The 57,671-nt window shown below is 44.6% G+C and carries 45 protein-coding genes (2 of these 45 only partly in view); 20 read left to right on the top strand and 25 right to left on the bottom strand.

The genetic code is table 11. From position 1 onward, the window contains the following. Nucleotides 1-4,902, bottom strand: partial view of a tandem large repeat gene (locus R7Z50_RS01870; protein WP_318148828.1) — the 5' portion only. It extends 6,219 nt beyond the left edge of the window; 4,902 of the gene's 11,121 nt are visible here — the first part of the coding sequence; it begins with the start codon at nucleotides 4,900-4,902; the stop codon falls past the left edge of the window. Between the two features lie 253 nt (nucleotides 4,903-5,155). On the opposite strand from R7Z50_RS01870, the gene R7Z50_RS01865 reads away from it, so the two are divergent. After that, on the top strand, nucleotides 5,156-6,130 hold the full coding sequence (locus tag R7Z50_RS01865) for a peptidoglycan DD-metalloendopeptidase family protein (RefSeq protein WP_065275203.1): 975 nt from the start codon (nucleotides 5,156-5,158) through the stop codon (nucleotides 6,128-6,130). A gap of 153 nt (nucleotides 6,131-6,283) precedes the next feature. Here the strand turns inward: R7Z50_RS01865 and R7Z50_RS01860 are convergent, their stop codons facing one another. Genes R7Z50_RS01860 through R7Z50_RS01840 form a run of 5 tightly spaced genes read right to left on the bottom strand, consistent with a single transcriptional unit; the run spans nucleotide 6,284 to nucleotide 10,835 of the window. Then, on the bottom strand, nucleotides 6,284-7,144 hold the full coding sequence (locus tag R7Z50_RS01860; RefSeq protein ID WP_206970268.1) for a (2Fe-2S)-binding protein: 861 nt from the start codon (nucleotides 7,142-7,144) through the stop codon (nucleotides 6,284-6,286). After that, nucleotides 7,144-7,947 carry an ABC transporter ATP-binding protein gene (locus tag R7Z50_RS01855; RefSeq protein ID WP_206970273.1) on the bottom strand — a complete coding sequence of 268 codons (804 nt, stop codon included), beginning with the start codon at nucleotides 7,945-7,947 and terminating at the stop codon, nucleotides 7,144-7,146. Before R7Z50_RS01855 ends, R7Z50_RS01860 begins: the two co-directional genes overlap by 1 nt. Further along, nucleotides 7,947-8,909 carry a FecCD family ABC transporter permease gene (locus tag R7Z50_RS01850; protein WP_206970277.1) on the bottom strand — a complete coding sequence of 321 codons (963 nt, stop codon included), beginning with the start codon at nucleotides 8,907-8,909 and terminating at the stop codon, nucleotides 7,947-7,949. The genes R7Z50_RS01855 and R7Z50_RS01850 overlap by 1 nt, the downstream gene beginning before the upstream one ends. Next, on the bottom strand, nucleotides 8,909-9,892 hold the full coding sequence (locus R7Z50_RS01845; protein ID WP_206970289.1) for a FecCD family ABC transporter permease: 984 nt from the start codon (nucleotides 9,890-9,892) through the stop codon (nucleotides 8,909-8,911). The genes R7Z50_RS01850 and R7Z50_RS01845 overlap by 1 nt, the downstream gene beginning before the upstream one ends. Continuing rightward, nucleotides 9,876-10,835 (bottom strand): ABC transporter substrate-binding protein, encoded by a 960-nt coding sequence (locus tag R7Z50_RS01840; RefSeq protein ID WP_206970292.1) that lies wholly within the window; start codon nucleotides 10,833-10,835, stop codon nucleotides 9,876-9,878. Before R7Z50_RS01840 ends, R7Z50_RS01845 begins: the two co-directional genes overlap by 17 nt. A gap of 142 nt (nucleotides 10,836-10,977) precedes the next feature. On the opposite strand from R7Z50_RS01840, the gene R7Z50_RS01835 reads away from it, so the two are divergent. Then, complete coding sequence (locus tag R7Z50_RS01835; protein ID WP_206970295.1) at nucleotides 10,978-13,122, top strand: TonB-dependent receptor; 2,145 nt, start codon at nucleotides 10,978-10,980, stop codon at nucleotides 13,120-13,122. A 618-nt stretch (nucleotides 13,123-13,740) separates the two neighbouring features. Here the strand turns inward: R7Z50_RS01835 and R7Z50_RS01830 are convergent. From R7Z50_RS01830 to R7Z50_RS01810, 5 genes are all read right to left on the bottom strand, one after another. Beyond that, complete coding sequence (locus tag R7Z50_RS01830; RefSeq protein ID WP_053304513.1) at nucleotides 13,741-14,784, bottom strand: GMP reductase; 1,044 nt, start codon at nucleotides 14,782-14,784, stop codon at nucleotides 13,741-13,743. Between the two features lie 436 nt (nucleotides 14,785-15,220). After that, on the bottom strand, nucleotides 15,221-16,762 hold the full coding sequence (locus R7Z50_RS01825) for an NAD(P)H-hydrate dehydratase (RefSeq protein WP_318148827.1): 1,542 nt from the start codon (nucleotides 16,760-16,762) through the stop codon (nucleotides 15,221-15,223). An 86-nt stretch (nucleotides 16,763-16,848) separates the two neighbouring features. Then, a complete protein-coding gene (locus R7Z50_RS01820) occupies nucleotides 16,849-17,286 on the bottom strand; it encodes a PAS domain-containing protein (RefSeq protein WP_005373463.1) in 438 nt (145 codons plus the stop codon). Further along, on the bottom strand, nucleotides 17,286-18,290 hold the full coding sequence (locus tag R7Z50_RS01815; protein WP_033906388.1) for a response regulator: 1,005 nt from the start codon (nucleotides 18,288-18,290) through the stop codon (nucleotides 17,286-17,288). The genes R7Z50_RS01820 and R7Z50_RS01815 overlap by 1 nt, the downstream gene beginning before the upstream one ends. A gap of 367 nt (nucleotides 18,291-18,657) precedes the next feature. After that, entirely contained in the window at nucleotides 18,658-19,566 is a 909-nt protein-coding gene (locus R7Z50_RS01810) for an aldo/keto reductase family oxidoreductase (protein ID WP_318148826.1), read from the bottom strand. A 95-nt stretch (nucleotides 19,567-19,661) separates the two neighbouring features. Between R7Z50_RS01810 and R7Z50_RS01805 the strand changes: the two genes are divergently transcribed. Next, entirely contained in the window at nucleotides 19,662-20,075 is a 414-nt protein-coding gene (locus R7Z50_RS01805; RefSeq protein ID WP_005373470.1) for a helix-turn-helix domain-containing protein, read from the top strand. Here R7Z50_RS01805 and R7Z50_RS01800 read toward each other — a convergent pair. Then, entirely contained in the window at nucleotides 20,056-20,634 is a 579-nt protein-coding gene (locus R7Z50_RS01800) for a hypothetical protein (RefSeq protein WP_318148825.1), read from the bottom strand. The genes R7Z50_RS01805 and R7Z50_RS01800 overlap by 20 nt on opposite strands. Nucleotides 20,635-21,139: 505 nt before the next feature. Between R7Z50_RS01800 and clcA the strand changes: the two genes are divergently transcribed. Continuing rightward, nucleotides 21,140-22,543, top strand: coding sequence for a H(+)/Cl(-) exchange transporter ClcA (clcA, locus tag R7Z50_RS01795; RefSeq protein ID WP_005373473.1), 1,404 nt, complete (start codon nucleotides 21,140-21,142; stop codon nucleotides 22,541-22,543). Between the two features lie 261 nt (nucleotides 22,544-22,804). Beyond that, entirely contained in the window at nucleotides 22,805-23,752 is a 948-nt protein-coding gene (locus R7Z50_RS01790; RefSeq protein ID WP_005373475.1) for a TDT family transporter, read from the top strand. Nucleotides 23,753-23,797: 45 nt separating this feature from the next. Here the strand turns inward: R7Z50_RS01790 and folE are convergent, their stop codons facing one another. After that, nucleotides 23,798-24,451: a GTP cyclohydrolase I FolE gene (gene folE, locus R7Z50_RS01785; protein ID WP_005373478.1), complete on the bottom strand. Its 654-nt coding sequence runs from the start codon at nucleotides 24,449-24,451 to the stop codon at nucleotides 23,798-23,800. Between the two features lie 287 nt (nucleotides 24,452-24,738). Between folE and moeA the strand changes: the two genes are divergently transcribed. The 5 genes from moeA (at nucleotide 24,739) to R7Z50_RS01760 (ending at nucleotide 30,481) form a co-directional block, all read left to right on the top strand. Beyond that, entirely contained in the window at nucleotides 24,739-25,974 is a 1,236-nt protein-coding gene (moeA, locus tag R7Z50_RS01780) for a molybdopterin molybdotransferase MoeA (protein ID WP_318148824.1), read from the top strand. 9 nt (nucleotides 25,975-25,983) lie between these two features. Further along, the gene (gene moeB, locus R7Z50_RS01775; RefSeq protein WP_318148823.1) at nucleotides 25,984-26,733 is read left to right on the top strand and encodes a molybdopterin-synthase adenylyltransferase MoeB; all 750 of its coding nucleotides are present in this window, start codon (nucleotides 25,984-25,986) and stop codon (nucleotides 26,731-26,733) included. 175 nt (nucleotides 26,734-26,908) lie between these two features. Next, a complete protein-coding gene (locus tag R7Z50_RS01770) occupies nucleotides 26,909-29,014 on the top strand; it encodes an LruC domain-containing protein (protein ID WP_203345337.1) in 2,106 nt (701 codons plus the stop codon). 12 nt (nucleotides 29,015-29,026) lie between these two features. Next, the gene (locus R7Z50_RS01765) at nucleotides 29,027-29,521 is read left to right on the top strand and encodes a hypothetical protein (RefSeq protein WP_318148822.1); all 495 of its coding nucleotides are present in this window, start codon (nucleotides 29,027-29,029) and stop codon (nucleotides 29,519-29,521) included. Nucleotides 29,522-29,650: 129 nt separating this feature from the next. Beyond that, complete coding sequence (locus tag R7Z50_RS01760) at nucleotides 29,651-30,481, top strand: sulfurtransferase (protein ID WP_318148821.1); 831 nt, start codon at nucleotides 29,651-29,653, stop codon at nucleotides 30,479-30,481. Between the two features lie 165 nt (nucleotides 30,482-30,646). On the opposite strand, the gene R7Z50_RS01755 is transcribed toward R7Z50_RS01760, so the two are convergent. Further along, nucleotides 30,647-31,648 (bottom strand): sugar-binding transcriptional regulator, encoded by a 1,002-nt coding sequence (locus tag R7Z50_RS01755; RefSeq protein ID WP_005387670.1) that lies wholly within the window; start codon nucleotides 31,646-31,648, stop codon nucleotides 30,647-30,649. 466 nt (nucleotides 31,649-32,114) lie between these two features. Here R7Z50_RS01755 and tal point away from each other — a divergent pair, with 466 nt between their 5' ends. Beyond that, on the top strand, nucleotides 32,115-33,065 hold the full coding sequence (tal, locus tag R7Z50_RS01750) for a transaldolase (protein ID WP_005373488.1): 951 nt from the start codon (nucleotides 32,115-32,117) through the stop codon (nucleotides 33,063-33,065). Between the two features lie 125 nt (nucleotides 33,066-33,190). Next, complete coding sequence (tkt, locus tag R7Z50_RS01745) at nucleotides 33,191-35,182, top strand: transketolase (RefSeq protein WP_318148820.1); 1,992 nt, start codon at nucleotides 33,191-33,193, stop codon at nucleotides 35,180-35,182. Between the two features lie 141 nt (nucleotides 35,183-35,323). Here tkt and R7Z50_RS01740 read toward each other — a convergent pair whose 3' ends face one another. From R7Z50_RS01740 to R7Z50_RS01725, 4 genes are all read right to left on the bottom strand, one after another. Then, complete coding sequence (locus R7Z50_RS01740) at nucleotides 35,324-36,886, bottom strand: methyl-accepting chemotaxis protein (RefSeq protein WP_065275191.1); 1,563 nt, start codon at nucleotides 36,884-36,886, stop codon at nucleotides 35,324-35,326. Nucleotides 36,887-37,095: 209 nt separating this feature from the next. Further along, on the bottom strand, nucleotides 37,096-38,268 hold the full coding sequence (locus R7Z50_RS01735; protein ID WP_025767923.1) for an MFS transporter: 1,173 nt from the start codon (nucleotides 38,266-38,268) through the stop codon (nucleotides 37,096-37,098). 153 nt (nucleotides 38,269-38,421) lie between these two features. After that, nucleotides 38,422-39,474: a 3-deoxy-7-phosphoheptulonate synthase AroG gene (gene aroG, locus R7Z50_RS01730; RefSeq protein ID WP_017635200.1), complete on the bottom strand. Its 1,053-nt coding sequence runs from the start codon at nucleotides 39,472-39,474 to the stop codon at nucleotides 38,422-38,424. Between the two features lie 5 nt (nucleotides 39,475-39,479). Then, complete coding sequence (locus tag R7Z50_RS01725; RefSeq protein ID WP_318148819.1) at nucleotides 39,480-39,731, bottom strand: hypothetical protein; 252 nt, start codon at nucleotides 39,729-39,731, stop codon at nucleotides 39,480-39,482. Between the two features lie 202 nt (nucleotides 39,732-39,933). On the opposite strand from R7Z50_RS01725, the gene R7Z50_RS01720 reads away from it, so the two are divergent. Then, complete coding sequence (locus tag R7Z50_RS01720) at nucleotides 39,934-40,926, top strand: OmpA family protein (RefSeq protein WP_017819897.1); 993 nt, start codon at nucleotides 39,934-39,936, stop codon at nucleotides 40,924-40,926. A gap of 88 nt (nucleotides 40,927-41,014) precedes the next feature. Here the strand turns inward: R7Z50_RS01720 and R7Z50_RS01715 are convergent, their stop codons facing one another. After that, nucleotides 41,015-41,617 (bottom strand): beta-phosphoglucomutase family hydrolase, encoded by a 603-nt coding sequence (locus R7Z50_RS01715; RefSeq protein ID WP_017819896.1) that lies wholly within the window; start codon nucleotides 41,615-41,617, stop codon nucleotides 41,015-41,017. Nucleotides 41,618-41,693: 76 nt separating this feature from the next. On the opposite strand from R7Z50_RS01715, the gene arfB reads away from it, so the two are divergent. Together arfB and R7Z50_RS01705 are read left to right on the top strand one after the other, a co-directional pair. Further along, a complete protein-coding gene (gene arfB, locus R7Z50_RS01710) occupies nucleotides 41,694-42,107 on the top strand; it encodes an alternative ribosome rescue aminoacyl-tRNA hydrolase ArfB (RefSeq protein ID WP_017635196.1) in 414 nt (137 codons plus the stop codon). A 100-nt stretch (nucleotides 42,108-42,207) separates the two neighbouring features. Further along, the gene (locus R7Z50_RS01705; RefSeq protein WP_025767924.1) at nucleotides 42,208-43,977 is read left to right on the top strand and encodes a methyl-accepting chemotaxis protein; all 1,770 of its coding nucleotides are present in this window, start codon (nucleotides 42,208-42,210) and stop codon (nucleotides 43,975-43,977) included. A gap of 89 nt (nucleotides 43,978-44,066) precedes the next feature. On the opposite strand, the gene vmeZ is transcribed toward R7Z50_RS01705, so the two are convergent. Both vmeZ and vmeY read right to left on the bottom strand, forming a co-directional pair. Further along, a complete protein-coding gene (gene vmeZ, locus R7Z50_RS01700; RefSeq protein WP_005373507.1) occupies nucleotides 44,067-47,219 on the bottom strand; it encodes a multidrug efflux RND transporter permease subunit VmeZ in 3,153 nt (1,050 codons plus the stop codon). Nucleotides 47,220-47,228: 9 nt separating this feature from the next. Further along, nucleotides 47,229-48,356, bottom strand: a complete 1,128-nt coding sequence (gene vmeY / locus R7Z50_RS01695; protein WP_005389044.1) for a multidrug efflux RND transporter periplasmic adaptor subunit VmeY — start codon at nucleotides 48,354-48,356, stop codon at nucleotides 47,229-47,231. Between the two features lie 419 nt (nucleotides 48,357-48,775). On the opposite strand from vmeY, the gene R7Z50_RS01690 reads away from it, so the two are divergent. Further along, nucleotides 48,776-49,240 (top strand): dCMP deaminase family protein, encoded by a 465-nt coding sequence (locus R7Z50_RS01690; protein WP_005373515.1) that lies wholly within the window; start codon nucleotides 48,776-48,778, stop codon nucleotides 49,238-49,240. Between the two features lie 82 nt (nucleotides 49,241-49,322). Here R7Z50_RS01690 and pepT read toward each other — a convergent pair whose 3' ends face one another. Next, nucleotides 49,323-50,552 (bottom strand): peptidase T, encoded by a 1,230-nt coding sequence (gene pepT, locus R7Z50_RS01685; RefSeq protein ID WP_213903245.1) that lies wholly within the window; start codon nucleotides 50,550-50,552, stop codon nucleotides 49,323-49,325. Between the two features lie 170 nt (nucleotides 50,553-50,722). Continuing rightward, complete coding sequence (locus R7Z50_RS01680; protein WP_182015841.1) at nucleotides 50,723-51,586, bottom strand: DUF6279 family lipoprotein; 864 nt, start codon at nucleotides 51,584-51,586, stop codon at nucleotides 50,723-50,725. Nucleotides 51,587-51,847: 261 nt separating this feature from the next. Here R7Z50_RS01680 and R7Z50_RS01675 point away from each other — a divergent pair, with 261 nt between their 5' ends. Beyond that, the gene (locus R7Z50_RS01675; protein WP_005373524.1) at nucleotides 51,848-52,021 is read left to right on the top strand and encodes a hypothetical protein; all 174 of its coding nucleotides are present in this window, start codon (nucleotides 51,848-51,850) and stop codon (nucleotides 52,019-52,021) included. A gap of 91 nt (nucleotides 52,022-52,112) precedes the next feature. Here R7Z50_RS01675 and R7Z50_RS01670 read toward each other — a convergent pair whose 3' ends face one another. Both R7Z50_RS01670 and narQ read right to left on the bottom strand, forming a co-directional pair. Then, nucleotides 52,113-52,727 carry a response regulator gene (locus tag R7Z50_RS01670; protein ID WP_031777156.1) on the bottom strand — a complete coding sequence of 205 codons (615 nt, stop codon included), beginning with the start codon at nucleotides 52,725-52,727 and terminating at the stop codon, nucleotides 52,113-52,115. Between the two features lie 4 nt (nucleotides 52,728-52,731). Further along, the gene (narQ, locus tag R7Z50_RS01665) at nucleotides 52,732-54,468 is read right to left on the bottom strand and encodes a nitrate/nitrite two-component system sensor histidine kinase NarQ (protein ID WP_025998659.1); all 1,737 of its coding nucleotides are present in this window, start codon (nucleotides 54,466-54,468) and stop codon (nucleotides 52,732-52,734) included. Between the two features lie 247 nt (nucleotides 54,469-54,715). On the opposite strand from narQ, the gene napF reads away from it, so the two are divergent. The 3 genes in view from napF to napA are tightly spaced (at most 47 nt apart) and all read left to right on the top strand, a layout consistent with a single transcriptional unit that may run on beyond the window. Then, nucleotides 54,716-55,201, top strand: coding sequence for a ferredoxin-type protein NapF (gene napF / locus R7Z50_RS01660; protein ID WP_005373529.1), 486 nt, complete (start codon nucleotides 54,716-54,718; stop codon nucleotides 55,199-55,201). Nucleotides 55,202-55,248: 47 nt separating this feature from the next. Next, the gene (locus R7Z50_RS01655) at nucleotides 55,249-55,557 is read left to right on the top strand and encodes a chaperone NapD (protein WP_005373535.1); all 309 of its coding nucleotides are present in this window, start codon (nucleotides 55,249-55,251) and stop codon (nucleotides 55,555-55,557) included. Continuing rightward, on the top strand, nucleotides 55,554-57,671 hold the 5' portion of the coding sequence (napA, locus tag R7Z50_RS01650) for a periplasmic nitrate reductase subunit alpha (protein ID WP_005389060.1). The gene runs 372 nt beyond the window's last position; the window shows 2,118 of its 2,490 coding nt (coding positions 1-2,118); it begins with the start codon at nucleotides 55,554-55,556; its stop codon lies beyond the right edge, outside the window. The genes R7Z50_RS01655 and napA overlap by 4 nt, the downstream gene beginning before the upstream one ends.

Genomic DNA, 57,671 nt, shown 5'->3' with positions numbered 1-57,671 from the left:
CCCTTTTAAACGAATCTTGTGGGTACCCGAACCTAAATCACCAAGGCTCACTTTGAGATCCTCATTGATTTTTGTACCGGGAGAGCCAGGTAATGGCTCCAGATCGCTAAACGTCCAATACTCTAGGCTTTCTCGATTGACACCATTAATTGAAACATCACCGTTTGCATTTAGGTCTAGAGCCGTTAGGTCAAAGACATAGTTACCTAAGTAGTAGTCATTCGCATTGAAACCACTTAATCCTAATGTTGGTCCATCACGATCAAGAATAACCTTGTGCGCGTTAGAACTAGACTCAAAACCATAAATATCGGTTGCTTTTACATACAATGACGTTGTTTTTTCATCTTCAGAAATGTCTATTTTATCTGTGTCACTCTTGATCAGAGACATGACAAACTCTTTAGATGAATCCGTTGGCACAATTGTCTTAATTGGCGAATCTTTACCACTTTGATACAGCGAGACTTGCTCAAGGTCTGAATCATCTATTACGGATTTAAACCGCACGTTGAACTCACGCCCTATGACATAGTTCTCTTTGGACAATGTGTCTTCAACCCAAGGTGTATTTAGGATGATTTCAGGGCCTTTGTTATCGACTTGGAATGTGAATTTCCCTGTTGTACTGACATTGGCAGGGTAAGCGTTGTCCGTCGCAGTGACGTAAAACTCATTCCATTCATCGTAATCAAATGCTTTTGAAACCAGTTGGACTTTGACGTCAGGCTGTTCACCAACTAGGTATGGTACGTCACACGCCTCTGTTAGAGGGTCACAGCTTTCTAATGTCAGAGCCTGACCAGATCCGCGGCGCAAATCTATTTTTACGTTATTGCCAGAGCTTAACGTCCCCCAATCAATGACAGGTGCCCATTGGTTATTACCACCTAAACGGCTTTGAACCTGCTCACTTTTTACAATAGGGGCTTCAGAGTCGATACGAATATTGAATCTCGGAGCGGTGCTAGTTAACTCTGAAACGGAGTTACCTAAGTTGTCCTCTGCTGCTGCAACAACTAACCAATCTCCATCACCAGGATAAATCGTAGAGCCTTGATTTGAACAAATCTCGCCCGTACATAGTTTGACTTTAAACGCGTCTTTCGAGTTACTTGCAAAGTTTTCTGGTGTGTATGTTACTTTTTCACCGGTTTGCTGGTAGAAAACAAGGCCCCTCGAGGCAAGCTTATCACCAACAATATCCTCAACCTTGAAGGTTAATTCATGAGTATTGTTCGCATTTAAATAAATACCGTTTTCTACAGGTTTACCATCGACATCATTCGGTGGAAGGTAACTGGCCTTAGGGAAGTCGTTATCAATAAACACCGATTCTATAAACGGAGATTTACCATTGTAACCATACGCATTGCCATGTGGGTCCATAGCACTGGTCTCCACGGCAAACTCTATAATATCTTTTAGTTCACTAGACTGGGAGTTAAGGGTGAAGAAGTACTCTTTTCGATAAGCATTGCTGCTGTCTGAGTTTTCTACGATGTTGATGTCCAGTGGTATTTCAATATTTGGCTCATTGGCTTGATACCACATCGTGCTAAACTTCGGGCCGTGAGCGTCGGTTCCTACAATACCAGAAGGATCGTCTAGGACAATTTTAGAAACAACCTCGCCAGCGATATAAAGCCTATTACCAACCATCGTCTCTCTACCGCTTTCAATGGTTAATTTTGGCTGCGGCGGCAAGGTATCGATACTGCTACCCTCTGTATCAAAAATGTTCTTACCATTTAAGTCAGGATTAGCCATCGAAACATCATCAGCATAGAGCTGCGCGATATTGGTCTCAATACCGTATTTGCTCGCCATGATTTCATAATAGGATTGCGCCAGATCTTTTCGGTAAGTTTCAGCGCCAAACGTGTAAGAATCGAGCGTAACTTGACTTCCTCCTGCCCCTACACCATTTGCTTTTCCATCGTAGCTAAAATCATCGTAAATAGCAGATGCAAAATCTAATGAGTTATTTCTTGGCATTCTCTCGGCAATACTATCAATTGCTTCAACAAGGAATCGGTGTAGATAGTCATTTGATGGCTTGTCTGGAATCGCTTTAGTTGTAAGCATTTCATTGGTTGCATAAGACACAACCGTTGGGTCAAACCCAAAGAATGAGTTGTTATTCGTACCTGATAACGCGTAGCGCACATCATCAAGAATTTGAATCGCACGTTCTGAAGTTTTCTCTCCCGCTGTCACTTGATCCCACTGGAAATCAAACAAACCAGTCTGATATGTCGATAGTTCAGTAATATAGTAAGTTTGAGAACCTTTGAGCTTAAAATACACACCAATATTGGCCTTGTTTAAGTCAACCGTTACTTTCTTGGTCCCTGGATCTCTTTTCCATTGGTAATAATATGGCTCACTGCCTTCGATACCAATTAAACGAACACGCATGAAATCATAATTCACTACGTCAGTTGTGGTTTCACAGCTCGCTACGTCAAGAGCCATGGACTGGTCACTTTCCAGTTGCTGGATAGTGGTACAACTTGCAAGTGAAGTGAATTCACCACTTGGGCTCAACCCTTCAAGTTGAGCTCGCGCACCAATAAATGGTGTCACCACTTTTATGGTTGGTAGGTCAAAGCTACTTCTAAAATATACTTCTCTTGGAGTGCTTTCGTTATCAGACTCATCGACGGTTTGAATGACTAACTTTTGACTACTGTTTTCTGATACCGATTTAAAGCTGTCACCAAAAATATCTCTTACAAAAGGAATGTAATAGATGACATCCTCTACTCGCCCATTGCTATCTAACAGCGTTTCGTGCGGAATTTTTGCGATGTAATCGTCATCTGATGCGGTTGTGTCAATAACTTGCTGAAGTGAGTAGTTGTTATCGTTGTTTTGGCTTACGAAGTACTTGACGACGAGCTTAAGCTTATTAGCGTTGGAGCCTAAAACCGTATCGGTGTTTACGTCTGAAACTTTCACACGAACATAAGGGATTTTATTCTCTTTCAATAAATTAGCGTTGAAGTTACTAAAATCTATCCCTTTTAATGAGTTCTGAATCCCTAAACTTGCGTACGCATAATCAATCTTCAGGAAATCGCGGCTTGCTTGAACATTGTCTGGGGTGTACGTATCTTGAGAGTAGATACCATCGTAAGTGGTTCGTTCACCATCTAAACCCACATTTACGTACGTCATTGACGTACCTTCAGGATAGGTTATCGTCTGTGCTGGCGCTTGATCGTCACGACTTACTGCATGCTGCGCAGAGCCCGTATTGCCTTTGCTATCCTTCGCTCGAACCTCAAAGACCGTCGTAGATAGGAATTCATCAGTTGGGTAAGCCTTACTAAACTCACAAGCATTTCCAGACTCTACAGTGACAGGAGAACATGTGACGCCCTCATGTAAGCCATCTTTAAATGAAATACTGACCGAACTAATCTCTTGCGAGCTTTCTTTTACAACCCCTTTCAGAACGTATTCTTTAAGTTGGTTATTAATTGCACTCGCCGATGTAATATCGATAACAGGCGCATCGTTATCCCATTCAAAGTTGATATGAAGACCCGAATGGCTGCCTGGAATTAACTCATTACCCAGTACATCCGCTGTATACAAGACTAACCGTGCTGCTGTTACGTTTGAGAGCCCTGTGGCAGGGTTCATATCTACACTATCGATCTCTTTGGTATTAATGTTAACTTTAACGTTGGTCTCTCGAAGGCCAACTTCAAAATCATCAAATTCAACCGAACAGAATGTGCTTCCAAAATCTTGTATGTCGTTACATTGAAATTCACCAGACCAAGAGCCATTAATCTGATACTGAATAAAGGCGGATACGTCTTCTACACCGATATCATCAACAATTTTTAGGTCAACTTTATCGGTGCCTGCAAGTACATCACGGTCAATGCGTGTCACGATAGGCGCTGTGGTATCAATCTCCGTCCCATCTCGCGGTGGAATGACGCCATCTGTACTGCCATATGTACCTAAGTCATTAAGCTTCTTACTAAAGTCGACATAGTCGGCAGCATCAGTACCAGAAATATTGATACTTGGGTCGTTTACCACGATCAAAACGTGCTGAGATAAGTCACGTGTGTAAACGTCGCTGTTTATCTTTTTCTGTCCAAAGCTGAGGGGAGTCACTGCTCCTGAAGTCTGGCTCACTTCAAGACCATCAAGAACACCATCTGCAATAACATCCCGATATTGGATGTCAGCGAAATGCATTGAAGTGTAGACGTTATCGCTGTTGCCGTATTTTTTTATAAGATCGTAAGAGTAAGACGAGTATGCTGTTAATAAAGCGCCGTATTGATGCCCAGTACTAGCAAAACTGCTTTGCCCACCTTTGGTAATATCAATAGGTTTGGTCTCATTTACGTCAAAACCATACATGCTATTGATACTATCCAAAGCAGTTGAAAAGGCACTCTCATCTGTGGCCCCCTGGGAAATTTTGTACTTTGCCAAGCCTGCTGCCAAGTTCGACAGCGGAGTAAGCATTAACTTTTGCTCACTCCCCTCTTTAAAGTTCACAACACCTTCAAATTTAAGTGTCTTCGCATTGCTCACAGATACCGTTTCATTTGTAAACGGATCGGTATAACTCCCCTCTTTTGCAACAACAAAAAGAGGCATTGACGACGATTCAAACTCTAGCAGATAGTTTCCGAAGGCATCAGACGTCGTGTTAGCCAACTTCCGACCTAAGTTTCCATTTTTGAACTCGAAAACCTCAATCTTGGCGCCATTGACTGGGGCGTCAAACACCATACCGGAAATGCTTCCTTTGCTTCTAGCTGGAGGTGTGTTGTCTCCTCCATCACCACCACCACATGCACTCAATAAAAGAGATGTAAGCGTAAGACCTAATGTTAATTTCAGCGTATTTTTAGCGAACATAGTAATTTGGCAAAATATATTTTCCCGAGATTATATTATTGAAAAATATTTTCTCAACGTGACATTAACACCAACAAAATAGGCATAAACACCAAGCCAACCGTCACTTTGACTGAATTATTAAAATTATTTTTACATCCTATAATTATTAACTTAGTGAAAACAGAGGAATTACTCATGCTTTAATGCTAGTTTTTATTTAAAATATTATACTCTACGCACAACTGTCAGTATTGATAAACCAACAAAACTAATGACTATTTTAATAATAAAAAGGAGTGTGCAAGCTCCTACCGTAGCCCTTATCACTACTGCGTTAATCATATTGATTAGCGTATCGCTTTCTCACTACTTCCTCACTCCTGTGGATAGGCTACCTACCATCAAGCCTTTAGAATTCGAAAGTGAGAATGTGCAGCCACCAATTAATAAGAATACTCGTAGGCAAAAAATCACTATCGGTGTTGTTGAATACTCTTTTGTCGCTTCATTATTAAAATCAGGAGTGAGTCAAAAAGAGATCAACTTGCTATTAGCACATATCAAAAGCAAGTTTAATATTATTGACTCTATTAAAAGAGGTGATAACTTTATCTTAAGAACTAAATTAAATAGTAAAAACGAAACTTACATTAGTTCTTTTTACTATTTAGGCAGTAAAACTGATTTATTTATTATCAATGATGGTCACGGTAACGTATTTGATGAGCATGGTGTGTCGATAAATAATCAGTTCATGTTTTCTTCACCCTTTGATAAAAACTACAGAGTGAGCTCTGACTATGACTTAAAGCGAACACATCCAGTGACCAATATAACGACTCCGCACTTAGGCACTGATTATGCCACACCTGTAGGTACACCGATTCGTAGTATTGCTGATGGCATCGTTTTAAAGTCCCGCTACAACCGTTTTGCCGGCAACTACATTAATATCCGCCACACAAATGGCTCTGTATCACGCTACCTACACTTATCTCAGCGCAACGTCCATGTTGGTGAGAAGATCAGCCGAGGACAAGTGATAGGGAAAACGGGTAACACAGGAAGAACAACAGGGCCGCATTTACACCTTGAACTGCACATCAATGGTATTCCAATTGATTACGAGCGATACATTCAAAGGCACCCAAACGCTGACGTAAATATAGAAATGCTGATTGCAGCGAGAAAAGAAAAAGCAGAGTTAACAGCGGAATGGCAACGGTATGAGCAGTCAAATAGGTAACAACAGTCACTTCGATTCGTGTATTCTTCCTACTGCCATTTATCCGCAACTACAGTAGACCATAACTTTGCTCTAAATCACATAAAACCTTTTCAAATAAGCGACTTTTACTGAAATTACATGTGGTCAATAAAAAATGATAATTTATCGATTTTACTGAAATAACCCAAGCATGTTCATACGCATGATGTTTTCTTGGATTTCTGAATCGTGCAAGTTACAGGTTGAGCACTTCTCTTTGCCTTCAATTTTGTATTTCAGACAGCACGTTTCTCGTCTCACGTAGAGCTTTTGAAAGCCATTAAAGGTCACCTTTTTTACCGTGTTTAACTCACCGCCTTTTGGTGTTACCGCGTTAAATAGGTTTTGCTGCCACTTTGATGCCGCTTGCACGTCTAGATCTAACCTGTCATTGGCTAATGGTTGATGCGCAAGTTTAGAAAACGCCAAATCACACGCGTACAAGGCATTCCCCCAAAACACTTTCGGGCTAACTTTCTGCTTTTTGTACAACGGCACCAATGGCTCCGAGAGCGTCGTAATGACTTGCGCAAGTTTCTCATCTAAAGCCAGTTCTGACTCCACTTGCATCGCGTTTTCGTTGCCAGCCTCAAGAGCAAAGAAAGGGATTGCACTCGACACTTCAATGCTTGCGACACGATGGTCTTCACCAATGCTCAGATACAGGTCATCGAGTGTTAGCTGCAACACACGATCAAACACCACACGGTGACCAACCAGCGACGTCAGCAAAATCGCGTTGAACACTTTCTGCCAAATCGGCACGGCAAATGGCAATTTCGCCTCAATAGAATCTGCGTAATCTTGCACAACAGCAGGAAACTCACGCTCAAACCATTCACTGGCTTTAATGCCTTTCGGCTGTTCAGCAAAACGTAAGCGGAAGAAAGGTTCGTGTCGATTCAAGATGGCTTGCTGCTCGCTGACACTCAGCGTTTTAACATTCTCAGGCAAAGACACTAAAGTACGAAACTGATTAAACAGGTTTTCCATTAACGCACTTCCTCACGAACATAAGCTTTTGGTAAACAGTAAACGTAGCCATCAATGACTTCCATTTTTCCTTCCACTTTAAACACCGATTCAAGGGTCGATTGAGTAAGCACGTCCAAAGGCGCCCCCTGTTTTAAGATCTGACCTTTTTTCATTAGTACCAGTTCATCACAGAACTGCGCAGCTTGGCTGAGTTCATGGAGAACATAAACGATGGTTAAGTTGCGTTCCTTGTTCAACTTATCGAGCACTTCAAGTAACTCGAGTTGGTGACCTAAATCGAGATAACTGGTTGGTTCATCCAGCAATAACCACTGAGCTTCTTGCGCCAAACACATCGCCAGCCAAACGCGCTGACGCTCACCGCCCGACAACGTACTCACTACACGCTTTTCGTAACCAGCCAACCCGACAGAAGCAAGCGACTCAATAATCACTTCTTGGTCACGCTCACTGTTGCCCTGATACCACTTGCGATGAGCAGCACGACCAAGCGCAACAAGGTGCTCGACCAAGACACCTTCTGGTGCCTTAGGATGTTGAGGCAGAATCGCAATGTGCTTAGCGAGATCTTTAAGCTTCCATTGGTTAAGTGCTTTGCCTTTAAAAGTCACGTCGCCTTTTTTCGCTTTTATCGCACCGGTTAAGGTCTTCATCAGCGTACTTTTACCGCACCCATTTGGGCCAATGAACGCCGTCACCTTACCTTCTTGAAGACGGATGTTCACATCGCTCAAGATCATCGTATCGTTGTAGCCTGAGGTGAGCGATTGCCCTTCAAGCCCTTTTGAAGATAGGGTCATTATGAGTGTTTCCTTAACAAGAAGAGGAAAAATGGCACACCAAGCAGTGCGGTAATCACGCCCGCTGGAATTTCGGTTGGGAACAGTAAGTGTTTGGCTAAAACATCTGAAAGCGCGAGGAAGCCAGCGCCGAAAATCAACGTCGTGAACATGGTTCGCAAAGGCTCATTCGCACTGAGCAAACGTGCAATGTGCGGAATCACCAATCCCACAAAACCAATCGGCCCAACCGCTGAAACGGCAGGTGCAGTAATAAATACCGTACCTAAAAGAATCCCCAAACGCAGCAGAGCACCGTTGATACCAATGCCACGCAAAATCGCGTCATCGTAGCGTACCCATTTCAATGGCAAATACACCAAAACAATGAACGCTAAACAGGCCAAGAACCAAGGCAGAAGATAACTTACTTGCTCCCAACCTCGTCCATACATACCACCCGCCATCCATTGCAATGCGATGTCGGTTTTACCCTGACCAATAGTGAAGATCAGCGCCGAACTCAACGCGCCAAGAATCGCCGTGATCGCTACACCTGTGAGTAGAGTGAGACTGGTATTTCCGATTCGGCTAACGATCAAAACAGGAATCGCACTGAGCAAACCACCCGCCATTGAAAACAGCAGCAACGCGCTTTCTGTGGTGATATTCCAATTAAACCAAGCGGGCAACAAAATCGCACAAACAGCACCAAGAGAAGCACCAGCGTTCACCCCTAAAATACCGCTGTCTGCCAACGGGTTTTTGAGGGTGGTTTGCAGCAATAAGCCGGATACTGCCAGCATCATACCCGCCATAATCGCCAGCAAAAATCTTGGTAACGTTAGCGACCAAAATGGGTGGTAAGTACCGCGAGTAATAAACAGTTCACCTGCTTGTCTAAGCTCTGGGTTAGAAGCGATAAACAGTGCAGGAGCGAACACCAGCAAAGCCAAGCAAGGGAATAAGAAACGCGTTTTCATTATTTCCCTCTCAGCTCACGAACAATCAACATAAGAAACCAAGGCGCACCTAAAGTCGCGGTAATGACGCCAATCGGAATTTCCAACGGCATAAGCAGGGTTCGAGAAAGGAGATCTGCTGCGGTAACGAGTGCCGCACCAATCAAAGCTGCACCGCCAAGTCCCAACCCCATCATGCGAGCGAGATGAGGGGCAACAAGGCCAACAAAACCGACAGGACCAAATGCACCAACCGCAACCGCAGTAAGCACGACAGAGACAAAACCAAACGCCAATCTATAACGGTTAATCGCGATACCTAGACCACGAGCAACGGTGTCATCCAGCAGTAAGTAACCACGCTGTCGATGTGTCACCGCAAGCAATATAAACGCAGGAATGACGGTATAAACAAGCGGCGTAAACACCGACCAATTCGCGCCTGCGTTACTGCCCGTTAACCAGAAAAACAGTGACTCACTGTCTACGCGATCCGACAGAAGAATGTAGGTCACCGCTGCTTGGCAAAACGCACTCACGGAAATGCCAGCTAACGCCAAACGCGCTGGTGTGACGCCCTGTTTCCAACTAATGGATAAGGTAATGGCACCGCCAAGCAAACCACCTACAATCCCCCAAAACAACGTTGGCAATGACAGCAAGAACATGGTCGCCGTTAACACGCTAAGCGCAGCGCCAGACATCACACCGGTCAGGTTTGGAGACGCTAACGGGTTGCGAACGATGTCTTGCATGAGCGAGCCGGATACCGCCAACGCCGCCCCACCCAAGAGTGCGATTAAGGTGCGAGGTAAACGTAGTTCCCAAAACACTAAAGATGCTTGGTTGCTTGAATCAGAAATCAAAAACGCCATGATTTGCTGCGCATCAAAATGGTAAATGCCACTCGACAAAGACGCATAAACCACTGTTAGCAGCAAAGCCGTCGCCAAACTGCGAACCATCACCGCACTTGGTTTGGTTATCCTAAGAACATGAGCCATTGATCACCTCATAAACTCGTTCAACAGAAGGCGCAGGGAAAAGATCGGGATACACTTTGTGGGCGATATCCATCGCGACCCAAATTCGTGAAAGTGGCCCTTCTGGCTCTCGCCATGTCATATCAACCAAGTAAACTCGATTGTTCTTCACCGCTTTTAGGCTTTGCCAAATTTTCGATTCGGTAAATTGTGGCTCGGCGTTCTGGTACATAAAAATCACATCGGGATCGAGTTTCACCAACCACTCAAGACCCACTTGCCCAGAAAAAGGCGTTTTCGTCGCGTACGGCGAGTCACCATTCGCACTTCGGATATTCAATTTTTCCATAAGAGCAACGGACATAAAGTGTGAGTAGTATGCTCGCGGAGTGACGCCTGCACTTGTAAGAAATAAACCAGAAAACTGTCTATTACCGAGCTTTGATTGCATTTCATCAAGAAAAGTCTGAAAACACATATTTAGTGATTTCCCTTGCTCTTCTCGCCCCATTGCCATGCTTGCACGCTCTACCGCAGAAAAACTGTCTTCTAAAGTAATCAAATCAAAACCGAGAGGCGGTGCGATTTCGACGAAGCGCTGATAGTAAGGCTCTAACATTCGCCCCAAACCAACAACCAAATCTGGCTTCGCATCGTACAAAGCTTCAAAGCTGGTTCTTGAACGATTACCAAGACTTGGCACGTCATTTAAAGCAGAAAGATAAGGAGGAAATCCACCAGGATAATCGGATACACCAACAGGCTTCTCATCCATTGCTATTACTAGCTCTGCACCAAAAGTAGACACGCTTGCAACACGCGGGAAATGGGTCACATTCGACGTCGAAATAGTATGGTCTAGATCATCGACAACTGATGCGCTTAACCTACTTGCATAAGCAAGCTGAATAGACAGCATTTGGCTAATTATTGAAATGATAACGACTGCTGTAAAATTGCCCATTAAATTACAAATGATAATTATTGATATTTACATTACTTCTTTGCGTGCTAGACTACCACGTAATTACAAAGTGCTCAATAATCGCTAGCTAAATCAATTTATTAACAAGTTTATAAAAGACAACTTTTAGTTGCAGGAAGTTATGAAACTCAAACTATCTAAGCTAAATATTGCAGTGGTAAGTGCAATTACTCTTTCACCTTTCGGCGTTTCAGCGGAAAGTAACGACCAAGTCCAAGCAATGGAAACAATGGTTGTTACCGCAAGCCGTTCTCAACAGCTGCTTAACGACGTTCCTCGCTCTGTGACCGTTATCGACCAAGCACAACTTCAATCTCAATTGAACCAAAGCCGCAGCATCAACGATGTGCTTTCAACCTTGGTTCCAGGTATGGGGACTTCTGTTCACGGTAACCTGAGCAGCAAAGGTCAAAACCAAATCCGTGGTCGTCGCGTTCTGCTATTGATTGACGGTGTTGCACAAAACAACAGCTTCCTAGATTTTGGCCAAGAGTTGTCGGCGATTGATCCGCAAAACGTTGAGCGTATCGAAGTTATCCGCGGTGGTTCTGCGGTATACGGCCTTGGCGCACAGGGCGGTATCATCAACGTGATCACCAAAATGCCAGAAGAAGGCGCAGTAGAATATCGCACTAAAGTTGGCACAAGCTTCCAAGAGTTTGGTAGCGATGCGTTCACTTGGAACGTTTACCAAGAAGCGACTGGCGGTGATAAGAAAGATCAATGGCGTTTAGGTCTGGGTTACGAGCAACGTGGCGGCAGCTACGATGCTAACGGTGACCGCCTACCTTCGGTAAACAACGAAGATGACATGGACAACCTAAACGTAAACGGCGTTTGGAACCGTAACATCGACGAAAATCGTTCACTGACTTTGACTGTTGGCGTTCGTAACATTACTGACAACGACGGCTGGTGTGCAGCGAATGGCGATGCAGCTAACGGCAAACCTGCAGAAGCGGTTCACTGTGGCCCAGGTTACAACAACGGCGTTGCAGGCAAAGATGGCGCGAAACCAAATGACGTGACACGTACGTTCGCTAACTACCAAGCACGTTACCAAGATCTGGGCTTTAGCCTAGGTATGCTCGACGTAACGGGTTACTGGATGGCTCAAGATACTGAGACGTTCACGCTTGCGATGAAAGACAAGAACCCAAATTCTCCAACCTTTGGTCAAACGCTATACGGCCACAACGAGACAGATTTTGATCGTTTCGGCGTGAAAGCCAACATCTCTAGCCAAATTGATTGGGCATTCGTGACTTGGGGTATGGACGTTGAACAACAGTCGTTCAAACAGCCAAACAGCGTCGGTTTCTACAACAACACACCGGATGTAGAGCAATTTGCTATCGCACCATTCGCACAGTTCATTACTGATGTAAGCGATAACACGGTTCTTTCTTACGGTATCCGTTACGAGTACGTTCGCCTAAGCGTGGATGATTTCACGGTAGGTAACACGCACAACAATGCAGGTGATCAAGTTCAAGGCGGTGATCCGTACTTTGACAAGTTCCTATTCAACATTGGTGTGACACACGATCTGACCGACAACCACCAGCTGTTTGCATCTTTCGCGCAAGGTATGTCAACGAACGAAGCACTACGTGACATTCGTTCTGGCAACAGCTCAACAGTTGAAGGTGCTATCAAGCCAATTACTACTGACAACTACGAAGTGGGTGTGCGCGGTTTCCTTGGTGGAGCGGACTACTCTCTTGCAGCGTTCTACAGCGAATCTGACCTAGGTTCGACACTGAACGTAAACGAAGCCGGCGATGCGCTAGAAAGTACTCGTGCACCAGAAAAAGTTTGGGGTGCGGAAGCAACGCTTGGTTACAGCATTCTTGCTAACCTTCGTACAGACAGCACGATCTCTTGGCAAGAAGGTGAGCGTAAACTTAACGAAGACAGCGGTTGGGAACCACTAGACGGCACGCGTATCGCACCATTGAAAGTAACGTCTGTTATCAGTTACGACGCTTACGAATTCGGTCGCTACAACATGACGCTGGTTTACTCAGGCAACCGTGATAAAGAAGATGAAATCACTTCTGGCGCGAAATACGCAGTAGACAGCTACTTCGTTGCAAACGCTGGTGTGGACTACGATCTTCCGTTCGGTACGTTAAGCTTCGCTGTTGAAAACCTATTCAACGAAGACTACATGACGGCGTACGCGCAATCAGAGCGTAACAACTCACGTTACTACAACGCACCGGGTCGTCGCTTCCACTTGAACTACGAAGTGAAATACTAAACTTAAAACACAGAAAATGCGCTTAATCAGATTAAGCGCATGTCTTTCACTTCTACTGTTATATTCGTGATTTATTACCTTAAAATTCAAACTAGTGCCGGGTACTAGCTTTGTTTCCTAAATCAGGCAACTAAATCTTCAACCCATGAGCTGAGCAGCTAAGTTCACTCATATACTTAGGCTAATAGCCAGTCTCGCTACAGAACAACCAATTGGAAACACAACAACCAAGCTTTAATCACCCGCTGTTAACGGACATTTTTAATTAAGAGACTGTTCAGCTATGGAAGCAAATCAAGCAAGGGAACCAACCTGGAAGACCTCGCCTATTTAATGACTTAGCGATTACGATGGCTCCTATGGTTAAGCATGTATTTTCATTGCCGCTTAGTTAAGTTTGAGAAATTACAATGCTCAAGTTGGAAAAACCTACGCCATGATAGAAGTGTTAAACAAACTCACTTAGCTAGGTATTTCATCCTAAAGCAGATATAAAATAGCCCCTTCAAAAATGTCATAAACTTAAAAAGCAATAGACTTATGAAGAGGCAATATCAAATTATGGTTGCACCAAATATCAATATATGGTTGCTTTTACACTTGTTACATTCAGTCGATTTACTCTTTACCGAACACGTTGTTCTCTTGTTCTTGAACGCGGATGAATGTAGTACGCTTGGTTAGCTCTTTAAGCTTTGCTGCACCTACGTATGTACATGTTGAGCGAACGCCTCCAAGGATGTCTTGAATAGTGCCGTGAACGCTACCACGGTATGGCAATAATACGGTTTTACCTTCGGCCGCACGGTAGCCAGCGACACCACCTGAGTGCTTATCCATCGCGCTCTTCGACGACATGCCATAGAATTTCATGAACTTCTCGCCGTCTTTCTCGATCACTTCGCCGCCTGACTCTTCGTGACCCGCTAGCATCCCGCCTAGCATTACGAAATCCGCGCCACCACCGAATGCTTTCGCTACGTCACCCGCACAAGAACAGCCACCGTCACCGACGATCATGCCACCAAGGCCGTGCGCTGCATCACCACACTCGATGATTGCAGAAAGCTGCGGGTAACCAACACCCGTTTTTACACGAGTTGTACAAACTGAGCCTGGGCCGATACCCACTTTAACGATGTCTGCACCAGCTAGGATTAGCTCTTCACACATATCACCAGTAACCACGTTGCCTGCAGAAATAACCTTGTCTGGGAACTCTGCTCGCACGCGTTCAACATACTCGACCAAATGCTCTGAGTAACCATTTGCAATGTCGATACAAATGAAAATAAATTCATCTGAAAGTGCCATGATGTCTTTGGTTTTTTGGAAGTCTGCGTCAGATGTTCCCGTAGACACCATAACGTTATTCATGGTTACTTTATCTGCTGATTTAGAAAACTCAGCCCAATCTTCTACCGTGTAATGTTTGTGAACAGCGGTCATTACACCATGCTCAGCCAGCGCTTTAGCCATTGCAAAGCTACCAACCGAATCCATGTTTGCTGCGATTACTGGCACACCAGACCATTGACGACCACTATGCTTGAATGTAAAATCGCGGGTTAAATTTACTTGAGAACGGCTCTTAAGGGTAGAACGTTTCGGGCGAAACAGTACATCTTTAAAACCTAACTTAAGTTCTTGTTCGATACGCATTGTGTAATTCCTTGATTCATATGTATATGTGTCATTTCAGAGTGCGTAGTGATTTCGTTGGCAGACGAGTTCACTGTTCTTCGGACACAAAAAAACCGGAGCGTTGGCAGACGCTCCGGTTTTCAGCATTATAGGCTGTGATTTATTTCCTACAAGTCTGATATTTGAATTTTTTTTGTGATACCATCTTGAAAATCGCATATCAAAAACGCTCCCCAAGTCACCAAAACCTCTTATTATTTATAACTATCAACAACTTGAGAAAGCACTTGAGTTAACCTATTGCGCAAACCTTTGCGTCATATCTTAAAAATTAAAACGCATCACCTCTCAAACCTGCCTAAAACTCAATCACCTAATACTAAGATGCCCTGCTAATTCGTAAAAAAGTACTCAAAAAAATCGACCAATTTTCTCAGCAATGCATGAAATCTAATTAATTTCGATAGAGCTCTTGGGTGATAGCGGTACGAAGAGTGCTAACGACATCACTTGCCAAAAGACCAATTTGACCATTCTGACTCACGTTTATATCAGCAGCATGACTGTGAAGTACCACACCTAAACGTGCGGCAACAGAAATTGGTAAACCTTTGGCTAGCAATGCACCAATGACTCCAGATAACACATCTCCCATTCCCCCCGTCGCCATTCCGGCGTTACCCGCTAGACAGACGTACATTCTCGTTCCATCGTAAATAAGTGTCCCCGCGCCTTTTAAAACCACTACACCGCCATAACGCTCTTGCAGTTGTCTTGCAGCAGAGTATCGGTCACTTTCTATTTGTTGAATGGTTACATTTAGTAGTCGAGCAGCCTCTCCAGGATGCGGCGTGATCACTCGATGGTTGTCGTACACCAGAGTGCCATCGCATCGCTGGCTCAGCATCGCTAGAATATTGAGGCCATCAGCATCAACAACTTTAGGTTTCTGCTCTTGAGCCAGATATTGATAGGCTTGATAAGCCCACTCATCATCTCCAAAGCCAGGACCAAACACTAATACGTCAGCCCAGCGAATGCGTTTAGTCAAGCCGTTCTCAGTATCCCTGAGTAAGTCAGCGGTGATGCTCTGGCTCATTACTTCTGGGCAACCAACCTGCAGTGGAATAAGGCTACTCGTGTGAGTAATTGCGGCAGTTAAACCCGCTCCGGCTCTAATCGCAGCGGAGGAACATAAACGAATCGCTCCAGACATCCCTTGATTGCCACCAACACAAAGCAACTTCCCGTTGTCACCTTTATGGACCGTTGGATTTGGCTTGGGCATTAATCTTGAAACAACCTGATGATCAATACCTAATGCACTTTCTACTTCGATAGTATCAAACTTAGTATTGACGCCTAAACCACAAAAGTAGAGCTCGCCAACGCGATCTCTCGCTTGTCCAGTGCATAAGCCTTGCTTAAACCCAATGAAGGTTACTGTATGCTCGGCACGAATAGCATCACCTAAAACTGCACCTGTATTAGCACACAGACCAGAAGGAACGTCGACTGCAATCACAGGGGTATGAATTTGATTAATTTGGTCAATATAGCGACGATACTCCGAACGAACCTCACCGCTTAAACCAGTACCTAACATGGCATCAATGATCACATCTGCTTCTAGCAATGCGGTATTCCATTCATCCCAATCATTGTTAACACCGTCGATTGACTGCCAATCTTGGTATGCGCGCAAAGCATCACCTTTTAGCGCAGATACATCACCAATTTGGAAAACATGTACATTGAGTTGAGCTTGTTTCGCAAGAGATGCAAATACGTAACCATCGCCACCGTTATTCCCTTTACCGCAAATCACTAAGATATTTTTTGATTTAGGATACAGATGTAAAAAGCGCTCATACACGGCCATACCAGCGCGTTGCATTAAGCTATACATAGAAACACCAGCCATTTGCGCAGCCAGCGTTTCACCGTTTTTTACTTGCTCTGCGGTGTAGAGTTTTAGGGCGAGATTAAAGTCCATATTCACGTTCTACGCATTGGGAAACACAATTATAAGTATACAAAAAAGCCAAGGCGGACCTTGGCTTTTGAGAAAGTTTTTTATCGCTATTGATTCTGAGACATCAGAGCTTCAGCCGTCGCGTCTTGTATAGACAAAAACAACGAGTTGATTTTTCCAGTCGGTGTGCGCATTGGGTTCAACGTAACATTCTGGTACATAAACTCCGCTTGCTGCGTAACTGGTCGAACATTGCGACAGCAGAATAAGTAAGGTCGTTGTCGCCATGTGATGAAGCTACGGCAGCCTAGGTCATACACTGGTTTTGTTTTTAATTTAAACCACTCCTGTGGGATTTCAGGGAAGATATCAAATATAGAACGACCAATCGCATCATGAGACTGCAAACCACTGTGATGAGTCATAAACCCATTCCAGACCTGTACATTGTAATCTCGATCAATGACCACTAAGCCCATGTCGACGTTTTGTACCATATCCACCATCCAATGGAATTGTTCAAACTCTGCTGGCATATTCAACATTAGAACTCCTCCATTAGATAAGACAGTTTGTTATCAAGCAGCGGCAAGGATTCATCCACAAACATAAACAACAAGTCACAACGAATCGACGTTCCTTCAATGTTGTAGCTCACTTCGAATGTCATCGTGCGGCTGAATGCTCCAGTTGTAGATTCAATGATCGAGTCAATTGAGATATGCTGACCAAGGAGTACTGGTGGACTTTGGAAGAATCGGACTTCAGACTGCTCGCCTAAACCATTTAAGAACGACCCCACCAAAATATTAGAAATATCCATTAGCAGCTCAAGCTCTTCTAGCTCTTCGCTGTCTGCTGGTACTTTCATCAACTTTTTGAGATCAGATACGCTTGAATCACTCAAAATCACTAGCGCTTCGCCAGCAATACCTTCGCCACAAAATCCCTGACAAACACCCGATACGTTGTCATGCGACGCCAAGTCACGTAGGGCCATGTGAAGTTCGCTCACTTCAAAGATATTGACGTTCGGCAGAGGTAGTTGCACAAACACATCAAAGTGACGCGCCAATGCATCGGCTGCTCGACCAATTGAAACGTTAGCCACTTCCATGTAAATATCGCGACGACGTAAAATCGGTAACTCAATAGAGACAGGCGTGATAATTTGAGGACGAGGTTCTGGCTCGACCAACTCTTTAAGCGCCTTCTTGAGTTCATCTTTGGCGATCGGTTTTTGAATAAACGCTTTTGCACCCAGTGCGAGCACGCGCTCTTTCGCTTTAGGTTGGATATCCCCCGACACAACAACCACCGGAGTTTTATCCCCCAACCGTTGCATGTGCTCTAGTGTTTCAAAGCCATCCATTTCTGGCATAGTCAAATCAAGAAACATCAATTTAAACTCGTTTTTTTCGAGTTCTTCTAGCGCGTTTTTTCCGTGGATAGCAAACGTAATATCGGCATTCAATGTGGCTGGTAGTGATCTCGCCATCTGTTTGCGTGCTAACGCTGAATCATCACAGATGAGTACGGGAAAAGACATTCAATCACCTTTTTATATTCCACAATCTGCGCCGGAGTCTAACAGATTGTTACAGCATGTAATACGAGAAAACTGACGAGTTTTTTATTTCTTTATTATTCAATAAGCATACGCAATATGAATGAATGAGTGAACAAAATGACTAAAAAGCAAGCATCACATTCGCTGTTTAGTGACATAAAACAAACATGGGTAAAACTCCTCCACCCAAAGTAAGCAAAAAGTTGCAGCTAACATCCAAAGCCCATTTTTGCTCGAATTTCATTCTTTCCATTTCCATAATGGGTAAACAGTAACGCGCTAAAACTAAAAAGGCACCCTGCTAGAGGATGCCTTTAATAACAATTTCATCGATAAGATATCAATTCTATGGCACACCATGACCTTTAGAAGCCACCCATACGCGATACCATTGCTCTCGAGTAAGTTCGATGTTCAATGAATTAACTGCAGTTTGCACACGCTCGATTTTACCAGAGCCAATGATTGGAATAGGGTTAGATGGCAAACGACGTACCCAGGCATAAATTACTTGGTCAATACTCGCTGCGCCCACTTCTTCACGAATTGCTTCTAATTCGTTACGGACACGAACAGCTTGCTCACTGTCACCACTAAAAATTGAACCACCACCGAGGCAAGACCAAGCCATTGGTCGCGTGCGCAACATTTGCATTTGATCAAGCGTTCCATCGTGTGCAACCTCAAAGTTAAGTGGGTTGATTTCCACTTGGTTAGTAACCAACGGCTTACCTAAGCGAGATTGCAGCAGTTCAAACTGGCGTGGAGTGAAGTTAGACACGCCAAAGTGCTTCACTTTGCCGACTTTGTGAAGCTCAGAAAATGCTTCTGCAACCTCATCTGCATCCATTAACACGTCAGGACGATGAATTAAAAGTACGTCGATTTCATCCACATTCAAACGTTCTAGCGAGTTATTCACCGATTGGTAGATATGTGCTGAGCTCGTGTCGTAGTGATTGATCTTACGCTCTGGCGTTTTATCGCCACACAAATTGATGTCGCATTTCGTCACGATCTGAATTTGCTCACGAACACTCTTGTCTAAAGCTAACGCTTCACCAAACAACGCCTCACACTCGTAATTACCGTAGATGTCGGCGTGATCGACTGTCGTAATGCCTAACTCAATGTGTTGCTTAAGAAATGACAAACGCTCTTGAGCCGTCATTCCCCACTCAACTGCACGCCAATATCCTTGAACCAGCTCTGAGAACTCTGGGCCTTTTGGTGCAGTTACTACTTTTGCAACCATGGGTTTTCTCCTTCAATTGATCTGCATTCATCGTAGTCTTGTTTTCGTGCCGGCTCAACGGGTAAACTTTCGCAATTCGAACTGGAGTACGAAATATGTCTTTTGCCCAACGCCTAGCCACCCTGATCGGAGAAGAAAGCATCAGCGGGTTCGCTCGACGCGTCGATGTGTCTGAAGCTTTAATACGCAAATACCTTAAAGGCAGTGAACCTAGCCTAACCAAAGCAAATCAAATTGCAATGCGCGCCAATTGCTCTCTCGAATGGTTAGCAACGGGATGTGGTTATTTATATCGCCGTGCTGAAGTCGTGGATATGGATGCGTACAAACTTGCCTTTCAACACGTTATGAATCAGCCGTTGTCAGACGATGCAGAAGAGATACACCGCAAGCTAATTGCAGGCTATCAATACCTGCGCGCTCACAAAAAATCGGATGGTTTTTTGGATGAGTCTGCAATGGCGACCTTCCTATCTCTCCATAAAGAATCTAAAAACGAGTCACTTTGACCTCGATAATTTCGCCATCACTGCGCAATTGCACATTTAAGGACGGTGATGGCGTCAGAAACTCGTCCGGTTTTACCCAAAGCAAACTTCGAATCGTTTCTTGTGGATAGCGGTTCATCAACAAAACAACTTCTTTATCGACAAGTTCGGAAGATTTCTTTTCCAGAGCTTCAACGACATCATAGTGTTCTTTTCCGATAGTGACTCTGCGTAAAACTAACCCATCCTTTCTTAAGTTGAGAAGTAAGTCATTCAGACGCTGCCACTCGTATTCAGTGAGAAACGAGAACTGAGCACTTTCTCTTCTCAAAATCACTTCACCATACAAGTGCTGCTGGTAGTACGAAAAATCATCCAAACAAAATGCGCTGATAAACGTTGAGTTGTCTCGCAACTGCACTTCGCAACCATACCAGCTTCCACTTTTTTCTATACGTTCTTTTAAATTGGAATATGGCATTGCTGACAACGTGTCTTGCCACCAGCTCGGCGTTGAAAGTGCCGGAAACGTTACCGAACAACAACATAAAGAAAGTAAGAGTCGAAGATAAAAGCGCATGCACTGCTCTAGTTGGTGACATCGAACCAAGACATTACTAACTGCAAGAAAATGTTCAAGAGAAAAATAGTGGCAGGTGGCGATGAAAGTTATGGTGATGAAAGTTATAACGCAGAAATTAAGAAGGCGCACATGTTCGTGCGCCTCTACCTCGTTACTCAATCGTGAGTGTGCGAATCGGCGATGTCTATTGATGCATCCCGAACATAAAACGAGGACTTACCGTAGGGTTTGAATCCATCCAAATTGTGTGTAAAACCTCACATCCCTCCTTCTGAAGCAGTCATGTTGCTTTACAATTAAAGCATGGTTCATTTTTCTCAAAAAACAAGTTTTTTATCCTAAATTATGAGAGCAATAGCACAATCTGAGTGAATGAATAATATCGCGACACTTCGAACACTCAATAGTGAAAAGCTAAATTGCATCTTTATTGATTAGGTCTAGACTCTGCGAAGCGTATACTTTCTTTCGTCCCTTCCCCCAGCAACAGGAGAGCTTTTTAATGACCAAACGCGAGAGAATTGTGAAATCTGTGTTGGCGCACGTACCGAAAGATGCGATTAACCAGTTTGTCTCTCGAGGGTCAACACCATTTTCTGTTCTCATTATGGCCGCCATTGTGGGTACGTTGGCTGGTTTTGTCGGTACGTATTTCGAGCTTGCCGTTCATTTCGTTTCTGAAACACGAACAGAATGGTTAAGAAGCGAAATTGGTAATGTTCTACCGTTGTGGCTGGCAGCGGTTCTCATTAGCGCACTTTTAGCTTTTATTGGCTATTTTCTTGTGCACCGCTTTGCGCCAGAAGCGGCAGGTTCTGGTATTCCTGAAATCGAAGGGGCAATGGATAATATTCGTCCAGTGCGCTGGTGGCGAGTTCTACCAGTAAAATTCTTCGGCGGCATGGGCGCACTTGGCTCAGGTATGGTGCTTGGTCGTGAAGGCCCAACCGTTCAAATGGGTGGTGCTGTAGGTCGAATGGTGACCGATATATTCCGGGTAAAGGATGACGATACCCGCCACTCCCTGCTCGCGTCTGGTGCTGCTGGTGGTTTGGCTGCGGCCTTTAATGCCCCGCTCGCAGGCATTATGTTCGTTGTGGAGGAAATGCGACCTCAGTTTCGCTACTCTTTGATCTCAATTCGCGCAGTGATCATTTCTGCCATTATGGCGAACATAGTGTTTCGCGCCATCAACGGGCAAGACGCCGTTATCACTATGCCGCAATACCAGTCGCCAGAGCTTCAAACCCTATGGCTGTTTTTATTGCTTGGCGCATTGTTTGGCGTGTTTGGCGTGATCTTCAATAAACTGATTACCGTGGCACAAGACAGTTTTGTCGCAATTCACAAAAACGATCGTAAGCGCTACTTGATTGTAGGTTCGTTACTGGGAGGCGTGTTTGGCTTGCTTCTTTTGTACGTACCCCAACTAACTGGTGGTGGTATCGGCCTTATTCCTGACATTACTAACGGTAACTACTCGGTATCCATTTTAGTTTTGCTTTTCTTTGGTCGTGTAATTACAACCCTGCTCTGTTTTGGTTCTGGTGCGCCGGGAGGCATCTTTGCACCTATGCTTGCTCTGGGAACCTTATTTGGTTATGCGTTCGGAGCAAGTGCTGATGTCTTGCTCCCTGCGCTTGATATCGAGCCTGGTGTATTTGCGATTGCAGGCATGGGTGCCCTGTTTGCTGCGACGGTACGTGCACCGATTACAGGTATTCTGTTAGTGATTGAAATGACGAATAACTACTACTTAATCCTGCCATTGATCATTACTTGTTTGGGCGCTGTGATTATTGCTCAATTGTTGGGTGGACAACCTATTTACAGCCAGTTGCTGCATCGCACAATCAAAAACGAAAAGTTACGCCAGCAGGATCTACCGGAGAATCAATCAACATAACATTCTCTTTGTTATCACTTCGCTCCAGACTATCGAACTGTTTGGAGCGATAAACTCTGCATTTTTACATCTTTTCCCAAATATTCGATACCAAACTCACAAAATTATCATTCTCTGATATTTGCTCACCACCTTTCATGAGAAACCCCTCTCCATACTTGTTAGTATTCGCTACTTAAATAGAGCATTTCATCCAAATCGTCATGTTTCGTTTCATTCAGGCAAAAATCAAATGGAGTAGATTTGAACTGGAGAAGACTTGTGCAGTTTTATAGTGTCCCGCCGTCTCAAGCCGCGTTGGCACTAGGTATGATAGGTTTAGGGCAAGCTTGGGCACTCTATGTTCCTGAGATTGGTGAACCGATACGCCCATTTTTGGCGTCACTCGGCGCACTTTTACTCGCCCCTGTACTCATAAAATATGCCGCGAATCCACGATTATTCATGGTCGACATTCGTCACCCGCTGAGTGGTAGTTTAATGGCACCAATGAGTATGGCGTTACTGATCCTTGCAGATTATCTTGCCGCTGTAGCGCCTATCATCGCTTATCCACTTTGGTTTATGGCGCTTTTGCTGCATTTTACTATGATGGTGCTGTTTTTTAGCTTTCAGCTAATGAACTTCAAAATGTCCAATATCGTACCGAGTTGGTTTCTTTATCCGGTGGGGCTGATCAGTAGTTCACTAGCCGGTTCTCAACTAGGTCACAACTTATTCTCCGAAACGTTAGCGATGATGTGCATCGGCATTTATTTCTTCATGCTGCCACTCGTGTTGTATCGTTTGGTGTTTTTCGGCTCTCTACCAAGGCGAGCAAGACCGACCCTCGCGATTATGGCCGCGCCGGTAAACTTGTCATTAGCAGCATACTTGGTGAACTTTCCCTTACCTGATCCGATACTGACAGGCGCATTGGCCGGGATCGCCATCACTATGACGTTATTGATCTACTTATGTTACTTCCGCTTACTTCGCTTGAAGTTTCAACCTTCTATCGCGGCAGTAACCTTTCCTTCCGTGATCAGCGCCATCGCAATGCATCGCTTGACTTCTTTTTTCGCCGAATCGCACCCTCACTGGCACTGGCTACACGACTTTGGTTTTCTAGAGCTCAGTATCGCGACTGTATTGGTTGTTTGGGTATCGGCAGGTTACGTCAAAATGTATTGGCCAGAAATCATGAAGTCATTTTCTAAACAAGCATAAAAAAAGGATGGCGTTTGCCATCCTCTTAGAATAGTGCTTGGTTACCTAACGTAAACCGTGCAGAAACTCGGCACGCGTTGCTGGGTTGCTTTTGAAGATACCGCCCAATGCTGTTGTCGTGGTTTCGCTGGTTGCATCCATCACACCGCGAGATTTCACGCAGTAGTGTGTTGCGTCAATCGTCACTGCCACATCATCGGACTCAAGCAACGTTTGAAGTGCAACAAGAATTTGCTGAGTCATACGCTCTTGAACTTGTGGACGCTGGGCAAAGAAGCGAACGATACGGTTGATCTTTGACAGGCCAATGATCTTGCCACGTGGAATGTAAGCCACAGCAGCCTTGCCATCGATGGTCACAAGGTGGTGTTCACAAGTACTGGTCACTGTGATGTCCTTCACGCGAACCATCTCGCTCACGTTCATCTTGTTCTCAATCACCGTGATTTTAGGAAAGTTGGAGTAATCCAGACCAGAGAAGATTTCGTCAACGTACATCTTAGCAATGCGGTGAGGGGTTTCTTCTAGGCTATCGTCAGTGAGGTCAAGTTGAAGCAGACCTAAGATCTCACGCATGTGGTGTTCGATCTTCTCTTTCTTCTCTTCACGACTTACGTTGTTTGGACGCATTGGCGTTTCCAAACCGCGTTGCTCTAGCGCTTCTTTTACTAACTTCGCTGACTCGCTAAGACCTGACATTCCACTTCCTCTTTTGTTTTACTTCAGCCTTCGTACAAACCCAATCAAAATTGCATTCATACTTTTCGCTTTGAGTTGCTCAGTTCGTGTCTTTACACCAAGTCACATCAGATGAAGGTACTGAGCTGATTTTCTTGAGCTCCGCAGGTTTTTTACCCCTTTTGGATGGCTGACAAGGATACTCGGATTTTTGAATAATTACACCCATATTTTATAGGTGGACATTCTTACTCAGTCCCCTTTTATGGTAAAGTTGCCACAAAACAAAAGAACACAGGATTTTCTCAATGGGCTGCTGCGACGCACCTGGCTTGATGCCAATTGAAGAAGCGATGGACAAAATGTTATCGCGAATCAAACCTATCCAAACAACGCTTTCTCTTCCACTTGCTGAAGCACTCGGTTTTGTACTGGCAGAAGATATCTTGTCTCCTATCCACGTACCGCCATTCGACAACTCAGCAATGGATGGCTACGCTATTCGCATTCAAGATCTTGAGTCATCTTCTGTATTGCCTCTGGCAGGTAAATCATTTGCAGGACAACCTTTTGAAGGTGAATGGCCTCAAGGTACCTGTGTTCGCATCATGACTGGCGCAAAAATCCCACAGGGTTGTGATGCCGTTATCATGCAAGAAAACACTGAAGTGACAGATGATGGCATTCAGTTCAACCAAACCGACGTGAAGCCACAAAACAACATCCGCCCAACAGGTGACGACATCAAGCAAGGCGACATCGCACTGGCAAAAGGTGCACGTTTGACACCTCGCGATATTCCGATGATTGCGTCTCTTGGTATAAGCCATGTGACAGTAGTACGTAAGCCAAAAGTTGCTTTCTTCTCTACTGGTGATGAACTTAAACCACTGGGCGAGCCGCTAGACGAAGGCCAAATCTACGACAGCAACCGTTACGGCATTAAACCACTTATTGAGAACTTCGGTTGTGAAGCCGTTGATCTTGGCATCATTCCAGATTGCCCAGAGACTCTGAAAGCAACTTTTGAGAAAGCACAAACATTGGCAGATGTGGTCGTGACCTCAGGCGGTGTCAGTGTGGGCGAAGCGGATTACACCAAAGACATTCTTGAAGAACTTGGGGAAATCGGTTTCTGGAAGCTAGCAATCAAGCCGGGTAAACCTTTCGCGTTTGGTAAGTTAAGTACAGCTTGGTTCTGTGGGCTGCCGGGTAACCCTGTTTCTGCGGTTCTTACTATGTACGTGCTTGTTCAACCAATGCTGGCAAAACTTGCAGGCCATACAGAATGGAAAGCACCCGAATCTATTCCAGCGACAACCAAAACCGCCTTTAAGAAAGCGCCAGGTCGTACCGATTACCAACGTGGTATCTATACATTGGAAGATGGCAAGTTTGTCGTTGAAACAACCGGTAACCAAAGCTCTGGTGCATTCCGCTCAATGAGCCTAGCGAACTGTTTTGTTGTATTGGAACGTGAACGCGGCCGAGTTGAAGTGGGCGAAACGGTTCAGATTCAACTATTCAACTCAACCCTTTACTAGGAAGACGTTGTGGATATTCTTTCCGATCAGGAAATGTTGCGTTACAACCGCCAAATCATTCTTCGTCAGTTTGACTTTGAAGGACAAGAAGCACTCAAACAAGCATCGGTATTGATGCTTGGTGCTGGCGGTTTAGGCTGCGCATCAAGCCAATATTTGGCGACTGCTGGTGTCGGTAAAATCACGCTGATTGATGATGATACCGTCGAGTTGTCTAACCTTCAGCGCCAAGTGCTGCACCACGATGCGGATATTGGTCGTAAGAAGGTAGACTCGGCGGCCGATGCACTGCGTGAGCTTAACCCGCAAATCATTGTAGATACCATCGCAAAACGTCTTGATGATACCGCGTTAGAGAGCCTGATTAAGCAGCACACTATTGTTGTCGATGCATCAGATAACGTCGATACGCGCAATCAACTTAACCGCCTATGTTTTGCGACCAAAACACCGCTAATTTCAGGCGCGGCCATTCGTATGGAAGGCCAAGTGAGTGTGTTTACTTACGACGACCCAACGCAACCATGTTACCAGTGCTTAAGTGCCCTCTTCGGCAGCGGTGCGTTAAGTTGTGTCGAAGCCGGAGTCATGGCGCCTGTTGTAGGTATTGTTGGCGCAGTACAAGCGATGGAAGCGATCAAAGTTATTGCTAATTACGGCCAACCAATGAAAGGTAAAATTCTGATTTTGGACGCGCTCAGCATGTCTTGGCGAGAAATGAATCTGATGAAAATGCCCAACTGTCCGGTTTGTAGTTAGTTCTAAACCTCTAATCATTCCCAAAAAGCCCAACTCGATGTTGGGCTTTTTCTCATTTTGACAATCAGATTTACAACCCTTCTTCTTACAAATATTAAATCAATAAAATTCAACAGCTTAAAACTTGGCACATTCCTTTCATTGCATATATCACGAACCAATGAGAGGGCGAATTATGAAAAGGACATCACTACTACTTGGGTCTCTAATAGCGAGCGCTTACGCACAAGCGGCGCCATTTGATACGTGCCCAAGCCAAGCATACCTGTTCCAATCAACCCCGGTTCAAATCTATGGCGTCAATTTGGTTACAGGCTCTACGACTCTTTTAGAGGACGACACAGGTTTGGCTTCGGGCATCAACGGTGTAGGCTTTAACTTCACTGACCGTTATATCTACGGCTACGACACCACAAACAAAAAGATTGTTCGTCTTGGTAAAGACTTCCAAGCAGAGACGCTTGATGTTTCGGGCCTTCCTACCGACCACACGTTTTACGTAGGTGACGTTTACAACCACGTCTACTACTTGTACCGCAAAGGCAAAGGACTTTTCTCCATTGACCTTTCTCCGCTCGATTCTGATCCAAATGCGACATTGAGCATCGTGAAAATTAGCTCAACAGCGACAGTGAACCTAACCGACTTTGCATTCCATCCAGGTGATGGCTCCCTTTACGGCATCGACAACAACTCTGGTGTGCTATATCAGTTCAACCCATCAAACGGTAGCGCAACTGCGATAGGTGACACAGGTGAGAAAGGCACATTTGGTGCTGGCTACTTCGATGTAAACGGCAACTACTACGTGTCACGTAACCAAGATGGCAAAATCTATCGCGTTGACCTTTCGGAAGGTAACGCAGCCAATATCGCAGCAGGTATCGTTCCTGCGGTTGAGTTTGTATCCAACGGTCCAAGCTCAAGCCAAAATGACGGTGCACGTTGTGCAAATGCTCCGGTGATTAACGAAGACGAGCCAATTGATTTCGGTGATGCTCCAGACAGCTACCACACAACACTTGCGTCAAACGGTCCTCGTCACGAAGTGGACGGTGTAACTTGGCTTGGTTCCGTCGCTCCAGATGGTGATGCCGACGGACAGGCAAACGATAACTCTGTGGGCACAGCCGATGAAGATGGTGTTGGTTTTGTATCCGCACTTGATCCAGGCTTAAGCTCAATTGTGAATGTGACGGCTTCTACTTCTGGCTACCTATCAGCATGGTTTGACTGGAACCGCGATGGTGACTTTGATGATGAAGGTGAGCAAGTCTTTACCGACCAATTACTGTCTGCGGGTAATAATCCCCTACCGTTTGTAGTTTCAACCGCTGCAACGGAAGGTTCAAGCTGGAGTCGATTCCGCTTTAGCCAACAAACCGGATTAAACTACGATGGTGGTTCGACGTCTGGTGAGGTGGAAGATTACCCAATTACCATCACTGGTAATGGTTACTCAGTGGAGTATTTCCCGAGTGCAGAAGATTACGCCACCGTGGCTTACGAAGATAACTGGCCATACACCGCAGACTACGACATGAACGATGTGGTCGTGAAATTCCGCATCACTGAAACCAGTCTTGCTGGTCATGTTGAGAATATCCAGATTACAGGTGACCTAGCGGCCTACGGCGCAAGTTACAAAAATGGCTTCGCAATCCGACTACCGGGTGTATTGAGAAGCTCGATTGAAAACGGATTAACAACGCTATCCTTCAATGGTGTAGAACAAGCATCTAATGGTTTGGAAAGTATTTCTGATGAAGCAATTTTCATCATCAGTGAAGACTTAAGCACACACGCGGCGAGCAGCTGTAGCTACTTCCGTACCGAGTCTGGCTGTGATGATAACGTTTCACTCACCTTTACCTTGAATGTGTACTTCACCGAAGGCTCTGACCGTTCAGCCATTCAAGCCATGCCATACGACCCGTTCATCTTCGCAACGCCGGGGACTTACCATGGCGACGGGATTACCTTCCAACCAGGTCGTAAATGGGAAGTTCACTTAGCAGACCAAGCACCAACAGAACAGTTTGATGACCAAAACCTCTTCGGTGTCGGCGTCGATGCAAGTGACCCTGCACAAGGAGTGTACTTCAAAACAGCAAACAACTTACCTTGGGCACTGCTGATAGTAGAAGATTGGGATTGGCCGCTAGAGCGTGTAGACATGGTCGATGCATACCCTCAATTCCAAACTTGGGCTGAGTCTGGTGGCGAACTAAGCACAGATTGGCACACCTCTCCAACACCTAACAAATGCTACATTCCATAGGGAGATAACATTATGAAAGCACTTATCACAATCATCATGGGATTAGCACTAATGGCTTGTGGCGGAGGCGGCGGTGGTGGTAACAGTACACCACCTCCACCAACCCAAACCACGGTGCCAGAGGAAGATACTACCCAGCAGGAAGAAACTACTGAAGAAGAGACAACGGTAACAGTGGAAGATGCAACCATGCATGATCTAGTAGTACCAGATGGCTTTAGCTACAACCCAGTGACGGAAGGTACGCTCAATGTAGACATCAGTGGTTTCTCTTCACGACGAGCACACCTAAGCGTGTACAAAGAGTTTGTCGAGAACAGTTCAGGTAACTACGATGCAAAATACCCAAGCAAAGTCGCATCGGTTCCACTCAACAATGGTACAGCAAATGTCGACTTTAATGTTTCTGATAGCCAAGGTAGCCTACTTGTTGAAATTTGGTTCTATGACGGTAGTGACCCAATTCAGAAAGTGATTACTTCTGGAGACAACACTTGGACCATGTAACTGGGTAAATCGAAAGCTGTCTTTCAGAACAAATCTTCAATCTTTAACTTAAAAATCGCATCGTTCTTTTGAACATGCGATTTTTTTGTTGTAAAACAGTAAGATTATCCACCTAGCAAACTAAAGACAATGCAAGCACTGATTAGTACTGATGAACTCAATAGCCTTCTCGGCCAACCTAACGTCAAGCTCCTCGACGCTAGTATTGCGTTTCAAATCCCTTCTGAAGGCAAAAAGATTCAAGATAAGTGGATTCCAAATACTTTACGCTTTGATTACGACAATGACTTTTGCTTACCCGGTTCTTCTCTGCCGCATATGATGCCAACAGAAGAAGGCTTCAACCAAAGTGCGAAACAACTCGGTTTGAACAACGAAGATTTGATTGTGGTTTACGACAACTCTGGCACTTTAGCCGCGCCAAGAGCTTGGTGGATGTTCAAAGCTATGGGACATGATAATGTTCGAGTCTTAAACGGCGGTCTTCCTGCTTGGATTGAAGCCGGATTTCCTGTCGAAAGTGCCCTATCGCAACCAAGCGAAAAAGGTAACTTTGCGGGTAAGCTCAATCAAAATGCCTTTTTGAGTGCACAAGATGTTCTTGCTCATTCCACCAATAAAAGTGCAAATATCATCGATGCCAGAGCCAAAGCACGCTTCCTTGCTGAAGTGCCTGAGCCACGAGAAGGTCTACGTAGTGGGCACATTCCAAATTCGGTTTGCTTACCGTTTCAAGAACTCTTAACCAACGGTCACATTAAACCAAATTCAGAGTTGCAACAGATATTTAGCGCACTAACGATAGATAGTGACAATTCAATTATTTTTAGTTGCGGCTCCGGTGTGACCGCATGCATTTTATTACTCGCGGCGTATCAAATTGGTCTGGACAATCTGTCGGTGTACGACGGTTCTTGGACCGAATGGGGTGCAGACCACTCTCTACCTATCGAGCGTTAAGACAAGTGTCTGTTTAACAAAGTATCTTACGTTTATCTAAAGATGATGTGTTCCAATATACTAAACGCAGCTTCTAAACCAAACTTGTCATTTCGAAATAGAAACTGGCTATGAGTGATTTGTCACCCCTCATAGCCTGACTACATCAAAAGCCGACTATTTCCGTTAGCGTTCAGATGTCGCGTTGCCGTGCATTTGCTCATCTAAGTTGAGCACGGTTAATGCGTTGCTAACGCTCGTGGCGATCACGTCTATCGCTCCAGTTCTTAATGCTCCGAGTAGAGCGAGTGGCTTGCTGTTCTCAGCTGCGATCGCAATGACTTCCGAGATCGGCCGAAACTCTTCAATACCAAGTCCAATTACTCGGTCACTCATTACCGTGTTCGCTACATTACCGTGAATATCAAAGAAGTCATAACCTGCAAAATCCCCTACCACACCTTGTTGAAGTCTCGACTGAACCACTTCATCAGGCGTAAACCAACCTAAGTCGACCATGTAACTGTTTTCGCTCATGTCACCAATACCAACCAAAGCGACATCGGCTTTACGTGCTAGGTCGAGCGTTTGTTTCACGGTTGCATTTTGCATAAAGGCCAACTTCTGTTCTCTGTTTTCTGCGTAAGCCGGCGCATAAAGGGTTTCAGAGGTCCCCCCATATTTCTTCGCCAACTGACGACAAATATGGTCGGCGTTATACATACCGCCACGCGGATGAATACCACCAATGCCACACACAAATTTACAATCACGCGGCGTAATAACACCAATATGGTGAGCGACAGACGACACGTTGCGCCCTTGTCCGACCGTCACCACCATGCCGTTTTTGAGCGTGCTAGTGAGATAATTGGACACCAATCCCGATACCTGTAGTCGTTGCGCTTCTTCATTCGGTTGATCAAGAGCAACAAGCGCGCGCTTAACGCCGAATCGCTCGATCAAACGTTGTTCGATCTTGGCGCTGAACACCGGATGATATTTAACGGTAATTTCAACAATGCCTTCATCACGCGCCTGCTTGAGCATTCGCCCAACCTTTGCGCGTGATATGGCAAATTTTCTCGATATCTCTTCCTGAGTCGCACCGTCTTGATAATACGCGACGGAAATCTCTGTCAACAAATCCGTGTTTTCAATGGAAATATCTTGATTAGAACTGCTCATGGTTTCTCTCGCCCTTTAAGAGGATCGATATTGTATGCAATAAGTGAACATATGCTCATTGACTTAGCATATGTTCTTTATCAATTTAAACGCTACATTTGCTCATCGCAATAACATTTTCTCACTACAATTTTTTACCCTCTTGGACAACGCTCAAGCTTTGAACAATAAGGGCAAACGTTTATTTGGGTTAACCACTAAACACACAGTAAAAAAACGTTGATGAAGTTCACTATAAGTCCATTTCAGCGATTGACTTTCAGCATAGATAGGATAAATATGGACACATCATTTACTCAGCTATCGATCAAATGTTCATAGCATTTGTTCGGTAACGAAATTTTCCGTAGTTGGCTGAGCAGATGTCTCATTAAATGCGATGAGACGGTTAGCTAACTCGCTTGCAAATGCACAAGCTGTGATAACAAAAATCACGCTTAAGCCCATTTAAATAGGATGATCGATTATGAGCAACAAGTTAGAGCAACTTCGTAAACTAACGACTGTAGTAGCAGACACTGGCGAGATTGATGCAATTAAAAAGTATCAGCCAGAAGACGCAACAACTAACCCTTCTCTTATCCTTAAAGCCGCTCAAATCGCAGAGTACGCACCTCTAATCGATGCTTCAATCGAATACGCTAAAGCACAGAGCAACGACAAAGCTCAACAAGTTCAAGATACTTGTGACATGCTTGCAGTAAACATCGGTAAAGAAATCCTAAAAACTATCCCAGGTCGTATCTCTACAGAAGTAGACGCTCGTCTATCTTACGATATGGAAGGCAGCGTAGCGAAAGCTCGTCAACTAGTGAAAATGTACAACGATGCTGGCATCACTAACGACCGTATCCTTATCAAACTGGCTTCAACTTGGGAAGGCATTCGCGCAGCTGAGATCCTGGAAAAAGAAGGCATCAACTGTAACCTAACGCTTCTATTCTCGTTCGCTCAAGCACGTGCTTGTGCAGAAGCGGGTGTATTCCTAATCTCGCCATTCGTTGGTCGTATCATGGACTGGTACAAAGCGAAAGAAGGCCGTGACTTCGAAGCTCAAGAAGATCCAGGCGTACTATCTGTAACTAAGATCTACAACTACTACAAAGAATACGGCTACAAAACTGTAGTTATGGGCGCAAGCTTCCGTAATATCGGTGAGATCTTAGAACTAGCTGGTTGTGACCGTCTAACTATCGCTCCTGCTCTACTTGCAGAACTAGAAGCAGCTGAAGGTGAAGTAGTTGAGAAACTAGTTGATTCTAAAGGCGCAGCTGAGCGTCCAGCACCAATGACTCACGCTGAATTCCTATGGGAACATAACCAAGACCCAATGGCTGTTGAGAAGCTGGCTGAAGGTATCCGCAACTTCGCCGTTGACCAAGGCAAACTAGAAGCGATGATCGAAGCTAAGCTTTAATTGCTTACCAAAAGCGAGTAGCCCGTCTACTCGCTTTTACCATCAGCACTATTTTCAAAAAATTCTATTTGAACTTGTTTCGGCGAGTTCCCTCTATTTAAATCAAATATCGAGAAGTAATCACTATGGATCGTAAACATCTAGCAAATGCAATCCGTGCGCTAAGCATGGATGGTGTTCAACAAGCTAACTCTGGTCACCCAGGTGCACCTATGGGTATGGCTGACATCGCTGAAGTTCTTTGGCGCTCTCATCTAAACCACAACCCATCAAACCCTGAGTGGGCAGACCGCGACCGTTTCGTACTGTCTAACGGCCACGGCTCAATGCTGATTTACTCTCTACTGCACCTTGCAGGTTACGAGTTGTCTATCGACGATCTGAAAAACTTCCGTCAGCTTCACTCTAAAACTCCTGGTCACCCAGAGTACGGTTACGCGCCAGGAATCGAGACCACAACGGGTCCGCTAGGTCAAGGCATCACTAACGCGGTTGGTATGGCTCTAGCTGAAAAAGCGCTAGCAGCACAGTTCAACAAAGAAGGCCACGACATCGTTGACCACTTCACTTACGTGTTCATGGGCGACGGCTGTCTGATGGAAGGTATTTCGCACGAGGCATGTTCTCTTGCAGGTACTCTAGGTCTAGGCAAGCTGATCGCGTTCTGGGATGACAACGGCATCTCTATCGACGGTCACGTTGAAGGTTGGTTCTCTGACGACACACCTAAGCGTTTCGAAGCTTACGGTTGGCACGTAATCCCTGCAGTAGACGGTCACGATGCTGACGCAATCAACGCAGCAATTGAAGCAGCGAAAGCGGATCCACGTCCTACACTTATCTGTACTAAGACTATCATCGGTTTTGGTTCACCAAACAAATCTGGTTCACACGATTGTCACGGTGCGCCACTAGGTGCAGAAGAAATCGCAGCAACACGCAAAGAACTAGGTTGGGAGCACGGTCCTTTTGAAATTCCGCAAGAAGTCTACGCAGAATGGTCAGCGAAAGAAACAGGCGCAGCTAAGGAAGCAGCGTGGAACGAGAAATTTGCAGCTTATGAAGCAGCGTACCCTGAGCTGGCAGCTGAATTTAAACGCCGCGTAAACGGTGAGCTTCCTGCACAGTGGGAAGAGAAAGCAAGCCAAATCATTGCTGATCTTCAAGCTAACCCAGCAAACATTGCATCACGTAAAGCGTCTCAAAATGCTCTAGAAGCATTTGGTGCTCTACTACCAGAGTTCATGGGTGGCTCTGCTGACCTAGCACCTTCTAACCTAACCATGTGGTCTGGTTCTAAGTCTCTAGAAGCAAGCGACTTCTCTGGTAACTACATCCACTACGGCGTACGTGAATTCGGTATGACAGCGATCATGAACGGTATCGCGCTACACGGTGGTTTCGTTCCTTACGGCGCAACATTCCTAATGTTCATGGAGTACGCACGTAACGCAATGCGTATGGCTGCGCTGATGAAAATTCAGAACATCCAAGTGTACACGCATGACTCTATCGGTCTTGGCGAAGATGGTCCAACTCACCAACCAGTTGAGCAAATGGCTTCTCTACGTCTGACTCCAAACATGAGCACGTGGCGCCCATGTGACCAAGTTGAGTCTGCAGTGGCTTGGAAACTGGCTATCGAACGTAAAGACGGTCCAACGTCTCTGATCTTCTCTCGTCAAAACCTTGCACAGCAAGAACGTAGCGAAGAGCAAGTAGCAAACATCGCGAAGGGTGGTTACATCCTGAAAGATTGCGAAGGTAAGCCAGAGCTAATCCTTATCGCTACAGGCTCTGAAGTTGAACTAGCAGTTGAAGCAGCAGCACAACTAACTGCTGAAGGTAAGAAAGTACGCGTAGTATCTATGCCTGCAACTGACGCATTCGACAAGCAAGATGCAGCTTACCGCGAAGAAGTTCTACCTTCAGACGTAACTGCTCGTATCGCTGTAGAAGCTGGTATTGCTGACTTCTGGTACAAGTACGTTGGTTTCGACGGTCGTATCATCGGTATGACAACATTCGGCGAATCTGCACCTGCAGGCGAGCTATTCAAGATGTTCGGTTTCACTACAGAAAACGTAGTAAACACAGCGAAAGAGCTACTCGCGTAATTGCAGTAAAAAGATAGTCAGTTTTCTCTATTGCGAATGTGAAAACTGAAAAGCCCCACCAGCAATGGCGGGGCTTTCTTTTATCTGGCTCCTATTCGCATAAACGCAGCCAGGACATAAACATCACAACTTTCGTTACGACTATTTGTCTTCAAATCGAAGTGCGAGCTGATAGAAATCTTGTACTTGGTCTTTCAACTGTCGGCTGTTTTGTTCAACTGAATGTGTTGCTGCCAAGTTTTGTTCTGCGGTCGAAGCGATAGAATGAATGTGCTGGTTTACATCACTAGATAGCTTTAACTGGTTATTCGCCGCTTCTGCTACATCAACCATCAGCCCACTCATGGTTTGCATCATCTGTTCAACTTCAGACAAACGCAACGCGCTTTGTTCTGCTACTTGAGAACAGGCATCGGTTTGCTCTTTGTTTGCCAGAATATCTTTCTGCCAACTTTGAATCGTTGCCAACATAGTGGAGATAGAAGCTTGGATTTGTTCAGTTGCATTGGATGTACGCCCAGAAAGCGCGCGGACCTCATCAGCTACAACAGCAAAACCACGACCTTGCTCCCCTGCCCTTGCTGCTTCAATCGCCGCGTTAAGTGCCAGTAAATTGGTTTGCTCTGCGATCCCACCAATCTCTTCCATCAAATGGTTCACCTTCTGCGCCTGATCACTCAGTTGATACGTCGTTTCCGTCGCTTTTTCAGCTTGAAGACTTAATTGCGCTAGATTGGTGTGCGTTTGATCGATGGTCTCCTTCGCCATCAAGCATGACTTCAATGTATCATCAATCAACATATGGGCATCATTGGTACTCGAAGAAACCGAATTTGCCGACAACTCCACCTCTTGGGTAGCATCTCGCACACGATGAATATCGGTATTTTGCTGATTTAATGCAGCCGAGACTTCTGCCGTTGTTTGACTAAGCTCTTCGGCGCAATGCTGCAAAGGCAATGCGGAGTCAGTCATTCTTCCTAACACGGTTCGAATTCTTGCGGATAGCATTTTGATATGGAAATCGGCAATCGAAAATGCCGTGTTACCGGAATAGATCAAGCGACTTACGCTGTCATATTGCTTTTGTAACTTTTTAAGTTGCTGAGGTGTATCAATTAACTCTTGGCGGAATAACAGAGCCAGAACACTTGCAGGTAACGCACTTGCAAGCCAAGCCAACGGCCCTTCAACAGACAACGCATATGCGGTTGCAGGTGCGGTTAGTGCACCAAGTAGAATCGCATAGCGAATGGTTTCATTGATTTTCAACGACCAAGTTCGACCAGACTTCTCTGCAGCACGCATGCTTTTGTAGGCTTTTGTCGCAATATCAACCCACTCTCGCTTTGGTTTCACGCGCACTGATTGATACCCAACAACATGGTTGTCTTCGTAGATAGGGGTGACATAAGCATCAACCCAATAGTAACCGCCAGACTTAGTGGCATTCTTAACCATTCCACGCCAGGCTTTACCTTGTTTAAGGCGTGCCCACATATCACCGAAAGCGGCTTTAGGCATATCATTATGACGAACTATATTATGGTTCTGACCGACAAGTTCTTCGTGAGTGTATTCAGCAACGCGGCAAAAGGCTTCATTACAATATGTAATAACACCTTGTAAGTTCGTTGTTGAGACGAGTTCCTCAGACTCCCTCACGAGAGTTTCTTGAGCTTTATGAGAAATATTGGCTGACATAGACGAAACTTCTTTAGTTTTTATTGATTTTCGGCAAGATATATACAGGATTTTTATTTTTATTACAAAAAGTTAGATAAAAAGTCTTATCAAATCGACATTTTTATTGTGGGAATTCACATTATCGATAAAAACATAAAGAAGAGATTGTTGATTTGAGCTAATAAACAAACCCGACACGATAGGCCGGGTTATATATTAAGACTTAATTAAGCGGTTTGTGATTCTGGCTTTTTATTCGTTTTTAACGCAAACATCGCGATAACGAGTAACACAAATGGAAGAACATACAAATTAAGATTCTGCCAACCTACGGTAGACTCAAGCCAACCAGATAGTAATGCGGTGATGGTGACACAACTGAACACGAAGAATTCATTAAACGCTTGAGCCTTGCTTCTGTTTTTCGCTTCATAGCTTTGACTAAACAGCCCAGTTGCTGCGATAAACATAAAGTTCCACCCTATTCCTAACAGGATTAAAGCAAGACTAAAATGCCAGATAGACACTCCATGTATATTAATTCCAATACAAGCAACAAATAGCAATCCACCCGCCAAAATCATATTCTTAGCGCCAAACCGCTCTATCAGACGGCCCGTGACAAACGCAGGAGCAAACATACCCAACACGTGCCATTCGATCACTCCCGCCGCTTTATCAAAATCAAAGCCACAACCAATCATCGCTAAAGGAGTTGCTGTCATTAAAATGTTCATCACCGCGTACGCAACCATTGCCGCGATAACTGCTAGCATGAAATTAGGTCGACGAATAATCAGTCTCAGCTTATCCGCCTTAGCGTGTAGCGCCTGCGTGTGTGCAGGTGGAAAACGAATGGTTTGTAGCACAACCAACGCAGTTATATAAAGCACGACAAGCACAGCAAATGCACTAATGTATAAGCCATCACCTGACCACTGCTGTGAGTACACCGCCAAATTAGGTCCAAGGATCGCCGCTAACACCCCACCCGCCATAGATATCGAAATCGCCCTATGCCTTGCCGACTCTTCACACACTTCAATGGCAGCAAACCTGTATAGAGTACCGAAACCTATACCAACACCAAGCAAAAACGTAGACATGCAGAACAGATAGAAGTTTTGTTGACTTAATGCATACGTCGCTAGGCTAGCACCCAAAATGCCAATGACATTACCAAGGCTAAAACCAAGGCGACGCCCTAACTTGCCCATAATTAGCGACGCGGGAATTGTCGCGGCCATCAGTCCCAAAAACTGCAGTGCAACTGGTAATGTGATAAAACTTGATGACGGCGCAAGTGTTTTGCCAATAAGGGCAATAACAGATATGAGTAAAATATTCCCTGTCATTAATAAGGCTTGGCAGAGGGATAGAAGCCATACATTACGATTCAATTCCAAATTCCTTTTGGTTACAACGTATACAGATAACATATAGGAAAGCAGAAGCAATAGAAAGATATGAGAGTAATTCTCAACAAAAAGAGCCAGAGGCATAGTACCTCTGGCTCTTCACTATTCACTTTTAAAAAAGTTTTTCTGTTGAGCTTACTTGTTGCGGCGCGCTTTTACTGCATCAGAAAGCTGACGAAGTACCGTTTCCGTATCTTCCCAACCAATACATGCATCAGTAATCGACTGACCATAAGTGGCTGCTTTACCATCCACTAAGTCTTGGCGACCTTCAACTAAATGAGACTCGATCATCACTCCAAAAATGGCTTCTTCGCCAGCAGAGATTTGCTCGGATACATCATCAGACACCAGCATTTGACGCTTGAACTGCTTCGAGCTGTTAGCATGGCTAAAATCAATCATCACTTTTTTCGGCAGACCTGCAGTGTCCAGCTCATCTTTAATTTGAGCTACATGTGCTGCACTGTAGTTTGGTTCTTTACCGCCACGTAGAATAATATGGCAGTCTGGATTACCAGCGGTTTCTACGATCGCGGAATGACCGTATTTTGTCACTGAAAGGAAGTGATGGGAAGCGCTTGCAGAACGAATCGCGTCGCTCGCTATTTTAATATTCCCGTCAGTACCGTTTTTGAAACCTACAGGACAAGAAAGACCAGAAGCTAGCTCGCGGTGAACCTGAGATTCTGTCGTACGAGCACCGATAGCGCCCCAACTGATCAAATCCGCCACGTACTGAGGTGTGATCATATCTAAGAATTCACTTGCCGTTGGCAAGCCCATATCGGTTAGATCAAGAAGAAGTTTACGTCCGATACGTAGACCATCATTTAGCTTATAGGTGTCATTTAAGTAAGGGTCATTGATAAGGCCTTTCCAACCAACGGTTGTACGCGGCTTTTCAAAATAAACTCGCATAACAACCTCAAGCTGCTCGCCCAGTTCATCACGTAGTACTTTTAGCTTTTTACCGTACTCAACCGCGGCAGCCGGATCGTGAATAGAACACGGGCCAACGATCACGAGTAATCGATCGTCTTTTCCTTCAAGAATATTGTGAATGGCGTTACGGCAATCAAAAGTGGTCGAAGAAGCGGTTTCAGTCGCTGGGAACTTCTCTAATACTGCAACAGGTGGCAATAACTCTTTTACTCTATTTATTCTTACATCATCAGTTTGAAACATTACTTCTACTTCCTGGTTTTATTTCCGACCCCATTTTTACCAACTGAACTCATTGCAACATTGTTCACAAAGCGAGCAGCATCAAGGGCTGTGGTCATTTTCTGTCTAGCGTTTAAGTAACTTATCGGCTTAGGCGTAGACTTGCAATCAGTTTTTGCAAATAAATGCAAATAAAAACCACCTGTTAACCACCACGCACAATGTAAAGTAAGGTTTACGAAAAAAAGTTCAAAATAATCATCAATTTTCTTATGCACCAAAAAATCTTTACTACAATGTAAGAAATATCAGAAGTTTGTGAGGTATTTTTGGGTAGTAAATGTTGATCAAGTTCAAATATATTGTTGCTTGATATGAAATGATTAGAATATTAAACTAATTTCTTATAAACGCTGGTTTTTTCTAATTTTTTGATAAAACGAAGTAGAAGTTAATATGCAATCAATACAAGGAAACATTATGAACAAAGTAGCAATTGCAGTAGCAGCAGTGGTAGCTGGTAGTAGCGCGCTTTTAAACTCTGCTCAAGCTGAAATGTACATCGGGGGCAAAGTGGGCATGACTACACTTGACGACGCTTGCTATCTAAATAGCCCTTGTGATGATGAAGCGTTCGGTGCAGGACTACATATCGGTTATGACTTTACCGATATCATTGGGCTAGAGTACGGCGTAGACTTCTTAGGCGACTACAAAGCTAACTCGATGTCAGGGGCTAACACGGTTAATACGATTGACGGCAATCTAACGGCTTTAACACTTGCACCTAAATTCAACTGGCACTTAAACGACTCTTGGAATCTGTTTGCTAAGATCGGTGGTGCTTACATGATGTCTGATGACGAAACAGACTTTGTCCCAACAGGTTCTTTGGGTGCTGAATACTCGATCGATAGAAACTGGAGTGTTCGCGCTGAATACCAACGCTACCAAGATATGTCTGACGACGTGTGGGACGACATGGATGCTAACTTCTTTGGTATCGGTGTTAACTACAAATTCGCAGCAGCTCCAGTTGTTGCAGCAGTTGTAACGGAAGAAGTGATCGAGCCAGATCCAGAACCAGTGATGATGAGCAAGGTGCACAAAGAAGAGTACGGTACAGGTACGTTTGAATTCGATAGTGCTAAGTTAACAGAGTCCGTTTCTGAACGTCTGGACAACTTTGTTTCATTCTTGAACGAATATCCTCAAGCTCAAGTAGAGATTACTGGTTACACGGATAGCTCAGGCCCTGCGGCATACAACCAAAAACTGTCTGAGCGTCGTGCTCAATCTGTTGCTGATTACCTAACCGCAGCTGGCATTGGTTCAGATCGTTTGACAGTTAAAGGTATGGGTGAAGAAAACCCAGTTGCTGACAACAGCACTCGCGAAGGTCGTGAGAAAAACCGTCGCGTAGAAGTTGTGGTACCTTCATTTGAATACCAAGAGCTAGTTCAACCAGAATAAGCATCTATGATTCATGATCGATGATGTGGTAAAAATTAATGGGGTGCATTTGCACCCCATTTTGATCTCATATTAAGGGATATTGCCACTATGGTTTTGGGAAAAAGATCAACTCATTATCTTGCACCATAACGCAATCCATACCAGCTGCATGCGCCGCTCGCTTCCCCAACTCAGTATCCTCGAACACAAGACACTGTGACGCCTCCAAGTCGAGTTGTTCCGCGGCCACCAAAAAGGTATCTGGAAAGGGTTTATGGTTCTCTACATCACTCGCGGTTACTACAACATCCAACTTGTCTAATAAACCTGCATGGCTTAATAAGCGCATGGCACTTTCTCGTTGGCTGCCAGTCCCGACTGCAATTTTCTTATGGCCTAAATATTCCTCTAACACGATGTTCGTGCAAGGAATAACGTCACCATGAAGCTCCATAGCAGCGAATGTTTCCATTTTAAATGTCGCGACAGTTTTAGGATCTAATGAAAGCTCATGCACACGATTTAGTTCCTCAACAATTTTAAAGCTCGGCATCCCTCCCAAACTGTGAAACCATTCCTGGCAAAACGGAAAATCAAAACGCTCAGCAGTTGCTTGCCAAGCTGCCAAATGGGCTGGCATGGTATCGATTAGAGTACCATCCATATCAAATATGAATCCCTCATAGGGTCTAAAATCAATCGTGCTCATGTCTTTTCTTCTATTTGTGCATCTGTAATGTTAATTTATCAGCTCTTTCAATCGTCCTTACCGGCATTTACTTATCATGCTCAAAATTTCGAACTCCGTCACAATTCAAGAGTGGGAAATTCAATTATCCCCAATTAGAGCTCAAGGAAATGGTGGCCAGAACGTTAACAAGGTAGCGTCCGCTATACACCTGCGCTTTGATATCCGGCATTCAAGCTTACCTGACTTTTACAAAGAGCGATTACTTGCACTTTCTGATAGTCGTATAAGTAAAGATGGCGTGATCATCATCAAAGCGCAACAATTTCGGACACAAGAACAAAATAAGGAAGACGCCCTAAATCGGCTTCAAGCATTGATAAAAGCTGCCGCTTTACAGGAGAAGAAGCGTATTAAAACGAAACCAACCCGCGCTTCTCAACGCCGACGACTTGATACAAAAAACAAACACGGAGCGAAAAAACAGCAACGTAAGAAAGTGCTGTATTAGTGCATGTCGTTTTCTCGACATGTTAGTTGAACAACGTTTGCTAGCCCTTGGAAATCTCATTGGATTTCTCTTTTTAGTTACTTATTCAGGAAACAACAATATGACTATTAGGCAAAAACTCTACTTCCTCGGAGTTATCGCCATTTTAGGCATCGTGGCCCTTTTGGGTACGTCATCCCATTTTGAAAATAAGAGCAATGATCTTAATCACGCCATCAAACTCGTTGGTGATCTAGAAATACGCTTACTCAACTTACGCAGAAATGAAAAAGATTTCCTACTACGTAGTAATGACAAATATCTAAATAAGTTTGACGCCAATGTTGACAAGTTTATAGACACAGAAAAAGAGCTTGCGAACATACTCAAGAGTAATGAATTACCTTCCAGTCAACAATTTAAGCAAGACTTGCTCGCATACCAAAGGGGCTTTCAGAATCTGGTCAGCGCTTACCAACGATACGGGCTTGATTCAAAGAGTGGGCTTCTCGCTGGTTACGAACAAGCACTATTAGAAGCAAAACAACGTTCAGACCACCAGCAGTTATTGGCATTAGTCCGTTTTGACTCTGCGGTAAAAGCAGGACTATTCAATAGTGACTTGCTTGAGGGGCAATATGCTCCGGAGCTTATCAAAACAGGTAAGCAATTGGCGGCCCAAAAGCAAGTTGTTGGGGTTGCTTATGACAAAGGCCTACTCGGTGAAACTCGCGCATTATCCCATGCCGTAGAAGAGCAATTTGAAACCTTTTCCACAGCCCTTAGCTCTGCTGCCGCACAACGTGATGAACAAATGTCGACCATCAAGCAGGTCATTACAGCTCTGATCTTAGTCGTTATTTTCGCATTGATTTGGCAAATTTCACGTTCAATCAATACGCGAGTGAATAGCTTACTTGGCACCATTCGAAGTATCAGCGAAACGAACAACATGGGACTTCGATCTGATTTGAAAGGTCAAGACGAGCTATTTGATATCAGTCATCACCTCAATGACCTATTGGATAAGCTTGAGCATCTAATTAGTAGTACCCAAGAAAAATCGGCGCAACTCACTGCAAGTACCGATAATATGCATCGTGAGTTAGAAGGCGTTATGGAGCAATTCCACACTCAAACTGACCACACTGCATCAATGGCGACGGCAGTTCAGCAAATGGTTGCCACAATAGGTGAAATCTCAGAAAGCACATCAGTTGCGGTAGAAGGCGTACATCAGGCAGCGAATAATGCCGAACAAGGTCGAGGAGTTGTTGAGGCGACGGTAACCAACATCGGTCAACTAACCACGATTTTATCAAACAGCCAGCAGTCGATTGGCTCGCTGAATCAGCATGTAGATAAAATTGGTGGTGCCGTGAACATCATCCAAGAGATTGCAGAGCAAACCAACCTACTAGCTCTCAACGCAGCAATTGAAGCCGCGCGAGCAGGCGAACAAGGCCGCGGGTTTGCAGTTGTTGCCGATGAAGTACGCGCCCTAGCTAGCCGAACTCATCAATCCACAGAGGAAATCACGCGGGTAGTTGCAGATATTCAAACTCAAATGTCTACAGTTGTTGCTGATATTGATCAATGTAACGATCAAGGGCAACAAACACTTAATGCTTCTGAAAAACTGGATTCTAGCCTGCAACAGATCATCACTGACATGCATTCAATTCAAGGTAATTCGGAGCGCATAGCTTCAGCAATTGAAGAACAAGGTATCGTGATGAACCAAGTTAGCGGTTCAATCACCGAGCTAAACGCAATATCTGAGAATAACATGCAATCCGCTCAGGAATGCTTGCATGAAGTCAACTCTGTCTCTGCTCAAGCTCATGATATGGATGAAGCTGTTGCACAATTCAAAACTGCGCTAAAATAACCCTTTTCAAAATAGAAAGCCCGAGGCAATCATTGCTTCGGGCTTTTTTTCAATTGTCACTTCGTGCTTACTGCGCACTTCGGATGTGATTATTCATCATCAAGAGGAACCAGCTTGGTGTTGCCGCCATGAACTTTCTCACGCTGTCTTTGCACCAGGGCGTAGAAGCCTGGGATCAAGAATGTACCTGCTAGAAGCACACACAATAGACCACCAATCAGCGACACGCCGAGTGAGTTTTGACTGACGTGCCCCGCACCAGCGGCAAAGATAAGCGGGAAGATACCCAGGATAAATGACCAGGATGTCATATTCACAGCGCGGAAACGTAACGTGCCTCCTTTAACCGCTGCACTATCGATATCAGCATCTTTTTCTTCTCGCTCTTGCTTGGCGAACTCCACAATCAAAATTGCGTTTTTCGCCGCCAAGGCTATGAGCAAGACAAGACCAATTTGGGCATACAAGTTAAGCGGCGTGCCAGTTAGATTCAACGCAAGGAAGGAACCTAACGTTGCTACTGGGACCACCAAAATAATAGCCAGTGGAATACTCCAACTCTCATACTGAGCCACCATAAACAAGTAAATGAAGATCAAAGCCAGCGCAAACGCATAAATGGCTTGGTTACCCGCGAGCACTTCCTGATAAGCCATACCTGTCCATTCATACGTGTACCCTTGTGGAAGAACTTCAGCAGCAACGCGTTCCATTGCGGCAATCGCATCACCACTAGAGTAACCCGGTGCTGGTTGGCCTTGAATGATAGCACTGCGGTACATGTTGTAACGCCACGCCACATCAGGCTCAAACACTTGCTCGTAGCTCACTAGCGTACTTAACGGAACCATATCACCGTTCGAAGAACGAACATGGAAACGCTCTAGATCTTCCATGCTGCTACGGTGCTGGCTATCAGCTTGCATGGTTACGCGGAAGTTCTTACCAAACATGGTGAAGTCATTCACATAAAGCGAACCTAAGTTGCCTTGCAAGGTTTGGAAAATAGACGACAGCGAAATACCTAATTGCTGCGCTTTCTCACGATCGATATCAACGTAGTAGTGCGGAACATTCGCGCGGAACGTGCTAAACGTGTAGGCAATTTCAGGCGCTTGGTTAGCCGCTTGGATCATTTCTCCCATGACCATCGACAAGTCGGTACGACTTCGCCCTAGCGTGTCTTCAAGCACAAACTCAAAACCAGACGCAGCGCCCATACCTGGAACCGCCGGTGGTCCCATCGCAAAAACAACCGCTTGAGGTAACTCTGTCGCCGCTCGACCGTTAATACGTGCCGCGATAGCATTAGCAGAGTGCTCTCCTTGCAGCGAGTTACGAGTATCCCAATCATGCAATTTGATAAATACAGAAGCACCGTTTGATGCTGCTGCGCCTGTCATAAACGAGTAACCGTTCGCAACCGTCACACCATCCACACCAGGTTCTTCACCGATCATCTTCATTAAATCATTGGTGACTTCTTCAGTGCGTGATAAAGAGGCTGAATCTGGTAGCTGTACGTTAACCAGCAAAATGCCTTTATCTTCTTGAGGAACAAACGCTGTAGAGGTGGTTTTCGCAAAGAAAGTGACCGCTGCGATAGCAACTATAAAGAACGTCACGAGCAGTAAAGACTTCTTCACCAAGAAACCAGCGATCTGGCCATAACGCGTAGTGATGCGCTCTAAGCCTCGGTTGAAAGCCTGGAACCAGTTAGCGGTATTGCCCCCACCCTGCTTCAATACCAGAGAACAAAGTGCTGGAGACAGCGTCAATGCATTGATGGATGAAATCACAACCGAAATACAGATGGTCAAAGCGAACTGGCGATACATGATACCGGTGATACCTGGCAGCATGGCGACGGGTATGAATACCGCAAGTAGAACCAAGGTCGACGTGATGATTGGTCCCGTTACTTCTTTCATCGCTAGCAACGTCGCTTTACGCGGTGAAATGCTTGGGTCTTTCGCCATGGTAGTATCGACGTTTTCGATAACCAGAATCGCATCGTCCACCACGATACCAATCGCAAGGATCAAGCCAAACAAAGTAACCGTATTAATGGTGAAGCCCGTTGCCTGCATGATGGCAAACGTACCAATCAGAGAAACGGGGATCGCGACAACAGGAATCAACGTTGCACGCGCACTACCCAAGAACAAGTAAGTTACAGCAATCACCAATAGAATCGCTTCAATCAGTGTTTTTACTACCCCTTTGATCGATTCAGATACGAACACGGTTGTATCGTAGCTGGTCTCGTATTCCATTCCCTCTGGGAAGTTTTTGCTCAAGCCTTCAAGGAGCTCCATGACGGCCTGACCACTTTCTAACGCATTCGCATCCGATTGAAGAGACAACGCAACGATTGACGCGTCCTGGCCACGGAACTTACCGTTACCATCGTAGAACTTTTTGCCTAGTTCAACGCGAGCAACATCTTTCAGATAAACCGTAGAGCCATTGGGATTAGCTCGAAGGACTACGTTCTCAAACTCACTCACGCTTTCCAAGCGACCTTTGGTCACAAGGTTAAACTGAACTTCTTGCGGATTGTTGTATGGTGCTGCACCTACACGCCCTGCCGCAACTTGAACGTTCTGTTCAGCCAAAGCGGCGTATACGTCTGACGTGGTTAGCTTAAGGTTGGCCATTTTTTCAGGATCTAACCAAACACGCATTGCGTATTCGCCACCACCAATCACGTTAACTTCACTGATACCTTTCGCACGAGCCAACTGATCTTTTACATTCAAGTTAATGTAGTTAATCAAGAACTGATCATCGTATTTGCCATCAGGTGAATAGAAGTTAAGTACCATCAGCAAGTCAGGTGAACGCTTTTTCACCGTCACACCAACCATGCGAACTTCTTGAGGCAGTTTTGACTCAATCTGTGACACGCGGTTTTGCACGTTAACTTGCGCCATATCTGGATCGGTGCCAACATCGAACGTGACGTTTAGGCTGTAAGAGCCATCGTTCGCGCTCTTTGAAGACATGTATATCATATCCTCAACGCCGTTGACTGAGGTCTCTATGGGGTCCGCAATGGCCTGCTCGACAACTTCCGCACTCGCGCCAGTGTAGTAAGCCGAAACGCTTACTGATGGCGGGCTTATCTGTGGGTACTCAGCCACTGGCAAAATCGCCAGTGAGATCGCGCCGGCTAGCGTTAATATGATCGAAATAACCAGCGCGAATTTAGGTCTCTGAATAAAGAAACGACTTAACATAGTGCCCCCCTACTGCTTATCTTCAGCAGGTGCTTGAAGGCGCACTTCTACACCATTACGCACACGTTGTAGGCCTTGTGTAATAACCGTATCTTCCTGATCGAGCCCTTCTCGAATGATAATGCCTTGTTCAACCTGAGGGCCAAGCTCGACGTTACGACGCACTGCCACACTTCCCTCAGCCATCACCATCACAAAGTCACCTTCTAAGTCAGTCTGTACGGCACGTCGTGGGATAACAATAACGTCTTTCGTGTTCTTATCTCTCAAGTTCACTTTGATGTGTTGACCCGGAAGTAACTTCTGCTCTGGGTTTGGCACTAGCGCGCGCATAGCAATCGTACCCGTTTTGGTGTCAATACGATTACCTAAGAAATCAAGCTTACCAAGATGCTCAAAAAACTGTCCATTTTCCAGTTCAAGCTGAACTTCAACGCGGTTTGATTCAGCCGAGCCATCACCTTTTACTTGATCCATACCCATAGCTAAACGCTCACGCTCACTCACACTAAATGAGGTATGAACTGGATCTAAACTCACCAGAGTTGTCAGCACGCCAGATGATGGAGAAACCAGATCACCCGTACTCACTTTGGTATCACTAATACGTCCGCTAAAAGGTGCTCGGATTTGAGTATAGGAAAGGTTAACTTCAGCAAGTTTAAGTTGAGCATTTGCCGCTTCTAGCTCTGCTCTCGCACCAAGAAGTGCCGCAGTTAAAGCATCAAACTCAGATTGAGAGATACTACCGCGAGGCAACAAGTTTTTACCTCGAGTATGATCTAATTCGGCTTTTTTTAGCGCCGCTTTAGCTTGTGCAAGTGCGGCTTTAGCACTCGCGACTTGGGCTTCAAAAGAAGATGGCTCGATAGAGTAAAGGAGCTGCCCTTTTTCTACCATTTGCCCCTCTTCAAAGTGACGAGCTTTTAAGTAGCCAGAAATCTGCGCGGTAATATTGGTATCTTCTACTGCTTCAATGCGACCGATATAAGACTTGCTCGGTTGGTAGTCGATAACCGTGACATCCTGAGTCACTACGAGAGGCGCTTGACCTTTCGTTTGGGCATTATTAGCTTCCCCGCATCCAGCGAGGATTGCTGTAGCCGCCATTAGTGCGACAAGTGGTTTCTTTTGCATGTATTTACCGTCTTTATAGAACAGGATATTGTTGAATTCCTATCAACCTTACTCCTTGCTGCCACTGAAAACTTCACTGAAAAGCGCCCAAGGTGTTTCTAAATGTAAACATGAGAAACAAAAGGAAAATAAAGTAATTTAGTTAACAGTGGTATTCAATGAGCAATATACATACAACTCAATCATAACTATTTAATATACGCCTTAGGAGATCGCGAATTTTAGCGTGTGCTTGGAAACACTAACGGGAGTATTGTATTCGGGCGTAAAGTGAGATTCAGTGCTCAAGATAAGAACGTTTTGTGGCTAAAAAGGTAAAAAGTGACGCCTTCATACTCAAGACCCCGATTTTGACTATTTTTTTAATGTAAATGGGTTATCATTCAATTAATTCAACGCCTTCGACAGAGAGGATGACTATGATTTCTAAATGGGCGAAACGCTTTTACCAGATGGCAGAACTAGTGGCGTCTTGGAGTAAGGACCCATCAACACAAGTCGGTGCCGTTATTACTAAACAGAATCGCATTGTATCTGTTGGATTTAATGGCTATCCACATGGTGTTTCTGACAGTGTCGACACCGATGAGCGCGAGTTGAAATACCTTAAAACACTGCACGCGGAAGAGAACGCAATTTTGTTCTCAAAACGTGACTTAGACGGATGTGATATTTGGGTAACGCATTTTCCTTGCCCTAACTGCGCGGCAAAGATCATTCAAACAGGGATCTCACACGTACACTGCCCTGAGCAGTCTGAAGACTTTTTATCTCGCTGGGGAGATAAAATCCAAGTCAGTCAAGATATGTTCGATCAAGCGGGTGTGAAAGTCGACTGGTTACCACTAGAAGACATTGAAATTGAAGACAAAGACGTGCGCTAGTATTCCATCTTAATATTTAAATAGCCCAGGAAGATCTGGGCTATTTTGTTATTAAATCTGCAAGAGGTCTCGACGTAGTCTTTTAACTGTGTTTTTTCGCTGTGAGCTCAGCAATTTTGACAATAACGAGTACTGATTTTTCCATCATTTCAACAGAAATAAACTCATGAATTCCGTGGAAGTTAAAACCACCGGTGAAGATATTCGGGCACGGCAAACCCATAAAAGATAAACGAGCACCATCTGTACCACCACGAATAGGTTTTATAATCGGTTCCACATCACACGCTTCCATCGCTTGCTTTGCCAGCTCAATGATATGAGGGTAAGGCTCAACCATTTCTCTCATATTGTAATAGCTGTCTTTTATTTTTAGTTCTACAGAACCATGGCGTAAACCCGTGTTCATTTCATCGACGAGTTTCTGCATAAAGGCTTTTCGCTCCTCAAGCCTTTGACGGTCAAAGTCTCTAATAATGTAACCGAGCTCGCTTCGTGCAACGCCCATTTCTGCCGATTTTAGATGGAAGAACCCTTCGTAACCTTCGGTTGTTTCCGGAGTTTGATCTTGGGGCATTTGAACTTGAAATTTCGCAGCCAAGTTCATCGCATTGACCATTTTGCCTTTTGCAGTACCTGGATGAACGCTAACTCCATGAAAAATTACATCAGCGTTTGCTGCATTAAAGTTTTCGTATTCCAATTCACCTTGCGGGCCACCATCTATAGTGTATGCCCATTTCGCGCCAAATTTTTTAACATCAAACAAATCTGCACCACGACCGATTTCTTCATCCGGAGTAAAGCCGATACAAATGTCGCCGTGTGGAATGTCTGGGTTTTCCAGTAGCAGAGCTACCGCGGAAAGAATCTCTGCGATACCGGCTTTGTTATCCGCGCCAAGTAATGTAGTGCCATCGGTAGTAATAAGATTGTGGCCATGTAGGTGATGTAAATCGGGGTATTGCACGGGAGATAACACTTCATCCCCCAACCCTAATGCAATATCGCCACCTTGGTAATCTTCGATGAATTGCGGCTTTACGTTTTTGCCAGATGCATCCGGCGCGGTATCCATATGGGCAATGAAGCCGATAGGAGGAACCTCATAATCAATATTGGCTGGCAGTTTAGCCATCAAGTAGCCATTTTTATCCAAAGTCACGTCACTTAAGCCAAGTTCGATCATCTCTTTTTTAAGTAACTCAGCAAACACAAGCTGACCAGGTGAACTTGGGCAAAGCGTCACATGTGGATTGGATTGGGTATCAAACGTGACGTATCGAAGAAATCTTTCAACTAAATGTTTCATATTTATTCTCATTGTTTTGTACGATGAGGCCTTATCACGCATTGATAAGCTGACGTTGCCTCATCAAACCTCACGCTATGTTACGCTCTTAGTTCAATAAGAATTTGCTTTGAATCATTTTTTGATAAGAAAGGCTTTTGCGCTTTGCTTTCGCTCATTGAAGCATGAATTTAATCTAAAAGTTCCTCAGCCAGTACTCGCCACTCTTTAACCTTTTCACGAAAATGACGCCATTGCTTATCGGTCATCGAACGAGAAACATCTAATGTCAGTTGATCAACCAATGCAAAGTTAGAATCAATATTCAGAGAAAGCTGCTCACTATAATAACTCTCTGGCTCGAACAAGAGTCGCATAAATATATCTTGATAAGTCACAACATTAGATTTGTTGTCGAACAAGTATTCGAGCTCTTGATATACCGTGGCTCGATAATCTCTCCATAAAGGGCTGTTTAAAATAACTTGCTGAGAAAATCTTTGAGCTAATTGACGCTGATTTCCTGATAGATTCCCTAGCCATTCTTCCATCCACTCTTCAGTGTTATCCAGAATAATTTCACGCACTTCGTCTTCTGTCTTATCGGCATATTTTGCGTTTCGCTCTTGATAATGTTCTTGTACATTACTCAAAAACTCGCGTTCTTGCTCTTTCGTTAACTGCAAACTTAACGCAAAAAGATCTGGTGCTGCTTTGCTTACCACTCTATCGTAATGCGCTCGCATTCTATCTCGATTTTGTTGTAAGTAATTTAAGGTGATATCGCTCGCTTTTAATCTCTCAAGGTCTTTTAAATGTTCGATATATAATGGTAACTCCTCTTTCTTGTGCCAGTCTGCCAACAATAATAAACGCTCTTCCACTAGGACTTTTTGCTCCCCTTGCAACGAGACATAGTCCTCTAAGTAATCGAGCACGAACCAATCGATATTGCTGTATAAAAACTTTTTCGCACAACCGGCAAGCAGAAATACGAAACAAAATAGAAGGCCATAACGAAGCGCCTTATTAGATACACCCTTTAATTTAGTCACTTATTCGTATTCCCTTTTATGTTGATTAAGTTCTATACTCAACCTGTATCACTTAGTATTGCGGCAAACTTACACCAGTGTGACAAATATTGATTGCCACCTTAATAATATATAGAGTTTGAAATTAACTTTTTGATCACAGCTATCCGCAAAAAAGTGAGTTAGAGCGCAATTATCGGCTAAAAAACGTACCGAACGACGCTCCCTATAACGGCATATAATTTGCATGGATGTTTTTTGGATGGTTTATGGAGGCGAAGTATGGCAGCCGCTGAGCAACTTGATACCAGTGTAGAATATGAGATTCGATATTTTGAACAGGGGAAAATGCACTGCATGAGAGTCATTGCTGAAAGCAAAAAAGTGGCTTATCAGTACTATTTGGAGTGTGGTAAGCACAACAGTGACTTGTACTCTATTCGCCCAGACAAGTAAAAAAACCGCCTAACAGGCGGTTTTTTTTATTCGTCAGAATCAATATAACTGTTTGATTTTATTTATTATTACAGATTCAAATCCAACAATGTTATTTGATGTCGCCAAAGCGCTCAAGATAAAGGACGGTTGCTGCAGTACGAGAAGGAACTTGAAGCTTTTTAAGTAAACTCTTCATATGTACTTTAACCGTAGACTCAGAGATAAAAAGACGATCGGCAATTTGCTTGTTGCGGAAACCTCTTGCCACCTCTCTTAAGATCTGCGATTCACGATCGGTCAGTGTATCAAACACGTCCTCTTGCTCTGAACGTTCACTCAAATACTTAGAAACTTCTTGGCTGTATGCCTTGTCCCCTTGATGCGCTTGTTTTAGCAACTCAACCAACTCATCAGGCTCAGTGTCTTTCAATAAATAGCCATCGGCACCACTTCGAACTATTGCTTCTATATCTGCTGGGCTATCCGAAACGGTTAGAATGACAATTCTGGCTTCACAGCCATCTGCACGCAGTGCTTGCAAAGTATCAAGGCCAGACATGCCTTTCATATTAAGATCAAGAAGTACAAGATCCAGTTCCAGCTCATGCGCTTTCGCTACTGCATCCGCGCCATTACTTGCTTCTGCAATGACCTCAAACTCAGGCTCAAAGCTTAAAAGCTGGTGGATACCTCTTCGCATGAGTGGATGATCATCCACCAGCATTACTTTACACACTGTCACTGTTTACTTCCTTACTATGTTGGAATTCTAATTTTACGGTACAACCTTTGTTTATCGATGCTTCGATGTGAAGATCGGCATGCAGTCTAGCGGCCCGCTCTTGCATGATACTCATACCGTAATGATTTAATTTTTCGTCTTGATGTTCAAAGCCTATTCCATCGTCGCTAACGGTTACTGTGACTTTTCCATCATTATCGAGACATTGAATGTGAATATTATCTGCTTGCGCATGTTTGATAGCATTAATTGCCGCTTCTCTTATCAACTGTAGTAAATGAACCTGCTGATGTGCGTCCAGTTCAGTTGATGAAAGTCTATTTTTTAGCGTAATGTCCGCAGCAGTTTGTTCACTGAGCGTTTCAACCATGTCTTGCAATGCTTGGCCAAAACTGCCCTCTTTAATCGTAAGACGAAACGTCGTCAGTAATTCGCGTAACTGCGTATAAGCCGCAGATAAGCCCGTATCTAGCTCGGCAATAACTTGATTAGCCTGCGCGATCGCCTTTTCGTCAGGCAAGTTCTTTACGCTTCTCTTCAACAAAGCGACCTGAATTTTTAAGTAAGAGAGTGCTTGAGCCAATGAATCATGCAACTCCCGAGCAATAGTGGCTCGCTCTTCCATCAGCAGAATTTGTTCTGCTTGGCGCTGCGCCCGATTGTAATACACGGCGCGTGATAAAATCTGCACGAAGTTGTCAATAAGAGCCTCGTTCGGACAAGGTAACCCTGCTTTCCAATATAAATAACCCAAGTGCTCACCATCTAGCATCAGGGCTTTACCGTGGCAATCTTCATCACAATCTTGGCAGCATTCTTCTCCTTCCATCAATATCCAGCTCGGTTCTCCCAGCTGCTCGATTTCAAGTTTGACCGCTTTAATGCCCTCAAGACTGACGATATGCTGCAAAATCGCCTGGAAATTGTCTTGATTAATACGCGACGCCGTGAGTTCTTTTGACGAGTCATACAGCACTTCTAAAGACTGGTTGGCATGCTGCAATTTACGTGTTTTCTCATCAACCGCTTGTTCTAATCCTCGGTACAACTTACCAAGGTCTGTCGCCATCCGGTTAAAGGTTCGAGTCAGTATTCCCATTTCATTGTCGCTAGATACATTGAGCGATATATTGAATGAGCGATTTTTAATTTGCTCGCTAGCAAAAACTAAGGCACGCAGAGGCCGAACAACTTCGAGGCGCACAAAATGAACGACAAACATACTGACACAAAGAATGCCACCCAACCCTAACCCGCCGATCCAGGCTAAGTTAATCAGTTTTTGCTCCGAAAAGCTTTGCAGCTTAAATACAAACTCATCGATTTGTTCAACAAAACCGGCCACTAGGAGTTGATATTCTGCCGGGTTGTCTCCTCTAAGCACCGCCTTGAGTTCATGCCATCTGATAATAAGACGGTAGTAATCGTGAGTGATGTCTTCTGGCACAGACCAATGCTGAAGCGCTTTCATTGAAGGTGAATATATCGAATTTTCAAATGCGTCAATATGTGAAGAATAGTCAACAGATTTAACCTGAATATCATTCGCTAGACGGTAGCTTTGCATTCGCATCGAGCCAGCAACATTGACGGCTTCAGCATCGTTCAAACTGGACGCTAACGTAAAAATCGCAAAACCAGTCGTAGCAACTGAGAGCAGCAAAATAAGAAGCATTGCGGACGCAATCGTGCGCGTCACCGACTTTTTCACATTTTTAAACAATCTGAGTTCCTCGCCCATTAACAATCCTATTTGTACGTGCAATGAACCCATTACCTTTCAACTTTATCAATATGTGATCACCTGCGACGGAATTTATTGATCCAAAACAATATTGCATACCATTTACCCCCTAAGAGGTATTTATACAAATATGTCAAAAACTACAATTTCGTTAGTTTAAATGACAGTTTATTAATGAAAATTGTGGACTATGCTTAGTTTGGGTTCCAAGTTTCGAGGTGACTAAGTGGTAGACCTTTCCAGAAGAAGACTCTTTGCAAGAAAAGCGCACCCCGACAACGCCGTACGTTTGCCTTGGTTAACTAAACCGCAACAGTTTACGGACGATTGCACTCGCTGCGGTAAATGCATTGAGGCCTGTGAAACAAAGATTATAACCAAAAGTGATGGCGGATTCCCCTCGGTCGATTTTTCCATCGATGAATGCACATTTTGCTATCAATGTGCAAACGCCTGTCCTGAGCCCCTTTTCTTGCCAGAAACAGAACAACCTTGGCAAGCAAAAGCAAGTATCAACGATAACTGCTTAGCAAAACAAAATGTCGAATGCCGAAGCTGTGGGGATATGTGCGACCCGATGGCAATTCAGTTCAAATTAGAACTGGGGAAAGTAGCACAACCCAATTTAGACCTTGATGAGTGTAACGGCTGCGGCGCCTGTGTTTCAGTGTGCCCGACTTCATCCATCAATGTGAGCAATACAACAGCCTAAGCCGAATGTCGTCGGCCAAAGGCAATAAAAATAAATGAGAGAGCTATATGTCACTAAATGAAGTGCATATTTCAAGTTTGGTAGTACATGTGCTGCCGGAACATTTGGACGAAATCAAACAAAAGATAGAAGCACACGAAAATGCGGAAATCTATGGTGACAGTCCTGAAGGCAAGATTATCGTCGTACTTGAAACTGAGAACCAAGGTTTCATCACAGACACTATCGATGCCATTAATAATTTACCGAACGTCTTAAGCACGGTATTGGTTTATCACCAAATCGAAACTGGGCTTGAAGAAACGGATGAAGAAGACACTGGAACACAACATTCCCAAATCGAGGGTGAAGTATGAAAATGACAAGACGTGCGTTTGTGAAAGCAAACGCGGCTGCATCAGCTGCTGCTGTCGCAGGTGTGACACTACCAGCATCTGCAGCCAACCTGATTGCAAGCTCTGATCAAACCAAAATCACATGGGACAAAGCTCCTTGTCGTTTCTGTGGTACAGGCTGTTCTGTTCTTGTTGGCACTCAAAACGGCAAAGTGGTAGCAACACAGGGTGACCCAGAAGCACCAGTAAACAAAGGTCTGAACTGCATCAAAGGTTACTTCCTTTCTAAGATCATGTACGGTCAAGACCGTCTAACTCAACCGATGCTACGAATGAAAGATGGCAAATTCCACAAAGATGGTGAATTTACACCTATCTCTTGGGATGACGCTTTCGACATCATGGCTGAGAAATGGAAAGCTTCCCTCGAGAAAAAAGGCCCAACAAGCGTAGGTATGTTTGGCTCAGGCCAATGGACAGTAATGGAAGGCTACGCTGCGTCAAAGTTAATGAAAGCAGGCTTCCGATCAAACAACATTGATCCAAACGCTCGTCACTGTATGGCTTCTGCCGTTGTAGGTTTCATGCGCGCATTCGGTATCGATGAGCCAATGGGTTGTTACGATGACTTTGAGAACGCAGACGCTTTCGTTCTTTGGGGCTCAAACATGGCAGAGATGCACCCGGTTCTATGGACTCGCATTACTGACCGCCGCCTAAGCCACCCTCACGTTAAAGTGAACGTGCTTTCTACTTACTACCATCGTTCATTTGAGTTGGCAGACCACGGCTACATTTTCAATCCTCAGTCTGACCTTGCAATTGCTAACTTCATCGCAAACTACATCATCGAAAACGATGCAGTAAACTGGGACTTCGTGAACAAACACACGAACTTCACTCAAGCAGACACTGACATCGGCTACGGTCTACGTGACGATGATCCGCTACAAAAAGCAGCGAAGAACCCGAACTCTGGCAAACTCACTTCTATCTCATTCGAAGAGTACAAGAAATCAGTAGCGCCATACACAGTAGAAAAAGCATCTGAAATCTCTGGTGTTGAGAAAGAGAAGCTTATCGAGCTTGCGAAGCAATACGCGGATCCAAACACGAAAGTGATGTCTCTATGGACGATGGGTATGAACCAGCATACTCGTGGTGTATGGATGAATAACTTGGTTTACAACATCCACCTACTAACCGGTAAGATCTCGACTCCGGGGAACAGCCCATTCTCACTAACGGGCCAACCATCAGCATGTGGTACCGCTCGTGAGGTTGGTACGTTTGCTCACCGCCTACCAGCGGACATGGTGGTTGCTAACCCTAAACACCGTAAGATTGCAGAAGACATCTGGAAACTGCCAGAAGGTACGATTCCACCAAAACCTGGCTTCCACGCCGTATTGCAAGACCGTATGCTGAATGACGGCGTTCTGAACTGTTACTGGGTTCAATGTAACAACAACATGCAAGCCGGTCCAAACATCAACACAGAGCGTCTTCCAGGTTACCGCAACCCAGAAAACTTCATCGTTGTGTCTGACCCATACCCGACAGCAACAGCACAAGCAGCAGACCTTATTCTTCCTACCGCTATGTGGATTGAAAAAGAAGGTGCTTACGGTAACGCAGAGCGTCGTACCCAAGCTTGGTACCAACAAGTGGGCACAGTCGGTCAAGCAAAATCCGACCTGTGGCAGCTAATGGAGTTCTCGAAACGCTTCAAAATGGAAGAAGTGTGGCCTGAAGAGCTTCTAGCGAAAGCGCCTCAATACCGTGGTAAAACAATGTACGACGTACTTTACCGCAATGGTAACGTCGACAAATTCCCTATCGAAGAAGCTCGTGAACTGAATGACGATGCTCACCACTTCGGTTTCTATGTTCAAAAAGGTCTGTTTGAGGAATACGCAACATTTGGCCGTGGTCACGGTCATGATTTGGCTCCATACGACCGCTACCACCAAGTACGTGGTCTACGTTGGCCTGTTGTTGATGGTAAGGAAACACAGTGGCGCTTTAAAGAAGGTTCAGACCCATACGCGAAAGAAGGTTCTGGTTGGGACTTCTACGGCAATGCTGATGGCAAAGCGAAGATCATTTCCGCGCCATACGAAGCGCCACCAGAA

Source organism: Vibrio sp. 1249-1 (assembly GCF_033340495.1).
The sequence above is the reverse complement of the archived record's forward strand: the minus strand, read 5'-3'. Positions and strand labels throughout refer to the sequence as shown.

Bases quoted from the DNA above. Each gene is read 5' to 3' on its own strand.
- R7Z50_RS01675 (WP_005373524.1), top strand. From the start codon at position 51,848: ATGGCAGCCGCTGAGCAACTTGATACCAGTGTAGAATATGAGATTCGA.
- R7Z50_RS01760 (WP_318148821.1), top strand. From the start codon at position 29,651: ATGCAAGCACTGATTAGTACTGATGAACTCAATAGCCTTCTCGGCCAA.
- R7Z50_RS01690 (WP_005373515.1), top strand. From the start codon at position 48,776: ATGATTTCTAAATGGGCGAAACGCTTTTACCAGATGGCAGAACTAGTG.
- R7Z50_RS01670 (WP_031777156.1), bottom strand. From the start codon at position 52,727: ATGCTGGTGGATGATCATCCACTCATGCGAAGAGGTATCCACCAGCTT.
- vmeZ (WP_005373507.1), bottom strand. From the start codon at position 47,219: ATGTTAAGTCGTTTCTTTATTCAGAGACCTAAATTCGCGCTGGTTATT.
- R7Z50_RS01770 (WP_203345337.1), top strand. From the start codon at position 26,909: ATGAAAAGGACATCACTACTACTTGGGTCTCTAATAGCGAGCGCTTAC.
- clcA (WP_005373473.1), top strand. From the start codon at position 21,140: ATGACCAAACGCGAGAGAATTGTGAAATCTGTGTTGGCGCACGTACCG.
- moeA (WP_318148824.1), top strand. From the start codon at position 24,739: ATGGGCTGCTGCGACGCACCTGGCTTGATGCCAATTGAAGAAGCGATG.
- R7Z50_RS01720 (WP_017819897.1), top strand. From the start codon at position 39,934: ATGAACAAAGTAGCAATTGCAGTAGCAGCAGTGGTAGCTGGTAGTAGC.
- R7Z50_RS01810 (WP_318148826.1), bottom strand. From the start codon at position 19,566: ATGGTTGCAAAAGTAGTAACTGCACCAAAAGGCCCAGAGTTCTCAGAG.
- vmeY (WP_005389044.1), bottom strand. From the start codon at position 48,356: ATGCAAAAGAAACCACTTGTCGCACTAATGGCGGCTACAGCAATCCTC.
- R7Z50_RS01740 (WP_065275191.1), bottom strand. From the start codon at position 36,886: ATGTCAGCCAATATTTCTCATAAAGCTCAAGAAACTCTCGTGAGGGAG.
- R7Z50_RS01850 (WP_206970277.1), bottom strand. From the start codon at position 8,909: ATGAAAACGCGTTTCTTATTCCCTTGCTTGGCTTTGCTGGTGTTCGCT.
- R7Z50_RS01840 (WP_206970292.1), bottom strand. From the start codon at position 10,835: ATGGGCAATTTTACAGCAGTCGTTATCATTTCAATAATTAGCCAAATG.
- R7Z50_RS01825 (WP_318148827.1), bottom strand. From the start codon at position 16,762: ATGGACTTTAATCTCGCCCTAAAACTCTACACCGCAGAGCAAGTAAAA.
- tal (WP_005373488.1), top strand. From the start codon at position 32,115: ATGAGCAACAAGTTAGAGCAACTTCGTAAACTAACGACTGTAGTAGCA.
- R7Z50_RS01835 (WP_206970295.1), top strand. From the start codon at position 10,978: ATGAAACTCAAACTATCTAAGCTAAATATTGCAGTGGTAAGTGCAATT.
- R7Z50_RS01755 (WP_005387670.1), bottom strand. From the start codon at position 31,648: ATGAGCAGTTCTAATCAAGATATTTCCATTGAAAACACGGATTTGTTG.
- R7Z50_RS01855 (WP_206970273.1), bottom strand. From the start codon at position 7,947: ATGACCCTATCTTCAAAAGGGCTTGAAGGGCAATCGCTCACCTCAGGC.
- R7Z50_RS01815 (WP_033906388.1), bottom strand. From the start codon at position 18,290: ATGTCTTTTCCCGTACTCATCTGTGATGATTCAGCGTTAGCACGCAAA.
- tkt (WP_318148820.1), top strand. From the start codon at position 33,191: ATGGATCGTAAACATCTAGCAAATGCAATCCGTGCGCTAAGCATGGAT.
- R7Z50_RS01845 (WP_206970289.1), bottom strand. From the start codon at position 9,892: ATGGCTCATGTTCTTAGGATAACCAAACCAAGTGCGGTGATGGTTCGC.
- R7Z50_RS01830 (WP_053304513.1), bottom strand. From the start codon at position 14,784: ATGCGTATCGAACAAGAACTTAAGTTAGGTTTTAAAGATGTACTGTTT.
- R7Z50_RS01765 (WP_318148822.1), top strand. From the start codon at position 29,027: ATGAAAGCACTTATCACAATCATCATGGGATTAGCACTAATGGCTTGT.
- R7Z50_RS01865 (WP_065275203.1), top strand. From the start codon at position 5,156: ATGACTATTTTAATAATAAAAAGGAGTGTGCAAGCTCCTACCGTAGCC.
- folE (WP_005373478.1), bottom strand. From the start codon at position 24,451: ATGTCAGGTCTTAGCGAGTCAGCGAAGTTAGTAAAAGAAGCGCTAGAG.
- R7Z50_RS01860 (WP_206970268.1), bottom strand. From the start codon at position 7,144: ATGGAAAACCTGTTTAATCAGTTTCGTACTTTAGTGTCTTTGCCTGAG.
- R7Z50_RS01715 (WP_017819896.1), bottom strand. From the start codon at position 41,617: ATGAGCACGATTGATTTTAGACCCTATGAGGGATTCATATTTGATATG.
- R7Z50_RS01655 (WP_005373535.1), top strand. From the start codon at position 55,249: ATGTCACTAAATGAAGTGCATATTTCAAGTTTGGTAGTACATGTGCTG.
- R7Z50_RS01800 (WP_318148825.1), bottom strand. From the start codon at position 20,634: ATGCGCTTTTATCTTCGACTCTTACTTTCTTTATGTTGTTGTTCGGTA.
- arfB (WP_017635196.1), top strand. From the start codon at position 41,694: ATGCTCAAAATTTCGAACTCCGTCACAATTCAAGAGTGGGAAATTCAA.
- pepT (WP_213903245.1), bottom strand. From the start codon at position 50,552: ATGAAACATTTAGTTGAAAGATTTCTTCGATACGTCACGTTTGATACC.
- R7Z50_RS01805 (WP_005373470.1), top strand. From the start codon at position 19,662: ATGTCTTTTGCCCAACGCCTAGCCACCCTGATCGGAGAAGAAAGCATC.
- aroG (WP_017635200.1), bottom strand. From the start codon at position 39,474: ATGTTTCAAACTGATGATGTAAGAATAAATAGAGTAAAAGAGTTATTG.
- R7Z50_RS01705 (WP_025767924.1), top strand. From the start codon at position 42,208: ATGACTATTAGGCAAAAACTCTACTTCCTCGGAGTTATCGCCATTTTA.
- R7Z50_RS01820 (WP_005373463.1), bottom strand. From the start codon at position 17,286: ATGTTGAATATGCCAGCAGAGTTTGAACAATTCCATTGGATGGTGGAT.